This is a genomic window from Pseudomonas sp. BN505 (assembly GCF_029873175.1).
Classification (GTDB): domain Bacteria; phylum Pseudomonadota; class Gammaproteobacteria; order Pseudomonadales; family Pseudomonadaceae; genus Aquipseudomonas; species Aquipseudomonas putida.
Genome location: NZ_SSOI01000045.1, coordinates 400,196 through 456,392, shown reverse-complemented (window position 1 = coordinate 456,392; position 56,197 = coordinate 400,196). Strand labels below are relative to the sequence as shown.

Annotated in this window: 56 protein-coding genes (2 of these 56 cut by a window edge); 34 read left to right on the top strand and 22 right to left on the bottom strand. The window is 63.0% G+C overall.

Features of this window, described 5'->3' with window-relative positions; all coding sequences use genetic code 11:
• Positions 1-390, top strand: partial view of an RNA polymerase-associated protein RapA gene (rapA, locus tag E8E78_RS15275; RefSeq protein ID WP_016498263.1) — the end only. It extends 2,457 nt beyond the left edge of the window; 390 of the gene's 2,847 nt are visible here — the last part of the coding sequence; the start codon falls outside the window, past its left edge; the stop codon is at positions 388-390.
• 228 nt (positions 391-618) lie between these two features.
• A complete protein-coding gene (locus E8E78_RS15270) occupies positions 619-2,883 on the top strand; it encodes an EAL domain-containing protein (protein WP_114942510.1) in 2,265 nt (754 codons plus the stop codon).
• On the opposite strand, the gene E8E78_RS15265 is transcribed toward E8E78_RS15270, so the two are convergent.
• Both E8E78_RS15265 and E8E78_RS15260 read right to left on the bottom strand, forming a co-directional pair.
• Positions 2,783-3,670 (bottom strand): NAD(P)-dependent oxidoreductase, encoded by an 888-nt coding sequence (locus tag E8E78_RS15265; protein WP_059395487.1) that lies wholly within the window; start codon positions 3,668-3,670, stop codon positions 2,783-2,785. The two genes, E8E78_RS15270 and E8E78_RS15265, sit on opposite strands and share 101 nt — an antisense overlap.
• Before the next feature lie 170 nt (positions 3,671-3,840).
• Entirely contained in the window at positions 3,841-4,152 is a 312-nt protein-coding gene (locus E8E78_RS15260; RefSeq protein ID WP_016498260.1) for a DUF2288 domain-containing protein, read from the bottom strand.
• 359 nt (positions 4,153-4,511) lie between these two features.
• Between E8E78_RS15260 and E8E78_RS15255 the strand changes: the two genes are divergently transcribed.
• The 8 genes from E8E78_RS15255 (at position 4,512) to nhaA (ending at position 13,448) form a co-directional block, all read left to right on the top strand.
• On the top strand, positions 4,512-5,627 hold the full coding sequence (locus E8E78_RS15255; RefSeq protein WP_049277846.1) for a branched-chain amino acid ABC transporter substrate-binding protein: 1,116 nt from the start codon (positions 4,512-4,514) through the stop codon (positions 5,625-5,627).
• Between the two features lie 186 nt (positions 5,628-5,813).
• Complete coding sequence (gene livH / locus E8E78_RS15250) at positions 5,814-6,737, top strand: high-affinity branched-chain amino acid ABC transporter permease LivH (protein WP_008097482.1); 924 nt, start codon at positions 5,814-5,816, stop codon at positions 6,735-6,737.
• Positions 6,734-7,990 (top strand): high-affinity branched-chain amino acid ABC transporter permease LivM, encoded by a 1,257-nt coding sequence (locus E8E78_RS15245; RefSeq protein ID WP_016498258.1) that lies wholly within the window; start codon positions 6,734-6,736, stop codon positions 7,988-7,990. Before livH ends, E8E78_RS15245 begins: the two co-directional genes overlap by 4 nt.
• Positions 7,987-8,754 carry a high-affinity branched-chain amino acid ABC transporter ATP-binding protein LivG gene (livG, locus tag E8E78_RS15240; RefSeq protein WP_003254878.1) on the top strand — a complete coding sequence of 256 codons (768 nt, stop codon included), beginning with the start codon at positions 7,987-7,989 and terminating at the stop codon, positions 8,752-8,754. Before E8E78_RS15245 ends, livG begins: the two co-directional genes overlap by 4 nt.
• Positions 8,755-9,456, top strand: a complete 702-nt coding sequence (locus E8E78_RS15235) for an ABC transporter ATP-binding protein (protein WP_016498257.1) — start codon at positions 8,755-8,757, stop codon at positions 9,454-9,456.
• Between the two features lie 116 nt (positions 9,457-9,572).
• Complete coding sequence (locus E8E78_RS15230; protein WP_059395485.1) at positions 9,573-10,247, top strand: hypothetical protein; 675 nt, start codon at positions 9,573-9,575, stop codon at positions 10,245-10,247.
• Between the two features lie 103 nt (positions 10,248-10,350).
• Positions 10,351-11,958: an NAD(P)/FAD-dependent oxidoreductase gene (locus E8E78_RS15225; RefSeq protein WP_041167602.1), complete on the top strand. Its 1,608-nt coding sequence runs from the start codon at positions 10,351-10,353 to the stop codon at positions 11,956-11,958.
• A 314-nt stretch (positions 11,959-12,272) separates the two neighbouring features.
• Entirely contained in the window at positions 12,273-13,448 is a 1,176-nt protein-coding gene (gene nhaA / locus E8E78_RS15220; protein WP_049273285.1) for a Na+/H+ antiporter NhaA, read from the top strand.
• Between the two features lie 69 nt (positions 13,449-13,517).
• On the opposite strand, the gene E8E78_RS15215 is transcribed toward nhaA, so the two are convergent.
• Positions 13,518-13,982 (bottom strand): glycine zipper 2TM domain-containing protein, encoded by a 465-nt coding sequence (locus E8E78_RS15215; protein WP_009684613.1) that lies wholly within the window; start codon positions 13,980-13,982, stop codon positions 13,518-13,520.
• 147 nt (positions 13,983-14,129) lie between these two features.
• On the opposite strand from E8E78_RS15215, the gene E8E78_RS15210 reads away from it, so the two are divergent.
• Positions 14,130-14,363 carry a hypothetical protein gene (locus tag E8E78_RS15210; RefSeq protein ID WP_049273289.1) on the top strand — a complete coding sequence of 78 codons (234 nt, stop codon included), beginning with the start codon at positions 14,130-14,132 and terminating at the stop codon, positions 14,361-14,363.
• Between the two features lie 39 nt (positions 14,364-14,402).
• Here E8E78_RS15210 and pdxH read toward each other — a convergent pair whose 3' ends face one another.
• The 5 genes from pdxH to dinG all read right to left on the bottom strand — a co-directional run bounded on the left by pdxH (position 14,403) and on the right by dinG (position 21,877).
• Positions 14,403-15,050, bottom strand: coding sequence for a pyridoxamine 5'-phosphate oxidase (pdxH, locus tag E8E78_RS15205; RefSeq protein ID WP_049273290.1), 648 nt, complete (start codon positions 15,048-15,050; stop codon positions 14,403-14,405).
• 19 nt (positions 15,051-15,069) lie between these two features.
• Complete coding sequence (locus E8E78_RS15200; protein ID WP_049273292.1) at positions 15,070-16,062, bottom strand: OmpA family protein; 993 nt, start codon at positions 16,060-16,062, stop codon at positions 15,070-15,072.
• Positions 16,063-16,161: 99 nt separating this feature from the next.
• Complete coding sequence (locus tag E8E78_RS15195; protein WP_084966537.1) at positions 16,162-17,307, bottom strand: serine hydrolase domain-containing protein; 1,146 nt, start codon at positions 17,305-17,307, stop codon at positions 16,162-16,164.
• A 110-nt stretch (positions 17,308-17,417) separates the two neighbouring features.
• On the bottom strand, positions 17,418-19,652 hold the full coding sequence (locus E8E78_RS15190; RefSeq protein WP_197862886.1) for a beta-galactosidase: 2,235 nt from the start codon (positions 19,650-19,652) through the stop codon (positions 17,418-17,420).
• Between the two features lie 80 nt (positions 19,653-19,732).
• Complete coding sequence (dinG, locus tag E8E78_RS15185) at positions 19,733-21,877, bottom strand: ATP-dependent DNA helicase DinG (protein ID WP_043197540.1); 2,145 nt, start codon at positions 21,875-21,877, stop codon at positions 19,733-19,735.
• 98 nt (positions 21,878-21,975) lie between these two features.
• Between dinG and E8E78_RS15180 the strand changes: the two genes are divergently transcribed.
• Positions 21,976-22,440: a CopD family protein gene (locus tag E8E78_RS15180; RefSeq protein ID WP_059395481.1), complete on the top strand. Its 465-nt coding sequence runs from the start codon at positions 21,976-21,978 to the stop codon at positions 22,438-22,440.
• A gap of 198 nt (positions 22,441-22,638) precedes the next feature.
• On the opposite strand, the gene E8E78_RS15175 is transcribed toward E8E78_RS15180, so the two are convergent.
• The 4 genes from E8E78_RS15175 to E8E78_RS15160 form a co-directional block, all read right to left on the bottom strand.
• Positions 22,639-23,397, bottom strand: coding sequence for a hypothetical protein (locus E8E78_RS15175; RefSeq protein ID WP_016498245.1), 759 nt, complete (start codon positions 23,395-23,397; stop codon positions 22,639-22,641).
• A complete protein-coding gene (locus E8E78_RS15170) occupies positions 23,390-23,665 on the bottom strand; it encodes a DUF1145 domain-containing protein (RefSeq protein WP_043197545.1) in 276 nt (91 codons plus the stop codon). The genes E8E78_RS15175 and E8E78_RS15170 overlap by 8 nt, the downstream gene beginning before the upstream one ends.
• A gap of 98 nt (positions 23,666-23,763) precedes the next feature.
• Positions 23,764-24,483 (bottom strand): OmpA family protein, encoded by a 720-nt coding sequence (locus E8E78_RS15165; protein WP_016498243.1) that lies wholly within the window; start codon positions 24,481-24,483, stop codon positions 23,764-23,766.
• Between the two features lie 88 nt (positions 24,484-24,571).
• On the bottom strand, positions 24,572-25,264 hold the full coding sequence (locus tag E8E78_RS15160; protein ID WP_280312937.1) for an OmpA family protein: 693 nt from the start codon (positions 25,262-25,264) through the stop codon (positions 24,572-24,574).
• A 159-nt stretch (positions 25,265-25,423) separates the two neighbouring features.
• On the opposite strand from E8E78_RS15160, the gene E8E78_RS15155 reads away from it, so the two are divergent.
• The 4 genes from E8E78_RS15155 to E8E78_RS15140 are packed head-to-tail and all read left to right on the top strand — an operon-like array spanning position 25,424 to position 27,096.
• A complete protein-coding gene (locus E8E78_RS15155) occupies positions 25,424-25,918 on the top strand; it encodes a DUF6231 family protein (RefSeq protein WP_012273855.1) in 495 nt (164 codons plus the stop codon).
• A gap of 2 nt (positions 25,919-25,920) precedes the next feature.
• Complete coding sequence (locus tag E8E78_RS15150) at positions 25,921-26,397, top strand: YchJ family protein (RefSeq protein ID WP_016498240.1); 477 nt, start codon at positions 25,921-25,923, stop codon at positions 26,395-26,397.
• A gap of 2 nt (positions 26,398-26,399) precedes the next feature.
• On the top strand, positions 26,400-26,885 hold the full coding sequence (locus E8E78_RS15145; protein ID WP_059395479.1) for an LEA type 2 family protein: 486 nt from the start codon (positions 26,400-26,402) through the stop codon (positions 26,883-26,885).
• A gap of 7 nt (positions 26,886-26,892) precedes the next feature.
• Positions 26,893-27,096 (top strand): SEC-C metal-binding domain-containing protein, encoded by a 204-nt coding sequence (locus tag E8E78_RS15140; protein WP_019471879.1) that lies wholly within the window; start codon positions 26,893-26,895, stop codon positions 27,094-27,096.
• Positions 27,097-27,120: 24 nt separating this feature from the next.
• On the opposite strand, the gene E8E78_RS15135 is transcribed toward E8E78_RS15140, so the two are convergent.
• The 4 genes from E8E78_RS15135 to E8E78_RS15120 are packed head-to-tail and all read right to left on the bottom strand — an operon-like array spanning position 27,121 to position 30,723.
• Positions 27,121-28,023, bottom strand: a complete 903-nt coding sequence (locus E8E78_RS15135; RefSeq protein ID WP_016498237.1) for a pyridoxal-phosphate dependent enzyme — start codon at positions 28,021-28,023, stop codon at positions 27,121-27,123.
• Positions 28,020-29,228: an MFS transporter gene (locus E8E78_RS15130; protein WP_016498236.1), complete on the bottom strand. Its 1,209-nt coding sequence runs from the start codon at positions 29,226-29,228 to the stop codon at positions 28,020-28,022. The genes E8E78_RS15135 and E8E78_RS15130 overlap by 4 nt, the downstream gene beginning before the upstream one ends.
• Complete coding sequence (locus E8E78_RS15125; RefSeq protein WP_016498235.1) at positions 29,225-30,013, bottom strand: alanyl-tRNA editing protein; 789 nt, start codon at positions 30,011-30,013, stop codon at positions 29,225-29,227. Before E8E78_RS15125 ends, E8E78_RS15130 begins: the two co-directional genes overlap by 4 nt.
• Positions 30,010-30,723 carry a serine O-acetyltransferase gene (locus E8E78_RS15120; protein WP_049273309.1) on the bottom strand — a complete coding sequence of 238 codons (714 nt, stop codon included), beginning with the start codon at positions 30,721-30,723 and terminating at the stop codon, positions 30,010-30,012. The genes E8E78_RS15125 and E8E78_RS15120 overlap by 4 nt, the downstream gene beginning before the upstream one ends.
• A 172-nt stretch (positions 30,724-30,895) precedes the next feature.
• Here E8E78_RS15120 and E8E78_RS15115 point away from each other — a divergent pair, with 172 nt between their 5' ends.
• The 7 genes from E8E78_RS15115 (at position 30,896) to pdeM (ending at position 42,063) form a co-directional block, all read left to right on the top strand.
• On the top strand, positions 30,896-32,236 hold the full coding sequence (locus E8E78_RS15115) for a PLP-dependent aminotransferase family protein (protein ID WP_280312942.1): 1,341 nt from the start codon (positions 30,896-30,898) through the stop codon (positions 32,234-32,236).
• A gap of 103 nt (positions 32,237-32,339) precedes the next feature.
• Positions 32,340-34,781, top strand: a complete 2,442-nt coding sequence (locus tag E8E78_RS15110; protein WP_280312944.1) for a penicillin acylase family protein — start codon at positions 32,340-32,342, stop codon at positions 34,779-34,781.
• 107 nt (positions 34,782-34,888) lie between these two features.
• A complete protein-coding gene (locus E8E78_RS15105; protein ID WP_049273312.1) occupies positions 34,889-35,905 on the top strand; it encodes a ligase-associated DNA damage response exonuclease in 1,017 nt (338 codons plus the stop codon).
• A complete protein-coding gene (locus E8E78_RS15100; RefSeq protein WP_059395475.1) occupies positions 35,902-37,560 on the top strand; it encodes an ATP-dependent DNA ligase in 1,659 nt (552 codons plus the stop codon). Before E8E78_RS15105 ends, E8E78_RS15100 begins: the two co-directional genes overlap by 4 nt.
• A gap of 220 nt (positions 37,561-37,780) precedes the next feature.
• On the top strand, positions 37,781-38,896 hold the full coding sequence (locus E8E78_RS15095) for a succinylglutamate desuccinylase/aspartoacylase family protein (RefSeq protein ID WP_016498229.1): 1,116 nt from the start codon (positions 37,781-37,783) through the stop codon (positions 38,894-38,896).
• A 66-nt stretch (positions 38,897-38,962) separates the two neighbouring features.
• Positions 38,963-41,416, top strand: a complete 2,454-nt coding sequence (locus E8E78_RS15090; RefSeq protein ID WP_049275774.1) for a ligase-associated DNA damage response DEXH box helicase — start codon at positions 38,963-38,965, stop codon at positions 41,414-41,416.
• Positions 41,413-42,063, top strand: coding sequence for a ligase-associated DNA damage response endonuclease PdeM (gene pdeM / locus E8E78_RS15085; RefSeq protein WP_049275775.1), 651 nt, complete (start codon positions 41,413-41,415; stop codon positions 42,061-42,063). The genes E8E78_RS15090 and pdeM overlap by 4 nt, the downstream gene beginning before the upstream one ends.
• Positions 42,064-42,069: 6 nt before the next feature.
• Here the strand turns inward: pdeM and E8E78_RS15080 are convergent, their stop codons facing one another.
• The gene (locus E8E78_RS15080; RefSeq protein ID WP_016498226.1) at positions 42,070-42,297 is read right to left on the bottom strand and encodes a hypothetical protein; all 228 of its coding nucleotides are present in this window, start codon (positions 42,295-42,297) and stop codon (positions 42,070-42,072) included.
• Between the two features lie 94 nt (positions 42,298-42,391).
• Positions 42,392-42,958 carry a dCTP deaminase gene (gene dcd, locus E8E78_RS15075; protein WP_003258001.1) on the bottom strand — a complete coding sequence of 189 codons (567 nt, stop codon included), beginning with the start codon at positions 42,956-42,958 and terminating at the stop codon, positions 42,392-42,394.
• Positions 42,959-43,286: 328 nt separating this feature from the next.
• On the opposite strand from dcd, the gene E8E78_RS15070 reads away from it, so the two are divergent.
• Positions 43,287-43,496, top strand: a complete 210-nt coding sequence (locus E8E78_RS15070) for a cold-shock protein (RefSeq protein WP_012273869.1) — start codon at positions 43,287-43,289, stop codon at positions 43,494-43,496.
• 187 nt (positions 43,497-43,683) lie between these two features.
• Here E8E78_RS15070 and apbC read toward each other — a convergent pair whose 3' ends face one another.
• Positions 43,684-44,772 (bottom strand): iron-sulfur cluster carrier protein ApbC, encoded by a 1,089-nt coding sequence (gene apbC, locus E8E78_RS15065; protein ID WP_280312948.1) that lies wholly within the window; start codon positions 44,770-44,772, stop codon positions 43,684-43,686.
• Between the two features lie 158 nt (positions 44,773-44,930).
• Between apbC and metG the strand changes: the two genes are divergently transcribed.
• The 7 genes from metG to E8E78_RS15030 all read left to right on the top strand — a co-directional run bounded on the left by metG (position 44,931) and on the right by E8E78_RS15030 (position 50,612).
• Complete coding sequence (gene metG, locus E8E78_RS15060) at positions 44,931-46,970, top strand: methionine--tRNA ligase (RefSeq protein WP_049275779.1); 2,040 nt, start codon at positions 44,931-44,933, stop codon at positions 46,968-46,970.
• Positions 46,971-47,058: 88 nt separating this feature from the next.
• A complete protein-coding gene (locus E8E78_RS15055; protein WP_049275780.1) occupies positions 47,059-47,607 on the top strand; it encodes an Rnf-Nqr domain containing protein in 549 nt (182 codons plus the stop codon).
• Complete coding sequence (locus E8E78_RS15050) at positions 47,604-48,575, top strand: RnfABCDGE type electron transport complex subunit D (RefSeq protein WP_280312951.1); 972 nt, start codon at positions 47,604-47,606, stop codon at positions 48,573-48,575. Before E8E78_RS15055 ends, E8E78_RS15050 begins: the two co-directional genes overlap by 4 nt.
• Positions 48,572-49,174, top strand: coding sequence for an RnfABCDGE type electron transport complex subunit G (locus E8E78_RS15045; RefSeq protein ID WP_049275784.1), 603 nt, complete (start codon positions 48,572-48,574; stop codon positions 49,172-49,174). Before E8E78_RS15050 ends, E8E78_RS15045 begins: the two co-directional genes overlap by 4 nt.
• Positions 49,167-49,688, top strand: coding sequence for a hypothetical protein (locus E8E78_RS15040; protein WP_049275785.1), 522 nt, complete (start codon positions 49,167-49,169; stop codon positions 49,686-49,688). Before E8E78_RS15045 ends, E8E78_RS15040 begins: the two co-directional genes overlap by 8 nt.
• Before the next feature lie 4 nt (positions 49,689-49,692).
• Positions 49,693-50,331 carry an endonuclease III gene (nth, locus tag E8E78_RS15035; protein ID WP_016498219.1) on the top strand — a complete coding sequence of 213 codons (639 nt, stop codon included), beginning with the start codon at positions 49,693-49,695 and terminating at the stop codon, positions 50,329-50,331.
• A 104-nt stretch (positions 50,332-50,435) separates the two neighbouring features.
• Complete coding sequence (locus tag E8E78_RS15030) at positions 50,436-50,612, top strand: hypothetical protein (protein ID WP_049275786.1); 177 nt, start codon at positions 50,436-50,438, stop codon at positions 50,610-50,612.
• 55 nt (positions 50,613-50,667) lie between these two features.
• On the opposite strand, the gene E8E78_RS15025 is transcribed toward E8E78_RS15030, so the two are convergent.
• Positions 50,668-51,291, bottom strand: coding sequence for a response regulator transcription factor (locus E8E78_RS15025; RefSeq protein ID WP_016488774.1), 624 nt, complete (start codon positions 51,289-51,291; stop codon positions 50,668-50,670).
• Positions 51,292-51,662: 371 nt separating this feature from the next.
• On the opposite strand from E8E78_RS15025, the gene E8E78_RS15020 reads away from it, so the two are divergent.
• Positions 51,663-52,145 carry a hypothetical protein gene (locus tag E8E78_RS15020; protein ID WP_049275787.1) on the top strand — a complete coding sequence of 161 codons (483 nt, stop codon included), beginning with the start codon at positions 51,663-51,665 and terminating at the stop codon, positions 52,143-52,145.
• Between the two features lie 70 nt (positions 52,146-52,215).
• Here E8E78_RS15020 and E8E78_RS15015 read toward each other — a convergent pair whose 3' ends face one another.
• Together E8E78_RS15015 and E8E78_RS15010 are read right to left on the bottom strand one after the other, a co-directional pair.
• Positions 52,216-53,433 (bottom strand): argininosuccinate synthase, encoded by a 1,218-nt coding sequence (locus tag E8E78_RS15015; protein WP_016498216.1) that lies wholly within the window; start codon positions 53,431-53,433, stop codon positions 52,216-52,218.
• A gap of 136 nt (positions 53,434-53,569) precedes the next feature.
• Complete coding sequence (locus E8E78_RS15010) at positions 53,570-54,517, bottom strand: OmpA family protein (RefSeq protein WP_049275788.1); 948 nt, start codon at positions 54,515-54,517, stop codon at positions 53,570-53,572.
• 130 nt (positions 54,518-54,647) lie between these two features.
• On the opposite strand from E8E78_RS15010, the gene pyrC reads away from it, so the two are divergent.
• Positions 54,648-55,694, top strand: a complete 1,047-nt coding sequence (gene pyrC / locus E8E78_RS15005) for a dihydroorotase (RefSeq protein ID WP_049275789.1) — start codon at positions 54,648-54,650, stop codon at positions 55,692-55,694.
• On the top strand, positions 55,691-56,197 hold the 5' portion of the coding sequence (rnt, locus tag E8E78_RS15000; protein WP_016498213.1) for a ribonuclease T. Its footprint extends 168 nt past the window's final position; 507 of the gene's 675 nt are visible here — the first part of the coding sequence; the start codon lies at positions 55,691-55,693; the stop codon falls past the right edge of the window. The genes pyrC and rnt overlap by 4 nt, the downstream gene beginning before the upstream one ends.

Sequence of the window (56,197 nt, the reverse complement as noted above, 5' to 3'; positions counted from 1 at the left end):
CCGGCCGCACTGCGCTGCCTGCTCGACGCCAACGGCAACGACCTGGCCTCCCGCGTGGCTTTCGAAACCCTCAACGAGCAGCTCGAGAGCGTACCGCGTGCCAGCGCCAACAAGTTCGTCCAGGCCCAGCGGGACGTGCTCGCCAAGCGCATCAGTGGCGGTGAAGAGAAGATCATGCCGACGCACGTCGAGCGCGTAGCCGAAGCCCAGCGCCGTCTGGCAGCCGAGGCCGACGAAGAGCTCGCCCGCCTGGTGGCCCTGCAAGCGGTCAACCCAAGCGTGCGCGACAGCGAAATCGACGCCCTGCGCAAGCAGCGTGAAGACGGCCTGGCGATGCTGGACAAGGCCGCCTTGCGCCTGGAGGCCATTCGCGTGCTGGTGGCTGGCTGATCTGATACGCCCGCTGGTGGCCTGACCACCATTTGTAGGAGCAGCCTTGTGCTGCGAAGAGGCCGTATGCCCCTCTTTATGCCTGATGGCGATTGGGTTGATAACCAAATCGTAGAAATCAATATGCCATTATTCAGGAAGGCTTAAACACCTCTTCCTATACTGCCTCTGGACAGTCTGCACAGGGTTGTAGCGCAGACGAGTGAAAACTCGATCATGGGGCACTCAATGGAATGGCTGGGGCTGCAACTGTTCACCGACCTTCCGGCAACCGGGCGCATCGTTATCGATTGCCGCCATGAACCGTTCCTGGTGCTGCTCGCCTACATCGTTGCCAGCGCGGCTTGCTTCGCGACCCTCGACATGGCCGAGCGCCACTCCCACAGCGAAGACCCCACTGCCCACCGACAATGGCACATGCTTGGCGCCTGCTGCCTGGCCGGTGGCATCTGGGCCATGCACTTCATCAGCATGCTGGCCTTCCAGGCGCCGGTGGAGGTGCACTACGACGTTTCCCTTACCATTCTTTCGCTGCTCATCGCCTTGGGCGTCGCCTGGGTGACCATGCACAGCCTGGACCGCAGCCAGATGCGCGCGCATCACTTCCTGCTGAGCGCAGTACTGATCGGCCTGGGCATCATCCTCATGCACTTTGTGGGCATGGCTGCGATGCAAACCGGCGCCCAGCAGTACTACCAGACTGGCCTGTTGCTGGTCTCTGCTGCCCTTGCCCTACTCACCAGCCTGGCAGCGTTGTGCCTGGCCCGGTACTTGCGCAATGGCAGCGGCACGCTGCACCAGGCCATGAAGTACGGCGCCAGCCTGCTGATAGCCGGTGGTATCGTCGCCACCCACTTTACCGCCATGTCGGCCATGACCCTGGTGATCCCGGCCGACACCGCACTGCGCCTGCCCTCTGGTGACAACAGCCTGCAACTGGGGCTGGGCATCGGCTTCATCACCCTGCTTATCAGTGGCGCCAGCATCAGCGCCGCACTGGCCGACAAGAAGCTGCAGAGCAAGGAGCACGACCTGCGCCGGGTCAGCATACTGCTCAGCCAACTGGACCAGGCCCGCGCCTCGCTGCAGCAGGCCGCGCACTACGACGCCCTGACCAATCTGGTCAACCGCCGTGGCTTCAACCAGGTGTTCGCCGAGCGCCTGGCCGATCACCAGGCCACGGAAAACCGCCTGGCAGTGATGTTCCTCGACATCGACCACTTCAAGCGCATCAACGACAGCCTTGGCCACGACGCTGGCGACGAACTGCTCAAGGTGATCGCCAACCACATCAAGGCCGCCACCCGCAATCAGGACCTGGTTGCACGCCTGGGCGGCGACGAGTTCTGCGTGGTCACCAGCCTCAACAGCTGCGACGAAGCCCGCCACCTGGCACAACGCATCATGCAACGGATGAAAGAGCCCATCGACCTGGGTGGGCGGCGCATGGTCATGACCACCAGCATTGGCGTCAGCATTTTCCCCGACGACGGCAACAGCGCCGAGGAACTGCTCAAGCATGCCGACCTCGCCCTTTACCAGTCCAAGGATAGCGGGCGCAACAGCCTGCACTTTTTCAACCATAACCTGAAAACCCAGGCCTCCTTTGCACTGCAACTGGAGGAAGAGCTGCGCCTGGCCCTGCTCGACGAGCGTGGCCTGTGCGTGCATTACCAACCTATCTTCGACATGCACAGTGGGCAGGTGGCCAAGCTCGAAGCCCTGGTGCGCTGGCATCACCCCCAGCACGGCCTGCTGGCGCCCGATAGCTTCATCGGCATTGCCGAAGCCAACGGCCTGATCATCGACCTTGACCTGTGGGTGATGCGCCACGCCTGCGCCGACCTGGCGCACCTGCAGCGCCACGGTTATGGCGACATCAAGGTGACGGTCAATTGCTCAGCCGTAACCCTCAGCCACGATGAACTGCCCAACGAAGTGGAGAAGGCGCTGTTCCACGCCGGGCTCGGGCCCCGGAACCTGGAGCTGGAAGTGACCGAAAACGCCCTGATGGGCGATATCCAGCGTACCGTCAACCTGCTCAAGCGCGTGCGTGCCCTTGGCGTGGCGCTGTCGATCGACGACTTCGGTACCGGCTACTCGTCACTGGCCTACCTCAAGCGCCTGCCGCTGGACGTGCTGAAGATTGACCGCACCTTCCTGCAGGATGTGCCGGGCAGCCAGAAGGACCGCGAGATCGTCCAGGCAATCATCGTCATGGCGCATACCCTGCACCTGCAGGTTGTCAGCGAAGGCGTAGAAACCGTCGAACAGCAGGCATTCCTTGAAGCCCATGGCTGCGACTACCTGCAGGGCTACCTGCTGGGCCGCCCGGTACCGCTAGCCGATCTGCGGCCGCTACTGGAGCGGCTGCAGCGCCAAAGCGAGGGAGTCAGCCCTTGTTGCGGTACAGCTCTACAAGGGTCGCCGGATCTTTTTGCAGGTAACCCTGGCTACCGTGCAGGCGCATCAGCTGCGCGGCGAGGCCACTGAGCGGCGTCGCCGAACCCTGCTCACGGGAAAACTTGACTGCGCCATCGAGGTCTTTGAGCAGCGTGCGCACGTGCCACTTGATTGGCTCGAAGCGGCTTTCGGCCATTTGCGGCGCGAGGATCTGCAGCGGCTTGGAATCGGCAAAGCCACCCGCCAGTGCTTCGGCGATCAGCGTCGCGTCTACCCCGGACTGCTCGGCCAGCGCCACCACTTCGGCGATTGCCAGCGCATTGCACGCCACGATCATCTGGTTGCAGGCCTTGGTCACCTGCCCGGCCCCCACAGCCCCCATGTGCGTCACGCGCTGACCAAGCACCTGCAGCACTGGGCGTGCTCGCTCAAGGTCGGCCGCTTCACCGCCAACCATGATCGCCAACGTACCGGCCTCGGCACCGGGTGTGCCACCGGACACCGGGGCATCCAGCCAGGCCATCCCGCACAGTACCGCGAGTTCGGCGGCCATTTCACGGGTGGCGGTGGGTTCCAGGCTGGAGAAATCGATCAGCAACTGGCCACTGCGCCCACCCTGGGCAATGCCGTGCTCGCCGAACACCACCTCGCGGACCACGGCCGTGTCGGCCAGGCACAGCAGTACCATGTCGCTCCCCTGGCACAATTCGGCGGGGCTGCTGGCCAGGCGCGCGCCGGCAGCGACCAGCGCAGCACACTTTTCCGGGCTGCGGTTCCACACGGTCAGCGGGTACCCCGCCGCCAGCAGGCGTCGGCACATGGGCAGGCCCATCAGGCCAATGCCGGCGAATCCAAGCGAAGGTAGTGCAGTGCTCATCAATGACTCCTGGCTATTCGAATTGTTTTCCAGGCTGGCCGGAACGGTGGATACATTACGCATCCCGTAAACTGTTACCGCCACGCCGAATTGTTACTTACCTCTACCCGCCCTGAACGCCTTCAAGCACCAAAACGGGGCTGCTGCGCATTTTTACGCACCAAAAAAGATCATGCTTCAGCCGGGCGCTTCGCCTGAATCACGATAAACGGCGAAACCACCACGGCCCAGATCTCTGGATCGCGGCTTTGCAGGTCCAGTGCCTGCTCGGCCGACACCGGCCCAACAGTGCCATCACTACGCCATTTGGCGAAGATCTCGCTGCGATTCTCGGCCATTGCCTCGGCAACGGTGATCAGGTCGAGGCTGGGGTCGACCCAAATCAGGTCACCCTTGGCCCAGAAACGCTCCAGGGCTTTCCACTCGATGATTGCCGTCTCGCCAAGCAATTTGGCATAGAGGGTGCTTGTTTGATCAGTCATGGGCGGTATCCGCAAAAATCGGCCACTAAAAAAGGTCGGCATTTTTGCAGAAAAACCCGGGTACAAATATGTAATTTGGTCGATTGACCCCGAACTTGTGGGGCGGGGTCGCAGATACAGGCCATTTGATGGCGCCTTTTTGTATCTTTCTGTCGAGCAAGCGACAACCCAGGAAACAGGCACTTTTTGACGGCTTTCCAAGCGCTCAAACAGCGCTCTACACTGTACCGGTACAGTTCCGGGACATGTTCCGGGGGAAGGTGGGCTTGCGCGTTGGCATGGCCACGCTGCAAATCCCGCCCGGTCTGTAGCCCTGGCCGCCAGGACTATAAGAATTACAACAGAATGAGTGGAGCACTATGATCAAGATTTCCAAGCTGTTCGCCGCAATGGTACTGGCCGGGGTAGCCAGCCATTCGTTTGCCGCCGATACCATCAAGATCGGCATCGCCGGTCCGAAGACGGGTCCTGTGACCCAGTACGGCGACATGCAGTTCATCGGCGCAAAGCAAGCCATCAAGGATATCAACGCCGCGGGCGGCGTCGATGGCAAGATGCTCGAAGCCAAGGAATACGACGACGCGTGCGACCCTAAACAGGCCGTGGCAGTCGCCAACAAAGTGGTCAACGACGGCGTCAAGTTCGTCATCGGCCACCTGTGCTCCAGCTCCACCCAGCCCGCGTCCGACATCTACGAAGATGAAGGCGTGATCATGATCACCCCCGCCGCCACCAGCCCGGAAATCACCGCGCGTGGCTATAAAATGATCTTCCGTACCATTGGCCTGGACAGCGCCCAGGGCCCAGCGGCCGGCAACTACATCGCCGACCACGTCAAGCCGAAGGTCGTTGCGGTGCTGCACGACAAGCAGCAGTACGGTGAAGGCATCGCCACCGCGGTCAAGCAGACCCTGGAAAGCAAAGGCACCAAGGTTGCCGTGTTCGAAGGCCTGAACGCGGGTGACAAGGACTTCTCCTCGATCATCCAGAAGCTCAAGCAGAACAATGTCGACTTCGTCTACTACGGCGGCTACCACCCAGAGCTGGGCCTGATCCTGCGCCAGGCACAGGAAAAAGGCCTGAAAGCCAAGTTCATGGGCCCAGAGGGTGTGGGTAACGACTCGATCTCGCAGATCGCCCAGAACGCCTCCGAAGGCCTGCTGGTCACCCTGCCGAAGTCGTTCGACGCCGATCCTAAAAACAAGGCCATCGTCGACGCCATCAAGGCCGACGGCAAAGACCCGAGCGGCCCGTTCGTGTTCCCTGCCTACTCGGCTGTCCAACTGATCGCCGAAGGCATCAAAGCGGCCAAGTCCGAAGACGCCGAGAAGGTGGCAGAAGCCATCCACGCCGGTACCTTCAAGACCCCGACCGGCGACCTGTCGTACGACGCCAAAGGCGACCTGAAAGACTTCAAGTTCGTGGTATACGAATGGCACTTCGGCAAGCCGAAGACCGAAGTCTCCCCTCAGTAACTGCGTGACTAAATAGCTGACCGTAGAAGCCCACTGTGCGAGCAGTGGGCTTTGTTTTACGAGGTTCATGGGCCCGACTCCCGCGATCCGGGGGCGGGCCCACCTGAAAATCTTAAAACCGTCACCCGCGGTTTCCTGGCATACCCCCGCCAGCGAAATGCAAATCAGGTTTTTAGGAGCGCTGTAATGCCTGAGATCTACCATTTCTTCCAACAACTGGTTAATGGATTGACCATCGGCAGCACCTATGCCTTGATCGCCATCGGCTACACGATGGTGTACGGCATCATTGGCATGATCAACTTCGCCCACGGCGAGGTGTACATGATCGGTTCCTACGTGGCCTTCATCGCCCTGGCGGGCCTGGCCATGATGGGCATCCATTCGCTGCCGATCCTGATGACCGTTGCCTTCGTCGCGACGATCTTCGTCACCAGTGCCTATGGTTACAGTATCGAACGGGTTGCCTACCGCCCCTTGCGCAACAGCAACCGTCTGATCCCGCTGATTTCTGCCATCGGCATGTCGATCTTCCTGCAGAACACCGTCTTGCTGTCGCAAGACTCCAAGGACAAGTCCATCCCCAACCTGATCCCCGGAAGCTTCTCGTTCGGGCCAGGCGGTGCGGAGGAAGTTCTGATCAGCTACATGCAGATCCTGGTGTTCGTGGTCACCCTCGTGGCAATGACCCTGCTCACCCTGTTCATCTCCCGTTCCCGCCTGGGCCGCGCCTGCCGCGCCTGCGCCGAAGACATCAAGATGGCCAACCTGCTGGGCATCAACACCAACAACATCATCGCCCTCACCTTCGTCATCGGTGCCGCCCTGGCGGCGGTGGCGGCCGTGCTGCTGAGCATGCAGTACGGGGTGATCAACCCCAACGCCGGTTTCCTGGTGGGCCTCAAAGCCTTTACCGCGGCGGTGCTGGGTGGCATCGGCAGCATTCCGGGCGCCATGCTCGGCGGGCTGGTGCTGGGTGTAGCCGAAGCCTTTGGCGCCGACATCTTCGGCGACCAGTACAAGGACGTGGTGGCATTCGGCTTGTTGGTTCTTGTCCTGCTATTCCGGCCGACCGGCATCCTGGGCCGCCCGGAGGTTGAAAAAGTATGAGCAAAAATCTCAAACAGGCGTTCTTCAGCGCCTTGCTGGTCTGGGCCGTGGCCTTCCCGGTGCTGGGCCTGAAACTGAGCATCGACGGCATCAGCCTGGTCGTGCACAGTCAGGGTTCGTTCACCATCAGCATCATCGCCGTGTGCTCGGTATTGATGTTCCTGCGCGTGCTGTTCGACAAGCAGTGGAGTTCGGTGATGGGCCGCCGTTCGGATCGCAAGCTGATCCCGCCGGCCGTCAGCAACTACCTGACCCTGCCCAAGACCCAGCGCTATGTGATCATTGGTCTGATCGTTGCGGCACTGGTGTGGCCGTTCTTCGGCTCGCGCGGTGCGGTCGACATCGCCACGCTGATCCTGATCTACGTGTTGCTGGGCCTGGGCCTGAACATCGTGGTCGGCCTGGCGGGCCTGCTCGACCTCGGTTACGTCGGCTTCTATGCCGTCGGCGCCTACAGCTACGCCATGCTCTCGCACTACCTGGGCTGGAGCTTCTGGGTGTGCCTGCCGATTGCCGGCCTGATGGCCGCCACCTTCGGCTTCCTGCTTGGCTTCCCGGTGCTGCGCCTGCGCGGTGACTACCTGGCGATCGTGACCCTTGGCTTCGGCGAGATCATCCGCCTGTTCCTGCGCAACCTCACCGACTGGACCGGCGGCCCCAACGGTATCAGCAACATCCCCAAGCCGGAGTTCTTCGGCCTCACCTTCGAACGCCGTGCCGCCGAGGGCATGCAGACCTTCCACGAGTTCTTCGGGCTGGAATACAACTCGATCAACAAGGTCATCTTCCTCTACCTGGTAGCCCTGCTGCTGGCCCTGCTCGCGCTGTTCGTGATCAACCGCCTGCTGCGCATGCCGATCGGCCGCGCCTGGGAAGCCCTGCGTGAAGACGAGATCGCCTGCCGCGCGCTGGGCCTGAACCCGACCGTGATCAAGCTGTCGGCTTTCACCCTGGGCGCCGCGTTCGCCGGTTTTGCCGGCAGCTTCTTCGCCGCCCGCCAAGGGCTGGTCACACCAGAGTCGTTCACCTTCATCGAGTCGGCGATCATCCTCGCCATCGTCGTGCTCGGCGGCATGGGCTCACAACTGGGCGTGATCCTCGCGGCCATCGTGATGATCCTGTTGCCCGAGCTGATGCGTGAGTTCAGCGAATACCGGATGCTGATGTTCGGTGCGCTGATGGTGTTGATGATGATCTGGCGTCCGCAAGGCTTGCTGCCTATGCAACGTCCACACATGGAGCTGCATCGATGAGCCGTGAAATTCTGCAAGTCAGCGGCCTGAGCATGCGCTTCGGCGGCTTGTTGGCGGTCAACGGCGTGGCCCTGACCGTCAAGGAAAAACAGGTGGTGGCGCTCATCGGCCCGAACGGCGCCGGCAAGACCACCGTGTTCAACTGCCTGACCGGTTTCTACAAGCCCAGCGGCGGCACCATCCTGCTCGATGGCCAGCCGATCCAGGGCCTGGCCGGCCATCAGATCGCCCGCAAGGGCGTGGTGCGGACCTTCCAGAACGTGCGCCTGTTCAAGGAAATGACCGCGTTGGAAAACCTGCTGATCGCCCAGCACCGTCACCTGAACACCAACTTCTTCGCCGGCCTGTTCAAGACCCCGAGCTTCCGCCGCAGCGAGAAGGAGGCCATGGAACGCGCGCAGTACTGGCTGGAGAAGGTCAACCTGACCGAATTCGCCAACCGTACCGCCGGCACCCTGGCCTACGGCCAGCAACGCCGCCTGGAAATCGCCCGCTGCATGATGACCCAGCCGCGCATCATCATGCTCGACGAACCGGCCGCGGGCCTGAACCCGAAGGAAACCGAAGACCTCAAGGCACTGATCGCCTACCTGCGTGAGTCGCACAACGTCACCGTGCTGCTGATCGAGCACGACATGAAGCTGGTGATGAGCATCTCCGACCATATAGTGGTGATCAACCAGGGCACCCCCCTGGCCCACGGCACGCCGGAAGAGATCCGCGACAACCCTGATGTGATCAAAGCCTACCTGGGGGAAGCGTAAATGCTGAAGTTCGAAAACGTTTCCACCTTCTACGGCAAGATCCAGGCGCTGCACAGCGTGAACGTGGAGATCAACCAGGGCGAGATCGTCACCCTGATCGGTGCCAACGGCGCCGGCAAGTCGACCTTGCTGATGACCCTGTGCGGCTCGCCGCAGGCGCACAGTGGCAGCATCAAGTACCTAGGTGAAGAACTGGTCGGCCAGCCGTCCTCGCACATCATGCGCAAGAGCATTGCCGTGGTGCCTGAAGGCCGCCGCGTGTTCGCCCGCCTGACCGTCGAGGAAAACCTGGCGATGGGTGGCTTCTTCACCAACAAGGGCGACTATCAGGAGCAGCTGGACAAGGTGTTGCAGCTGTTCCCGCGCCTGAAGGAGCGTTATATCCAGCGTGGCGGCACCATGTCTGGTGGCGAGCAGCAGATGCTCGCCATTGGCCGGGCGCTGATGAGCAAGCCCAAGCTGTTGCTGCTCGACGAGCCCTCGCTGGGCCTGGCGCCGATCATCATCCAGCAGATCTTCGACATCATCGAACAGCTGCGCCGCGACGGCGTGACCGTGTTCCTGGTGGAGCAGAATGCCAACCAGGCGCTCAAGGTCGCTGACCGCGCCTATGTGCTGGAGAACGGCCGGGTGGTGATGCAGGGGACGGGGGAAGCGCTGTTGACCGACCCGAAGGTGCGCGACGCGTACCTGGGGGGTTGATCCGGAAAGGGCCTTCGGGCCCTTTTTCATGCCTGCTGAATGTGTATGACTTGAGATCCCCACACACCCTGCGTAACGTGGCCAGCTCTTTGGAAAAGATCCCCGGAGTTCGCCCCATGCGCCTCACCCCCACCCTGCTGCTCACCGCCCTGCTGCCCCTGTTCGCCGGCTGCCAGCTCATGGCTGACGCGCCAAGCGACCCGAACATCGGCACCACGCGCATGCAGGGCGAACTGCGTGCCGCCGGTGGCCAGCTGCTGTTCAAGCCGTGCAGCGAAAACCGCACGTTCGTGATCAACGACGTCGGCGCCACCGGCATCCTGCAGGAGGCCGCCAACCTCGCCAAAGACGCCAACGACAAACTGTTCGCCGACGTCCGTGGCCGCCTCACCGGCAGCAAGCAGGCCAACAACGACGGCCAGCTGGAAGTGCGCCGCCTGTACCGCCTGGAACCCTCCACGCGCGCCTGCGAAGACCCCAACTTCAAGCAGCTGACCCTGCGCGCCAATGGTCATGAACCCGATTGGGACATCAAGGCCAGCGGCAAGGGCATGGTGCTCACTCGCGTGGGCCAGCAGCCTCTGCCCCTGCCGTTTCTGGAAGAAGAAGTACCCGGCGGCGGCCTTACCCTTACCAGCGAAGCCAACGGCCAGCACGTGGAACTGTGGGTCGCGCCGCAGCGCTGCGTAGACAGCGCCACGGGCGCCATCCACCACCTGCGTGCCGAGCTGCGCATCGACGGCAAGACCCTGCAGGGCTGCGGCTACTACGGCGGCGCGCGCGACAACTGATCGCCGGGTGCTTTTATCCTGCCAGTCGGGGCGGCTAACAGCTTATACTTGGCGGTTTGTGTAAAGCCGCCGGCCGCCCATGGCCGGGATACTGGACCCTGCCATGCTACGAATCACCGAACTCAAGCTGCCCCTGGACCATCCCGACGAAGCGCTGCGTGAAGCCATCGTCCAGCGCCTGGGCATCCGCGACGAGCAACTGCTCAGCTTCAACCTGTTCAAGCGCAGCTACGATGCGCGCAAGAAGAACAGCGAGTTGCTGTTCATCTACACCATCGACCTCGAAGCCAGCAACGAAGCCGAGCTGCTCGACAAGTTCGCCGACGATCACAACATCGGCCCGGCACCGGACGTGACCTACAAGTATGTCGGCCACGCCCCGGCCGACGTGCAGGAACGCCCGATCGTGGTCGGTTTCGGCCCGTGCGGCATCTTCGCCGGCCTGCTGTTGGCGCAGATGGGCTTCAAGCCGATCATCCTCGAACGTGGCAAGGAGGTGCGCCAGCGCACCAAGGACACCTGGGGCCTGTGGCGCAAAAGCGTGCTCAACCCAGAGTCCAATGTACAGTTCGGCGAAGGCGGCGCCGGTACCTTCTCTGACGGCAAGCTGTACAGCCAGATCAAGGACCCGCAGCACCACGGCCGAAAAGTGCTGGAAGAGTTCGTCAAGGCCGGTGCGCCGGACGAGATCCTGTACATCAACAAACCGCACATCGGCACTTTCCGCCTTACCGGCATGGTCGAGCAGATGCGCCAGGACATGATCGCCCTCGGCGCGGAAGTACGCTTCCAGGAAAAGGTCACCGACCTGCTGGTCGAAGACGGCCAACTGACCGGCGTGGTGCTGGAGAGTGGCGAACAGCTGCACTCGCGCCATGTGGTCCTGGCCCTTGGCCACAGCGCCCGCGACACCTTCCGCATGCTGCATGCCAAGGGCGTGTACATGGAAGCCAAGCCGTTCTCGGTCGGCTTCCGTATCGAGCACCCGCAAACGCTGATCGACAAAGCGCGCCTGGGCAAGTACGCCGGCCACCCGAAACTAGGCGCCGCCGACTACAAGCTGGTGTACCACGCCAAGAACGGCCGCTCGGTATACAGCTTCTGCATGTGCCCGGGTGGCACCGTGGTCGCCGCCACCAGCGAACCAGGCCGGGTGGTCACCAACGGCATGAGCCAGTACTCGCGTAACGAGCGCAACGCCAACTCTGGCATCGTCGTCGGCATTGACCCCGAGCGCGACTACCCGGGCGGCCCGCTGGCCGGTATTGAACTGCAAGAGCGTCTGGAAGCCCACGCCTACGTGATGGGCGGCAGCAACTACCAGGCCCCGGCGCAGCTGGTGGGTGACTTCGTTGCAGGCCGGCCATCGACCGCCCTGGGCAGTGTCGAACCGTCCTACAAACCAGGCGTGACCTTGGGTGACCTGGCGCCGAGCCTGCCCGACTTCGCCATCGAAGCCATCCGTGAGGCACTGCCGGCGTTCGACCGCCAGATCAAGGGTTACAACCTGCATGACGCGGTGTTGACCGGGATCGAGACGCGGACCTCGTCGCCACTGCGCATTACCCGGGGTGAGGATTACCAGAGCCTGAACCTGAAAGGGTTGTTCCCGGCGGGTGAAGGCGCCGGCTACGCGGGCGGCATTCTGTCCGCGGGTGTGGACGGGATCCGTATTGCCGAGGCGGTAGCGCGGGATATGCTCGGCCTGTAATTTTGTGTCGCCTGTCAGGGCCCTTTCGCGGGTAAACCCGCTCCCACAGCTACTGCACAGTACTTGAGAACTGCGCAGTAGCTGTAGGAGCGGGCGCGCCCCGCGAAAGAGCCCTTGCAGGAATCAGAAATATCCAACCCGAACATCAGGCATTCCCTCCCCCTTCCACCCCCGTCTGCATCTAGGCTTCACACAGCCTAGCCGGCAACACCATATAACAAAAACGAATATAGTTTTTGTTTTAAAGCATATCGTCACAGGCTAGGGTGTACGCCCGTTCCATTCGTAAACTGCTCATGGAGAGCCTATAGCCCGTGCGTAGCCTGTTTACCCGTTTCTTCCAGCTTGAAGCCGCCAGCGGCCTGCTGCTGATCGCCGCCGCCGTCTTGGCACTGATCATCAACAACTCGCCACTGTCCTACCTGTACAGCGGGCTGCTCGATGTGCCCGTCGCCGTCCAGGTCGGCGCGCTGAATATCGCCAAGCCTTTGTTGCTGTGGATCAATGACGGCCTCATGGCCCTGTTCTTCTTGCTCATCGGCCTTGAGGTCAAGCGCGAGGTGGTCGACGGCCACCTGTCCAAACCTGCCCAGGTGATCCTGCCTGCCACTGCTGCCGTGGGCGGCATGGTGGTGCCTGCACTGATCTACTGGTTCATCAACCGCGACAACCCGGCGGCCGTGGCCGGCTGGGCGATCCCCACTGCCACCGACATCGCGTTCGCCCTTGGCGTGCTGGCCCTGCTGGGCAAACGCGTACCGGTATCGCTGAAGCTGTTCCTGATGACTTTGGCGATCATCGACGACTTGGGCGCGATCATCGTCATCGCCCTGTTCTATTCCGGGACCCTGTCGAGCGTGTCGCTGCTACTGGCTGCGGCCTGCCTGGTGGCGCTGGTAGCGATGAACCGGCTTGGCGTGGTCAAGCTTGGGCCGTACATGATCGTTGGCCTGATCCTGTGGGTCTGCGTACTCAAGAGTGGCGTACATGCCACTCTGGCCGGTGTCGCCCTGGCCTTGTGCATCCCGCTGCGTACCCGCAACGCCGAGACTTCGCCACTGCTGTCCCTTGAGCATGCCCTGCATCCTTGGGTCGCTTATGCCATTTTGCCGATTTTCGCCTTCGCCAATGCCGGCGTCTCGCTGGCAGGCATGAGCGTAGACAGCTTCACCCACCCGGTGCCGATGGGCATCGCGGTTGGCCTGCTGCTGGGCAAGACCGTGGGCGTTTTCGGCTTGACATGGCTGGCGGTCAAGCTGCGCATGGCCGCGCTGCCTGAGGGTGCCGGCTGGGGGCAAATACTGGGGGTGGCGATACTCTGCGGCATCGGTTTCACCATGAGCCTGTTCGTTGGCTCGCTCGCCTTCGCGCCGGGTAGCAGCGATTACGCCGGTATGGACCGCATGGGTATTCTTACCGGCTCGTTCTTCGCCGCAGTGATCGGCTACGCCGTCATCGCCATGGCAAGCCGCAAAACCCGTGTTGGTTGACGTTGCTGATGCATGAAAAAACCCCGACTGGCAGCAGCCATGTCGGGGTTTTGTTTTACTGCGCTACGGTCAGTGCGAAACGCGGCTGGTGCCATCAACAGTCATGATGCGCACGCGGTCGCCAACGCGGAAGATTTCGTTCTCCTGCACAGCCTGCACGTAGGCACGCATGCTGCCATCGTCCTCACGCACGGTGATTTCGACGCCTTGGGTGCGGGTCAGGCCTTCTTCTGCAGCGGAACCGGCCAGGCCACCGGCCACGGCACCGATCACGGCTGCAACAATGCTGCCACGGCCACCGCCTACAGCACTGCCGGCTACGCCACCAACGATGGCGCCAGCGCCACCGCCGATCGGGGTTTTGGTACCTTCGATCTTGACCGGGCGCAGGGATTCGATGGTGCCCATGCGCACGGTTTGCACGCGGCGGGCTTCATCACGGGAGTAGCTGTCACCGGTCAGGCTCGAGGCACAGCCCCCCAGCAACAGCGACATGGTGGTAAAGGTCGCCACCAGCAAAGCGGATTTACGCATGGGTAAAGTCTCCATAAGTCAGGTGCTCATTAGACGCTGCACGTTGACGGCTGTCACGGTACAAACGTAATAAAATTGTTTTCATTCAGCCGGGGTACAGCCTGTGCGGTTGTGCCATAGGCTCATCAATTGAGACCAAGGATAGCCATGGATTACTTCATCGTCGTGGTCACCACCGTTGCCGGGCTGTATTTCCATTGGTGGCTGTATGTACGCATGCGCCGGTGGATGGACCGTGACCTGGCGTTGTCGCTGGCGGGGGCTGACCCTGGAAAGCGCACGTTCATGCTGGAAAAATTGGCGCAGGCGCGGCAGGAGAAGGTGGGGCGCAAGCAACTGGCGGGGTGGTTGGAGCGCGAGGCGGCGGGGTATCCGGGGTAGTCTGGTGGATCACTGGGGCCGCTTTGCGGCCCCAAATTCTCAGGGTGCCAGCCGCTCCCGCAGCCATTGCCCATCCACCAGCCGGTAGTTCAACCGGTCATGCAGGCGGCTCGCCCGCCCCTGCCAGAACTCGATGCGCTCAGGCAACAGGCGATAACCACCCCAGTGCTCCGGGCAGTGCGGCTGGGTGTCGGAGAAGCGCGCTTCGGTGGCCTTGACCAGGCCCTCCAGCTCTTCACGACCGGCAATCACCCGGCTCTGCGGCGAAGCCCAGGCGCCCAGGCGGCTGCCCAGCGGGCGCACCTGGTAGTAGTCGTCCGACTCCTTGGCCGTGACCTTTTCCACCCGCCCTTCGATGCGCACCTGGCGCTCCAGCGCCGGCCAGAAGAAGGTCATGGCCGCAAAAGGGTTGGCCTGCAGTTGCTGGCCCTTGGCGCTCTCGTAGTTGGTGAAGAAGGTAAAGCCCTGCTCATCGAGCCCCTTCAACAACAGTACGCGGCAATGTGGGCGGCCTTTGCCGTCCACAGTCGCCAGGGTCATGGCATTGGCTTCCACCGGTACCTGCTCGGTCTTCACCGCATCGGCAAACCACTGGTGGAACAAAGCGAACGGCTCCCCCGGGGCCTGGGCTTCGGCCAGGCCATCACGGGTGTAGTCGCGGCGCATATCGGCCAGGGATTGGGTCATTGCTGCGTTTCCTTGACGATCAGTTGGTCTTCGCAGGGCTGTTGGCAGCTACTTTCTTGTCAGCGGTAGCTTTCTTGGCGGCAGGCTTGGCGGCTGCCTTGGCCGGCGCAGCTGTTTTCTTGGCCGTGGTCTTGGCAGGGGCCTTGGCCTTGGCAACAGGTTTCTTCGCCGCAGGCTTCTTGGCTGCTGGCTTGCTGTCGACGGCCTTGGCTGCAGGTGCCTTGGCATCCTGCACCGCAACCATCGAGGCAGGTGCAGGTGCCGGAGCGGCCTGCTGGTACTTGGCCAACAGCGCGACCATGGTGTTCTGCGGAGTCAGCAGCATTTCCACGCGGCGGTTCAGGGCACGGCCCTCGGCGCTGTCGTTGGCGGCGCGTGGCATGACCGAACCCATGCCCTTGAGGGTCAGGCGGTCACGCTGCAAGCCGCTGAGGCGGAAGATGGCCGACACCGAGGCGGCGCGCTCCAGGCTGAGTTTCTGGTTGGCAGCGGTAGCACCGCTGGTGTCGGCATGGCCCAGTACCAGCACGGCAGTCTTGGGGTCACCTTCGACGGTCTTGGCCACCCGGGTGATCGGGCCGAGGGTCATTGGCAGCAGCATGTTCGGGCGATCAGGGTTGTACGAGCTGTCCACCGGCAGGGTGACCGCCAGCACATTGTCGCGGCGCTCCAACTCCAGCTTGCTGTCCTTGATGGCTTCGCGCAGCTTGGGCTCGTACTCGTCCAGCCAGGCCTGGGTGGCCTTCTGGTCGATCTTCGGCACGACCGGCCCTTTGGCTTGCTTGTCATCACCGCCGAACGGCCACCACCAGCGGCTGGCGCTTTCGGACTTGGCATCGGCCTTGGCTACTTTTTCGGTGACGGCTGCCTTCACTTCCTGCTCGGCGACCTTGTCGGAACCGAAAGGCCACCAGCTGGAGCCACCTTCCTTGGAGCCGTCCGGAGAATGACTGGCGCAGCCGGTAACGGCGGTCAGGCACAGGGCGAGTGCTAAGGTTTTATGTGAAGACATCAGCGATACACCATGAATTAGAAAGAGATTTTGCCAACGCACATGAGGCGTTGGCATTGAGGATAGTCAAAGGGGCGGGGCAATACCCGCATTACCCGATCAAAGGCAACTGGCAAGAACACGGACCAGTTTCTGGGCTCGTGGATCCATGAGCACGTAGGGACCAAGTGTATTGACCACGAAACCGAAGGCCACGTCGTGCTCCGGGTCGGCAAAACCGACCGAGCCACCAGCACCTGGGTGGCCGAAGGCGCGGGCGCCGAGGCCAAAGGTGGCATTGGCCACATCAGGCTGGTCGAGCATGCAGCCCAGACCAAAGCGGGTCTGGGTGAGCAAGGTGCGGTCCTGGCCGAGGCTGTGCTCGCGGGTCAGTTCATCAAGCAGTTCGGACTCGAGCAGGCTGCCGTCCAGCAAACCGGCATAGAACCCTGCCAGGCTGCGGGCATTGCCATGGCCATTGGCCGCCGGCTGTTGCATACGTCGCCATTCCGGCTTATTGGTGCTGGTCAGGATCGCCGGCGGGTTGGTGAAAGCACGGGTCGATAGCGCCTCGGGTTCGCGCATGGTCACCTGCAGCAAGCGCTGCGCGGCGGCGTCCCCAGGGTTGCCCTTGCCACGGGCGATGTGCGCCACGCGGTAGAACTCTTCGTCTGCCAGGCCAACATGGAAGTCCAACCCCAACGGGCGGGCGGTGCGGGCCACGATCGAGTCGCCAGGGCCACGGCCATCGGCGCGGCTGATCAGCTCGCCGATCAGCCAGCCGTAGGTGATGGCGGCATAACCGTGTTCGCTACCGGGTGTCCACCATGGCGTTTCAGCCGCCAGGGCATTGACCATGGCCTGCCAGTCGTACAGGGCTTCGGCGGGCAGCAGCTCACGGATGGCCGGCAAGCCGGCGCGGTGACTGAGCAGCTGGCGCAAGGTGATCGACTGTTTACCGGCCTGGGCGAACTCGGGCCAGTAATTGGCCACAGGTGCATCGAGGGCCAGCTTGCCCTCGCCCACCAGTTGCAGGGCGGTGACAGCGGTGAAGGTCTTGGTACAGGAGAACAGGTTGGCGATGGTGTCGCTGTGCCAGGCCTGCTGGCCATCCTTGTCGGCACTGCCGGCCCACAGGTCGACGACGGTTTCGCCACCGACCTGGATGCACAGCGCAGCGCCACGCTCCTGGGAATCTTCGAACAGCGCGGCAAAGGCTTCGCGCACGGCTTCGAACTTCAGCTCATAGTGACCCTGGATCTGCACCCGCTGTACTCCGTAGGACCATGTCCAAAAAAGGTGTGCATTGTTTCAGTAGTTGGGTGTTTTGCAAACTGGCTTGGGCCAAATGGTCGCGACGAACGGTAGCTTCGTGCTCAGGGAGCCGGTTTTTCCAGCAGGGTGCGCAATTGGCCCATCGCCTGCAGGTTGCTCTTGCGCACAGCGTCGACAAACCCCGGGTACGGCACATCGGTTATCGCCACCAGCCCGAGGTGGCCGTTTTCGCCGTCAAGCAGGCGGCCGCTGGCCGGCTGGTCGAGGTACTGGAACCAGTGCGCACCAACGATCATCGGCTGCGCCAGGGCCGCCTTGAGGAAGTTGCCGTAAGCCGGGCCGCGGTCTTCTTCCCGCGCCAGCTCCAGCGGCCCCGGCCAGAATGGCCCGCGATCTCGTGAACCGAACTGGAACTCGGACACCAGCACCGGCTTGTCCAGCTCGGCCAGGCGGGCAAAGTCGTAGCCGTCCTGCGGCTTGAGGGTATAGAAGTTGAAGCTGAGCACATCGCAGAACTCGGCACAGGCCTTGACCGCCTCTGGCGTGCTGAGCGCATAGCGGCCACCGAGCAGCAGGTGATTGGGGGCATGCCACTTCAATGAATCGGCAATGGTCTTGAAGTAGGTCTCGGCGAACACCTGCTGGAAGTGCTGGTAGTCGCGCTCGATTTCCGGGTGTTGCGGGTCGGGCAACGGCGCCTCGAAGCCAGGGTCTTCCATGAGTTCCCAGGCGGTCAGTTCGATGCCCCAGGCCTTGGACAGCCCTTGCTGATTGCGGTACTTGTCACGCAACTGCTTGAGGAAGGCGCGCTTGGCCGGTACATCGGTGGTCAGGCGCAAAGTGCCATAAGCCAGGCCATACCGGGCTTTAGGGTCGCTGCCTGGGGCAGCCCAGGCCAGCTCGTTGTCGGCGAAATAGCCAATCAGCCAAGGATCGTCACGGTGATCACGGGCGGCAATGGCCACGGCGCGCTCTGTGGCCATGGCAAAGCGCGGGTCGAACGGGTCGGGCATGCTGCCCCACCAGTCCATGCCGGTGCTGATGCTGGCGTAATCACCCACGATCGACAGCGGCAGGGTGTAGGGCATGCGCTTGGCCAGGCCCAGGGCGGGCTCGCTCCAGTTGCCGACCGTGTTGAAGCCCCAGGCCTGCAAACGGTCCAGCGCATGCGTTTGCCAGCGGGCAGCGTCCAGAACCAGTGGCGGGCAGTTGGCTGGCTGCCCTTCTGCGGCAGGCGGGCAGGGTTTGCCGTAGGTACGCTGCACGTTGGCGGCATAAAAATCGAACCAGCGCCCTTGCTTGAAGTGGCGCCCTTGCGACGAGGCATTGCCATCGTCGTTGTTGCCCTCGCCGTAGAATGCGGCCAGTGCATCGCCCTCGCCCGGCAACGCCTTGAACATGCCTTCACGGCCGGCGACGTAGGTACGCCCGCCATCTGCGGCGACGGCGTTCACCCCCAGGGAATAGAACGGGTTCCCTTCCGGTGTTACCAGGTACCAGCGGCCATTACGCTTTTCGGTGCGAAAGAAGCCCTTGGCCTCGAAGGCCGGCCCTGCCAGAAGCCCGCCATAGCCATCGAGTTGCTGCTTGCCGCGTTCAGCCAGCCAACCCTTGAGCTGCTGCTGTTCACGCGTATCGGCCGCCTTGAGCTGCTCGTCATTGGCAACCTTCTCGGGCCAATTGCCGCGCGTGGACTGGCCATAGGCATCAATCAGATCTTTATAGGCCGCTTTGTAGGCCTGGTCGTCATCCTGAATGCCCACCCGCTCGATCAGAAGGTTCTGCGCCACCTTTGGGCTGGGGATGCTCAGGCTGACCGAGGCCACCTGCTTGAGGTCTACCGCGCCCGTGCTGCTGGTCAGCAGCAAGCGCTGGCCACCATGGTTCCACGGCATGGGTGGGCCGGCGCGCATGCCCTGGCTCAGCGGCGAGCTGGCCGTCAGCGGCACCATCACGGTTTGCGCGGGGCCGGCCGGCAGGTCAACGCGGCTGGTCAAGGTGCGGCCATCGCTGCCTTGCACAGTCACATCCACCGTCAGCGCCCAGTCCATGGCACTTTGCATGCGCAACGTGAGGAACTGCCCGGTGGACCAATCCCACGCCCCGCCTTGCGGGCTCAGCCGCAGGGTGGGCCGCTCGACCGGGTTGAACACCACACGCCGCAACACCTCGCCCTCGGCCGTTTGCTCCGCGTTGTACTGCGGCATGCCGGCATCCGCGGTCACCACATTGACCACCGAGGCCGGGCGCACGAAGCTGAACAGCGTCTGCTGCCCGGCCAGCAAGGGCGAGCTGAACAACAGGGCGAAAACGGCGGGCAGGGTGAGGCGGACCATAAGGCTGGGGCTCTCCTTCAGGCCCCTCACGGGACCAAGACTGAGTAATGGACAACGCGCCGGAGCAAGTGCTCCGGCGGTCAGGAAATCTCCCGCCGGAACGGCGGCAGCGCATTGAGAATAGCCTTGCCGTAGCGCTGGGTGACCAGGCGCCGGTCAAGCAAGGTGATGACACCGCGATCCTGCTCGGTACGCAGCAGGCGCCCGCAGGCCTGGATCAGCTTCAGCGAGGCGTCGGGTACGGCAATTTCCATGAACGGGTTACCGCCGCGGGCTTCGATCCACTCCGCCAGTGCGGCTTCGACCGGGTCATCGGGCACGGCAAATGGAATCTTGGCAATCACCACATGCTCGCAATAGGCGCCAGGCAGGTCGACACCCTCGGCAAAGCTTGCCAGGCCGAACAGCACGCTGTGCTGGCCATCGTCGACCCGCGCCTTGTGCTTGTTGAGGGTTTCCTGCTTGGACAGGTTGCCCTGGATCAGGACCAGCTTGCGCCAGTCACGGTCCAGGCCATCGAACACGTCCTGCATCTGCTTGCGCGAGGAGAACAGCACTAGCGCGCCACGGGCATCTTCGACGATGTTCGGCAGCTCGCGGATGATTGCCGCGGTGTGTGCCGCCGCATCGCGTGGGTCGGCCTTGAGGTCAGGCACCCGCAACAGGCCAGCGTCGCCGTGCACGAACGGGCTGGGCACCACACAGGTCATCGCATCACGCGGTAAACCGGAGCGCATGCGGAAGCGGTCGAACTTGCCCAGCGCGGTCAACGTCGCCGACGTCACCAGTGCACCGTGTGCAACGCTCCACAGGCTGCGGCGAAGCATCTCGGCGGCAAGGATCGGGCTGGCGTTGACTTCGATGTCGAACATCGCGCCGCTCTCGGCCAGCGTCAGCCAGCGAGCCATGGGCGGGCTGTCCTCCGGGTCTTCGGCGGTAAAGGCCGTCCACAGTTCCCAGTTGCCCTGGGCACGGGTGACCAGGCTGCCGAACAGCGGGTACCACTCCTCGGCCTGGTGGCTGGCGATGCCGATGTTGACCTCGCCGTCCATGCCTTCCTTGAGCAGGTCGGCCAGGCGAGTAAACAGGTCGTTGAGGCGGGCGAAGCCCTTCTTCAGCTCGATACCCACTTCACGCATCTGTTCCGGCACGACGCCGCCTTCGAAGCGATAGCGCGGGCGCTCGCGGCCCTCGGTGTCTTCACTGGGGCGGAAGTCGGCAACCTGCTCGCAGAGTGTGAACATGAACTGCTGCTGGGTGCGCACTTCGCGCGCCAGCTCTGGCACCTGCTCGATGTACTTGCCCAGGTCGCCGGGCAGCGGGTGCTGGGCCAGCAGCTTGGTCAGGTTCTTGGCGGTCTGTTCCAGCCAGTCTGCGGTGGAGCGCAGGCGCGAATAATGAGCGAAGTGGCCGATGGCCTTGTCTGGCAGGTGGTGGCCTTCGTCGAACACATACATGGTATCGCGCGGGTCGGGCAACACTGCACCCCCGCCCAGCGCCAGGTCGGCCAGCACCATGTCGTGGTTGGTAACGATCACGTCTACCTTGCCCATGCCTTCACGGGCCTTGTAGAACACGCACTGCTGGAAATTCGGGCAGTGGCGGCCGGTGCACTGGCTATGGTCGGTGGTCAGGCGGGCCCAGTCCTGGTCTTCCAGGGCTTCCGACCAGCTGTCACGGTCACCATCCCAGCGATTGCCGGCAAGCTTCTCGATCATGCTGTTGAACAGCTTCTGGCTGCGCTCGTCGACCTCGATTCGGAAGCCTTCTTCCTCGAACAACTGGGCAGTGGCCGACTGGGCGTGTCCCTCCTGCAGCAGGATGTCGAGCTTGGACAGGCACAGGTAGCGGCCACGGCCCTTGGCCAGGGCGAAGCTGAAGTTGAGCCCGCTGTTGCGCATCAGGTCGGGCAGGTCCTTGAAGACGATCTGCTCCTGCAGGGCCACGGTGGCTGTGGCGATCACCAGGCGCTTGCCAGCGGCCTTGGCGGCCGGGATGGCGGCCAGGCTGTAGGCCACCGTCTTGCCGGTACCGGTGCCCGCCTCCACGGCGACCACGGCAGGCTCGCCGGCACGGCGGCCTTCATCGTCGCAGGCAATGTCGCCAAGCACCTTGGCCACTTCGGCGATCATCAGGCGCTGGCCATAGCGAGGCTTGAGGCTCTTGGCTTCGAGAAAACGCGAGTAGGCGCCCTGGATGGTGGCTTTGAGTTCGTTGCTGATCATGGTCTGCAGGCGCCCGTCGGGCTGGATATATTTTCAGTGTTTCGCATGGGGCGGCTATCATACCCCGCTATTGCCCTTTATGCCGCATGGAGATCCGGATGCTCGCCTTTGCCCTGCCCTACACACTGCATGTTCTGGCTGCCCTGGTATGGGTTGGCGGCATGTTCTTCGCCTGGCTGGTGCTGCGCCCGGCAACGGTTGCAGCCCTTGAAGGGCCTGCGCGGCTGCGGCTGTGGGTGGAAGTTTTCCGACGCTTCTTCGGCTGGGTCTGGCTGGCGGTGGCGATCTTGGCGATAAGTGGTATCGGCATGTTGCACATGCGTTTCAGTGGCTTCGAGACTGCGCCGAAGTACGTGCAGGTAATGATCGGTGGCGGCATCGCCATGTTTGCCTTGTTCATGCGCATCCAGGCGTTGCTGCTGCCGGAGCTGAAGACGGCGGTGCAGGCAGAGGACTGGGCGACGGGTGCGGCGGTGCTGGGGCGGATTCGGCGGATGGTGGGGATCAACCTGCTGCTGGGCCTGGCAGTGGTCGCTGTGGCCAGTTCGCGCCTGATGATCTGACAGCTCTCGGAGGCTGGCAGGGCAATGGCCTTGCTTATTATCTGAAAACTTGCGCGATACCTGTGGGAGCGGCCTTGTGTCGCGATTGGGCTGCGAAACAGCCCCCCCGATTTGCGTATCAGTACTGAAACCCTGGGGCCGCTTCGCGGCCCAATCGCGACACAAGGCCGCTCCCACAAAGGATGCCGCCCACAGTGTTCAGAGGTGCTGCAGAATCAGCTCACCTGCCGCGCCTGCCAGGCCGGGCTGCCCAGGCTGCCCTGGCCGGCCATTGGCGCCAGCATCGGTGCTGTACACCAGGCAACCCTTGCTAGCCCCCCCTTTACCCGCCTTGCCCGCCGCCCCGGGCTTGCCTGGGGCGCCACCATCCAGGCGCACGACAACGCGCTCTTGCGCGAAGCCCTGCGGCACGCTCAGGCGAATGCGCCCTCCCGGCGCGCCATCATGCCCGTCGCCGCCGTTATCGCCATTGGCACCACGACTGGCCTGGCCCCAGGTGCAGCCACCCGCCTGGCCGTTGCCACCATCAAGCCCCACATAACCCGGAGCGCCCGCGCCACCGCGGGCATCGATTGCCACCCGTTCGGCATCCACTTCAGCCAGTTTCAGGTCCAGGCTGCGGCCGGGACGAGCTGCCCGCTGATAACTACCCGCCGCCCCGGGGGCACTGAATTCACTGCCCTCACCCAACTTCGCGCTACGCGCCTCGATCACCAGGGGGCTATCGGAGGGTGCTATGGCGATGCGCGCATCACGCCCCAGTTCCAGCTGGTCGACCGTCAATTGCGCAAGCGAGGCAGGCAGCAGCAGGGTTGCCGCATCCGCGACACGCAGGTGCGTGAAGTGCACGCTGGCCGACTTGTCGGGCAGGCGCAGCATGGAATTGGCGGCAACCTCCAGGCTTTCAGCCTGGGCCAGGGGAGCGGCCAACATGGCCAGCAATATCAGATTACGCATTTCGGGGCGCCTCCTGCGCACGGGGAATCGACATGACATGGAAGATACCTGTCAGCAGGATCTGCAAACGGTCGAACCAGCGGTGGCTGCGCCCACGCAGGCTGCCATTGAAGAACAGCACCTCGAGCAGGTGCAAGCCGAACAGGACGATGCCAGCGGCATTGATCAACAGATTGAAAGGCACAGGTTGTGGCATCAACTGATTGAACAACACCACCCCCCAGAAAGCGACCGTCAGGACCTTGCCCAGGCCCAGGATAAACTTCATACCCCGCCCCTATTGAATGTTGTTATGTCGAGGCGGCCCGTTCGAGCGGGCCGTGCGACCCACATTAACTGCAATGTCAAGTCAGGCGCCAGCACCGCTCAGTTGAGGTGCAGCTCCACCCGTCGGTTGCGCGCGCGGCCCTCCTCGCTTTCGTTATCGGTGACCGGCTGGCTTTCTCCGCGGCCCTGGCTGGTGACCTTGCCCGGCTCCAGGCCCTGACCGATCAGGTACTCGGCAACGCTGCTGGCACGGCGCTCGGAAAGCGCCTGGTTGTAGCTATCGGAACCCACATTGTCGGTGTGCCCGATCACACTCACCCTGGCTATCGTCGGCGAGTCGAGTTTTGCCACCAGGCCTTGCAGGCGTTGCTGCGCCGCCGGGGTCAGGTCGGCGGAATCGAAGGCAAACATCACCGCACCATTGTCATCGAGGATGATCACCTCTGGCGACGGCTCAGGTGCAGTGGCAGGCGCCGCTGACGGGTACTCCTTCAGCGGGCAACCCATGTGGTCGACTGCAGTGTTGGCGGGGGTATCGGGGCAATGATCGCGGCGGTCGAAAATACCGTCGCCATCTTCGTCACCATCCTGGGCGTAACAGATCAGCCCACCGGCGATGGCGCCCAGGGCACCGCCACCTGCGGCCCAGGTAGAACTTTCAATAGCGCCCAGGCCGCCACCGACCAGGCCGCCCAGCAGGCTGCAGATGGGCCAGGTCCTTTGGTTAAGCGGCGCACTACCATCGCTGTGGGTTGCACAACCCGCGAGCAGGCTGGCAGCCACCAACAGCGGCAATGCCGCCTTCGACGTCACACTCATGCTGAATGCTCCTGTGTCATCGGCCACGAGCGACTGACCGGCATGAAGACGCGCCCGCGCCACTGCTCAAGGCACGGGCGCATACCGTCTACCGCTGGATCTTGATTTCGGTACGGCGGTTCATGGCACGCCCGTCGGCCGTGGCATTGTCCGCCACCGGCTGGGTTTCACCGGCACCTACCACCGAAACGAAGCTGCTGCGCGGTACGCCGCTCTCGATCAGGTAATCGGTTACCGAGTGGGCGCGGCGCTCGGACAGTTTCTGGTTGTAGCTGTCGGAGCCAACACTGTCGGTATGGCCGCTGACGCTCAGGCGAGCGGATGGCGCTTCCTGCTTCAGACGCGTGGAAATGGTATTGAGGCGCTTTTTGTCACTGGCGGTCAGGCGCGCGGAATCAAACTCGAAGTGCACATCGCGGATGACGATGACTTCTTCCTTCTGCACCACCACTTCTTCCACCACCGCTACCGGCTCAGGCGGGCAGCCGTTGGCATCGACCTGCACACCACGCGGGGTGCCCGGGCACTTGTCACGGCTATCCGGCACGCCGTCGCCATCCTCGTCGCCATCGCCATGGGCCCAGCAATAGCCCGCCGCCAGGCCGCCGCCCAGCAACGCACCCCAGCCAGCCCAGCTGGAACTTTCAATAGCGCCCAAAGCGGCGCCGCCTACACCCCCGACGGCGGCACATTTCGGCCAGTCGGTTTTTTGCAAACCTGCACAACCAGTCAACACACTGGTGAGCAGTACCAGGGGTAACGCTGTGCGTACTATGCTCATTTCATTGCTTCTCCTAGGGGGAATCGGCATAAGGCCGATCTCTGGGAGTAAAGACCGCGCTTTCCAACCCTGCCAGCAATAAGCCACGACGTGGTCACATGCCTCTTTGCCCACACGCCGCGGCCCGCTAGTCTTGGACGACTTGAACGAGGATTGGCAATGACCGACGGTTTTTCCCAACGCACGCCGCAGCAAGCCCTGGCGGCCCTGCTCGAACGCTTCACCCCGCAACGCCTGCTACTGGTCGGCACGCGCTTCCCGGCGCTGGACGCCTTCGCCCAGGCGCACCCCCAGGTGACGATCGCCACGGCTGCCCCGGGCCCGCTGCCGGCCGAACTGGCGGCCCAACGCTTTGATCTGGCGGTGCTGGTGGACTGCCTGGAACACCTGCCCAAGCGCACCGGCCTGGAACTGCTCGGCGGCATTCGCAACCTCAATGCCAGCCGGGTAGCGGTGCTGGCCGACCTGGCCGCCTGCGGCTGGCAAGACACCGACTTCTTTGCCCTGGCGCTGTCGGCCAGCGAGAAATTCTGCCGTGACCAGCAGGTATTGAGCCTGTTCACCTATGATCTACATGACTACAAGCAGGTCCCGGACTGGCTCAACGCCAGGTTCTGGGCCAACCCTGAAAACTTCGGCAAGTACTGGTGGTGATGATGAGTGTCTCGGTCTGCCCTTGCGGCAGTGGCAACCTGCTCGACGCTTGCTGCGGGCATTACCATGCAGGCACCCCGGCACCGGATGCCCAGGCGCTGATGCGCTCACGCTACAGCGCTTACGTGCTGGGCCTGGTCGACTACCTGGTGGCCACCACCCTGCCGGCCCAGCAAGCCGAACTGGACCAGGCCGCCATGGCGGCCTGGAGCGCCCAGAGCACCTGGCTGGGCCTGGAGGTGGAAGACGCCGAAGTACTGGGCGGCCAGCCGGAGCACGGGTTTGTCACCTTCACCGCGCGCTGGCACGACCAGGATGGCGATCACCAGCACCGTGAACGTTCGGCGTTCGTCCAGCATGCCGGGCGCTGGTATTTCATCGACCCTACGGTTGGGCTGAAGGCCGGGCGCAACGACCCCTGCCCTTGCGCCAGCGGGCAGAAATTCAAGAAATGCTGCGCCAGTTACGTGGGTAGCTGAGCATGATGGCCCGCGCCCGCCTGCTGCTGCCCTGCACACTGATCGCATGCCTGGCCTTGCTGGCGGGCTGTGCCAGTTGGGGGGGTGACGACTGGCGCGAACCCGAAGTGCACCTGGTCGAGGTCGAAACGGTCAAGGCCAGGTTGCTGGAGCAGGAGTTCGTGCTGCACCTACGGGTCGACAACCCCAATGACAGCCGCCTGTTCGTCCGCAACCTGTCGTATGCAATACGCCTCAACGACCTGCTGCTGGTGCAGGACCAAGCCAGTGTCTGGCGCAGCGTGGGCGGGCACGCCCGGCGCACCTTCAAGATCACCGCGCGCACCAACCTGTGGCAGCACCTCAAGCCACTGGCCAAGCTGCTCAAAAGCAGGCAGCCGCTGCATTACACCTTGCAGGGCGAACTGGCGACCGGGTTGGTCATCCATCGGGACCTGCACTTATCGCGCAGTGGTGAGATAATCCCCGGCGATCACATCCCGGAGTAACCCTGCAATGTCTCAACAACCCCACGTTCATGGCCCTGACTGCAACCACGACCATGATCATGACCACCACCACGATCATGGCCATGTACACGGCCCGCACTGCAACCACGGCCACCAGGAGCCGGTACGCAACGCCCTGAAGGACGTTGGCCGTAACGACCCTTGCCCGTGCGGTAGCGAGAAAAAGTTCAAGAAGTGCCACGGCGCCTGATCGGCTGGCTCGATTAAAAACCTGCTACGCGGCCTTTCGCCGGGTCGCCCCCAGCAAGTCCTGGTACCAGAGCCCCGCGTCATAGGCGATGGTGACCAGGGTGGTCGCGGCATACCGCGGGTGCTGTGCCATGCGCTGGGCAACAGCGAGGCAGGCTGCGGCGGTATTCCCCACGAAAATGCCACTTTGCATGTAGAACCAGCGCTGTGCGGCCAGCATTTCGGCGTGCTGCACCTGAGCCCGTTCGTCCACCAGCGACCAGTCCATGAAGGGTGGGCAAACACCCACCGCCATGCCTTCAAAGCGATGGTCCGTGAACACGCCCGCCCTTGAATCACAACCGCTGGGGTCGACCAACACCGTCGAAACGTCAAAACCGTGGTCCTTCAGCCCCAGGGTAATGCCTGTGAAACTTGCGCCAGTGCCGGCGCAGCCGACAAACAGGATTTCCCGCCCGGCCCCGATGTTGGTCAATTGCACGGCAAGCTCACTGGCCGTCTGGTAACGATGGGCTTCAATGCCCACCGGGTTGTTGAATTGATCGGTGTAGAAATAGGACTTGCCCAGTGCGGCCTGGTTCTCCAGGTGATGCATCACGACATCCTTGGGTGTGGCGCCGGCCACCAGCATCTCTTTGCCGATCAGCCTGGCACCAAAACACTCCAGCAAATCCCGTTTGGTCTGGCTGAAGCCAAGCCCTACCGCCAGTTCCACGGCAACCTGATACTTGTGGCAGGCCGCCAGCAAGCCGAAACCGAAACTGCCGCCGGTTTTTTCAATGACCGTGGTCACACCCGGGATGATGTCGCCGTTGCGCAGGGCATGCTCGACAATGTGCCGGGCTGCCCGGTATTTGTGGCTGCCGCCTGGGTTGTTCATTTCCAGTTTGGTGTAGATGCGTTCGCTGACGCTGATGAGCTCGCTCATTTGCGGCTACCTTCCATTGAAGTGTGCAGACAGGCCTTGTTCTGCAGCAGGCCGGCAGTGGCGAACAGCAAACCGATGCAAAGGGCCATGCAAATGGCATTGGTGCCATCCCAGCCAACCGTACTCAGCAACAGCGAAGGGCTGAACGCACCGACGGTTGCCAGAATGGCAATGGCGAGGTCGTTCTTGCCCTGCATCTGCATCGCTGCCGGGCTGTTTTGCAGCGACTGGGCCAGCAATGCGCCGCCGCCCACATACGTGAGGTTCCAGCCCAGCCCGAGGGCAATCAGCGCCAGGGTCATCATGGCGTAGCTGTGCGACCAGATATTCAGCGCCGAGCAACCGATCAACAGTGCCAGCCCGGCACAGATGGTGGTCTTGATGCCCAGCTTCTGGATGATTGCGCCGGTAAAGAATGACGGTGCAAACATGGCAACCACATGCCACTGGATGGCCAGGCGGACATCAGAGAAGTCCTCATGCATGTGTTTCATGTGCATCGATGCCTGAATCATGAGCAGGTTCATGATCCCGTAGCTCAGCGCCGCAACCGCCATGGCAACTTTCACCGATGGGCTGAACGGTTCGCGGGGAGTGGCCGATTTTTCCGCGTGCTGACTGGCTTTGGCGATACCGGCATCGTCGGGCAGGCAAACGGCAATCAACAGCGACATCAACGCAAGGCCAACGAACGAGGCATAACACAGCGAAAATAGCGGGTACCCACCCACGTCCCGCAGCCACTCGGTCAGAGTCGGCCCCACCACGGCTGCAATCACGCCCCCCGCCACCACCAGTGAAAGGGCCTTGGGCTTGAGGCTCTGGGCCAGGTTGTCAGTGGCCGCGAAGCGGTTGAAGTTGGCGAAGGCGATATAAACGCCCAACGCTGAATGGCTCAGTACCAGCAGCTGGAAGTGCTGGTATTCCACGGCCAGATAACCGCTGACACCAGAAGCCGCCAAGGGGATCGACCCCAGCATGAAGGCTTTCTTGCGACCGATACGGCTCATCAACCTGGAGACTGGGTACGTTGCCAGCATCAGGCAGAGAAACTGGAACCCGTAGGGCACGGTGGACCACGCAGCAGCCGGCGCCAATGCGGCCCCGACGATGGCGGCCATGGTCACGGACATGACAGCGGTCGTCAGGTTGATCGACTGTGCGGTGAAGTACAGGTAGGTACGCCGCGGGAGTGTGCTGTTCATAGCGCAGGCTCGTGATAGGTGGAAACATCGATTTCGGCATCCGGGAACACGCAGATCAGCCGCTCTTTGCCTTTGCCCAGGCGTTTGCGGCGCACGGACACGCGCCCGATCCGCCGAGGCGACTCAAGGTGTGTGCCACCACACGGGATTTCGATGCCGTTGTAGGTCCACAGGCGCGCGTCTTCCAGGCCCTGCACCGCGTAGTGTTCGATGGGCGCATCGCAGGCGATCAGCTCATTTGCGCGCCGTTCTATCTCCACCACGTCTTCGGCAGTGAATGCGTCTTCGACCAGAAAGTCGAAACGCGCCGAGTCTTCCTTGATATGGCAGCCGATGGTCCACTGTTTCAGTTCTTCACGCAGGCTGATGGCGGCGGCATACAGGAAGTGACTGGCACTGTGAGACAGCGTCAACCGTTCGCGTCGGTCAATATCTATAGTGACGCGGGCCGGCATGCCAACGGTGACTTCATCCAGCAGGTGCAAGTCATCAGGGTGCAGGCTGTGAATAATGATGCCGCCCAGTTTTCCGCCTTTGAAACCTTCCAGGCGAATAGGGCTACCGTAGAGTTTTTTAACCCAGACAAAGCGCACAGTGCCTATCGGTAGTTCAATCGTGCCGACGTCAGCTTCCTGGCCGCCACCTTCGGGATAGGCCACGGTACTCTGCAATTCGATACCGTCACTGTGTACCCGCGTTACTTGAGTATTCGCACCCGCCAGGTATTGGTCCTTGTAATAAAGTTTCTCGGTATTTCGCAACACTTCATAATTCAGGGAATTCATGGTTCCAATACCACCTGCAGTGATGTTTTTACCTGCACACGGGCAGCGGCAGGGACGTCTTTGGTAATGATGCAGCCCGGCCCGATGAAGGCGCCGTCGCCGACGTGGATAGCACCCAGCACACTGGCGAACGCGCCGATCTGTACCCGGTTGCCCAAGGTCGGGTGCCTGGGGCTCGAAGGGTTGTCACTGATACCGCGTGCGCCCAGGGTGACGCCGCCCAGCACGTAGCAATCGTCACCAATGGTCGATGTTTCACCAATGACGGTGCCCATGCCGTGATCGATGATGAAGCGCGCACCGATACGGCTGCGGAAATGAATCTCCGCCCCCGAGAGCATTTTTCCGCGCCTGGAGATCATGGCGGCCAGGCACTGGCCGCCAGCACCGTAGATAGAAGCCGTATTGCAGTAGACCCAGTGGGCAAGCCGATAATGCAAAACCGCAGAATAAGAGGTGTAAGTTCTTGCAATAAATACCAGGTCGCGGCCAGCCGCTGGATCTTTTTGGGCAAAGGCCTGCAAGTCGGCATGGGCCTGTTCGGAAACACTTTCAATAATCAGTGTTTCTTTCAGCGCTTCGAACTCGTCGATTGAACAGCATTCCAATAACGCCGAGGTCACAAGATTCTTGACTACTTTGAATGACGCCAGTTCGTCAGGCAAAGGGAGCCTGGCAATGACGGCAGATTGCATGTCCATAGTATGCATGGGCTTGATATCCAGTTGTCTGGTCTGCACAGACGCTAAAAGTGCCGCCTTTGCTGGCAGCCGAAAGTTCCGACAAGGGGATAGTGGCAGGTACTGGCCATTTGCAAACGAACAGTCGACAAGCATTTCCGTTAACTGTTAGGCTTTTTTTTCTAACGGTTTCGGACCTGCCATGAACCCCTCCAGCCTTCATCACCTGTTGAAACAGCGCCTGGATGCAGGCGAGTGGTCGCCAGGGCAACGCATGCCCTCCATTCGCAAACTCACGGCCGCCGTCGATTTCAGTTACCACGACGTGGTATCGGCGTATGCCCAGCTGGTCAGCGAAGGTGTGTTGACGGCCTCGCCCGGCCGCGGCTACTTCGTCGCCAACCGCAGCCGGCAGACAAGCGTCATCCACGAGCCCGAGTGCATGGCCGGCGATCCGCTGTTCCGGCTGCTGCAGGGCGGCCAGCACTACACCAAACTGGGCAGCGGCTGGCTGCCGCCGGCGTGGCGCGACACCGAGCTGCTGGCCAAGGCGATTCGCCGCACGGCGCGGCTGGAGCAAAGCTCGCTGGCAGAGTACGGCGACATCCAGGGTTACCTGCCCATGCGCAAACAGCTGTGCGTGCACATGAAACGGCTGACCCGTGTCGAAGCCCGCCCCAACCAGTTGCTGACCACACTGGGCGCCACGCAAGGCCTGGACCTGGTCGCCCGGTTGCTGATCAAGCCAGGCGACCACGTGTTCGTCGACGAGCCGGGCAACGGCAACCTGATCAAGCTGATCCAGCTGGCGGGTGGGCACGTCGTCGGTATCCGGCGGACCCAGGACGGGCCGGATGTGGGGGAAATGCGGCGCTACCTGGCCATCCACAAGGTCAGAGCGTTCTTCTGCAACAGCACCTTCCACAACCCGACCGGCAGCAACATCAGCCCGCACAACGCCTTCAGCGTGCTACGCCTGGCGGTGGAGCACGAGTTCTACGTGGTTGAGGATGATGTGTATGGCGACTTCAGCCCTGCCGTGCGCCAGACCTTCGCCGAGCTGGACAACCTTGACCGGGTCATCTACATCGGCAGTTTTTCCAAATGCCTGTCCGCCTCGTTGCGCGTGGGCTTCATCGCCTGCTCGCAAGACCTGATAGAACCGCTGACCCGCCTGAAACTGCTGACCTGCGTGGCCGTGCCTGCGTTTTGCGAGCGCTTCGTCAACACCATATTGTCGGACGGCACCTATGCCCGGCACATGAAGGATGTACAGCAGCGCCTGATCCGGCAGCAAGTCCAGACCCAACGATTGTTGCTCGAGCGCGGCTGGCAGTTCGAGATCGCGCCGCAAGGGGGCATGTTCCTCTGGGTCTACCACCCGGACCTGCCCGACCTGCAACCTCTGGTGCGCAAACTGGAGCAGCACAAGATTCTGCTGATGCCCGGCTCTGCATTCGCGGTCACCCGTGACTACCGACGCTATGCGCGTATCAATTGCACGCATTTTTCCGACACGCTGGCAGACCACTTCAACGTTTGAGCCCGCGCAGGCAAATAAACCGACACAGGACCTTGCACGGCGCCTGCGCGCTTACTACCTTAGCGCCTTTCGAAACCCGCCTCGCCTTGCAGGAGCCCTTGTCATGGCCGCCCCCGCCTTTCCTCCCTATCGCCTGCGGTTTGCAACCGCCGCCACGCTGCTCGGCATGCTCGGGCTGGCCGGCTGCCAGACGGGCGGCCACCAGGACAGCGTGCCACCGACCAGTGGCGTGCAGCCGCTCAAAGGCCTGGCGCAGAACGTCTCGATCCGCCGCAACGCCATGGGCGCGCCATTGATCGAAAGCAGCAGCTTCCATGATGCGCTGTTCAGCCTGGGCTACGTGCACGCGGGCGACCGTATCGAACAGATGGTCGCCATGCGCCTGCTCGCCCAGGGCCGCCTGGCCGAACTGGCCGGCAGCGACGCGCTGGACATCGACCGCCTGATGCGCGCTGCCAACCTCAAGCAGAGCGCCGCCCAGCAATACGCCGACGCATCGCCACGGCTCAAGCGCTTCTTCGAAGTGTATGCGCGCGGGGTCAACGCCTACCTGTTCCGCTACCGCGACAAGCTGCCGGCCGACCTTGCCAACAGCGGCTATCGCCCCGAGTACTGGAAGCCCGAAGACTCGGCGCTGATCTTCTGCCTGTACGCGTTCAGCCAGTCGGTGAACCTGCAGGAAGAACTGAGCGCCCTGACCCTGGCGCAGAAAGCCGGCAGTGACAAGCTGGCCTGGTTGCTGCCCGGTGCACCGGATGAGCCGTTGGCCGAAACGGAAGTGGACAAGCTCAAGGGCCTGAATCTGGCCAGCCAGTTGCCGGGCCTGCCAGCGCTGGCGGCCGCCAGCCAGAAACTGGCCGACCTTGACCTGCTCGGCAGCCCGGGCTCGGCCAACCTGGCGCTGGGCCCGCAGCGCAGCCGCAGTGGCAAGAGCCTGCTGGCCAGCGACAGCCGCGCCGCCTGGGCCCTGAGCCCGGTACAAATCCACACGGGCAAGTACCAGGTTGCAGGCCTGTCGTTGCCCGGCCTGCCGATCGTGCTGGCTGGCTACAACGGCAAGCTGGCCTGGAGCAGCAGCGCCGTGATGGCCGACAATCAGGACCTGTACCTGGAGCAACTGCGTCGCCAGGGCAGCCAGCTGACCTACCTCGCCGATGGCAAATGGCTGCCGGCCCGCGCCCGTAGCGAAACCTTCTTCGTCCGCGGCCAGCGCCCGCTGCGCGAGGTGATGTACGACACCCGCCACGGGACCCTGCTGGCCCAACCTGATAACGCCAGCCTGGGCCTGGCGCTGAACCTGCCACAGTTCAAGGGCGACCGCAGCCTGGATGCACTGTTTGACCTGACCCGTGCCAAGAACGTCGAGCGCGCCTTCGACAGCACCCGTGAAGTGACCGCGGCCGCCCTCAACTTCGTCTTCGCCGAGCCCCACCATATCGGCTGGCAGGTCAGCGGCCGTTACCCCAACCGCCGCGAAGGCCAGGGCCTGCTGCCCTCGCCGGGCTGGGACGGGCGCTATGACTGGGACGGCTATGCCGACCCAATGCTGCACCCCTACGACCAGGACCCACCCGCCGGCTGGATCGGCCACGCCAACCAGCGCAGCCTGCCACGTGGCTATGGGATGCAGTTGTCCAGCACCTGGTACTACCCGGAACGCGCTGAACGCCTGGCCCAGCTGGCCGGCAATGGTCGCCACGACAGCCGCAGCCTGATGGCCCTGCAGAACGACCAGGTGACCCTGCTGGCCGCCAAGCTCAAGCAGATGTTCGATGCCCCTGGCATGGCCCAGCCACTGAAACAGGCAATCGATGCCCTGCCCGCCGCACAGCGCGACAAGGCCAAAGACGCGCTGGCCCGGCTGAAAGCTTTCGACGGCCGTCTGAGCCCGGTGTCGGCTGATGCAGCGCTGTACGAGCTGTTCCTCCAGGAAGTTGCACGGCAAACGTTCCTCGACGAGCTTGGCCCGGAGTCCGGCCCGGCGTGGCAGGCGTTCGTCAGCAATGCCCGGTTGTCGTTCTCGGCGCAGGCCGATCACCTGCTGGGCCGCGACGAAAGCCCGTTCTGGGATGACCGTAGCACCCCGCAGAAAGAAGACAAACCCACCATTCTCGCCCGCAGCCTGGCTGGCGCGGTGGATGCCGGCACCGCGCAACTGGGTGCCGACCGCCGCGCCTGGCAGTGGGGCAAGCTGCACCAGTACCGCTGGCCGGCACCGGCTTATCATGGCCTGGGCGATGCCACCAGCCGTTCGCCGCTGGCCGCTGGCGGCGACTTCACGACCCAGGCCCTCACGCCGTACGCCTGGGGCAGCGACTTCGACACCCGTCTGCCGGCCTCGGCGCGGATGATCGTCGACTTCGGCCAGGCCGAGCCTTTGCAGGTGCTGACCAGCAGCGGGCAGTCCGGCAACCCTGCCAGCGCGCACTACAGCGACGGGCTGGATGCCTGGTTCAAAGGGCGCTTCATGAGCCTGCCGCTACAGCCGCAGAACTTCGCCAGGGCATATGGCAACCCGCGGCTTACGTTGGTGCCCGGCAAATAAACGGCATTGCCTGCTTTGGGGCTGCTTGGCAGCCCCAACCATTTCCTGTCGAACTTCCTTTCACCCGCATGGCTCCTAACTGGTAACTCCAAACCGGCGCCCATGCCATGGACCTCGTCATCGCCCGCCCTGAAGGCCTGTACTGCCCGCCCGGTGATTTCTACATAGACCCTTGGCGGCCCGTGGACCGCGCCGTGATCACGCATGGCCACGGTGACCATGCACGCACCGGCAATGGCCATTATCTGACCGCCAGCCCCGGCGCCGGCATCCTGCGCAGCCGGCTGGGCCAGGGTATCAATTTGCAGACCCTGCCCTACGGCGAGCGCCTGATACACCATGGTGTGACCCTGAGCCTGCACCCGGCCGGGCATGTGCTGGGCTCGGCGCAGGTGCGCCTGGAGCATCAGGGCCAAGTCTGGGTCGCCTCTGGGGATTACAAGGTAGAGCCAGATGGCACCTGCACCCCCTTCGAACCGGTGCCGTGCCACACCTTCATCACCGAATCGACCTTCGGCCTGCCGATCTACCGCTGGCCAAGCCAGCGTGAGATCTTCGCCGGCATCAATGCCTGGTGGCGGGCCAACAGCGAACAGGGCAAGGCCAGCGTGCTGTTCTGCTATGCCTTCGGCAAGGCCCAGCGCATTCTGCATGGGCTGGACCCCAGCATCGGCCCGATCCTCGTGCATGGCGCCGTCGAGCCGCTCAACCGGGTGTACCGGGACGCCGGCATACACCTGCCGCAGACCCACTATGCCGGCGATATCCCGCGCAACGACCCTTTGCTGCGCCAGGCGCTGGTCCTGGCACCACCCTCGGCCGGTGGCAGCAGCTGGATGCGCCGCTTCGGCGAGTACAGCGACGCCTTCGCCAGCGGCTGGATGCTGTTGCGCGGCGCCCGCCGACGGCGCGGCGTGGACCGGGGCTTCGTGCTCTCGGACCATGCCGACTGGCCCGGCCTGCTGTGGGCAATCGGCCAGACCGGCGCCGAACGGGTGATGGTTACCCACGGCTCGGTCAATGTGCTGGTGCGCTACCTCAACGAACAAGGCCTTGATGCCCGCGCCTTCGCCACCGAGTACGGCGACGAGGACGACGTCGCCACTACCGAACCTGCACCATGAAAGCTTTCGCCACGTTGTACCTGCGCCTGGACGCGACCACGTCCAGCAATGCCAAGCTTGAGGCCCTGCGCGACTATTTCGCCAGTGCCCCCGCCGAGGATGCGGCCTGGGCCGTGTACTTTCTGGCCGGCGGGCGCCCGCGCCAGCTGGTGCCCACGCGCGTGTTGCGCGAACAGGCAACGGCACAGGCCGCGTTGCCGGACTGGCTCTTTGAAGAAAGCTACCAGGCAGTAGGTGACCTGGCCGAAACCATTTCGCTGTTGGTGCCCGTACACGCCGATGGCAGCAATGAAGGCCTTGCCACCTGGGTGGAGCAGTATTTGCTGCCGCTGCGGGGGCTATCGCCTGAGCAGGTTCAGCAGCGCCTGCAGCCACTGTGGGCGCAGCTGGACCGCCCCAGCCTGATGCTGTGCCTGAAGCTGATCACGGGCAGTTTTCGCGTAGGCGTGTCCAAGCTGCTGGTCACCCGCGCCCTGGCACAACTGGCCGGGCTTGACGCCAAACGCGTCGCCCAGCGGATGGTCGGCTATACCGATATCAGCCACCGCCCCACGGCGGCCAGCTACCAGAGGCTGGTTGCCGCCGAGTCGGCCGATGAACACAGCCAGCGCGGCGGCCAGCCCTACCCGTTCTACCTGGCGCACCCGCTGCAAGCGCCAACGGAACAGTTCGACACACTGCTTGGGCCGCCAAGTGCCTGGCAGATCGAGTGGAAATGGGACGGCATTCGCGCCCAGGTGGTCAAGCGCGAGGGCCAACTGTGGGTCTGGTCGCGTGGCGAAGAGCTGGTTACCGAACGCTTCCCCGAGCTGCACAGCCTGGCGCAGACGTTACCCGATGGCGTGGTGCTGGACGGTGAAATCCTGGTATGGAAGCCAGGCGATACCCCCGCTGAACTGGCGGTCCAGCCTTTTGCCCTGTTACAGCAGCGCATCGGGCGCAAGACGCTGGGCAAAAAATTGCTGAGCGATGCCCCGGTGGTCCTGCAAGCCTACGACCTGCTGGAGTGGCAAGGCGAGGACTGGCGCAACCGGCCGCAGCACGAGCGCCGCCGGCAGCTGGAACGGTTGGTGGAAGACCACCCACTGGCCCCGGTGCTGCTTTCGCCCCTGCTTGATGGCCCGGACTGGGCTGACCTCGCCCGCCAGCGCGAGCAATCGCGCAGCCTGGGTGTCGAGGGCCTGATGCTCAAGCAACGTGAAGCCTTGTACGGCGTTGGGCGTACCAAGGACATGGGTATTTGGTGGAAGTGGAAGATCGACCCGTTCAGCGTCGATGCCGTGCTGATATATGCCCAGCGCGGCCACGGCCGGCGGGCCAGCCTGTACAGCGACTACACCTTCGCCGTGTGGGACGCACCGGCCGGCACCCCGGGGCGCGCACTGGTGCCCTTTGCCAAGGCCTACTCCGGGCTCAGTGACGAAGAAATGCGCAAGGTCGACGCCATTATCCGCAAGACCACGGTGGAAACCTTCGGCCCGGTGCGCAGTGTGACGCCGACGCTGGTGTTCGAACTGGGCTTCGAAGGCATCGCATTATCGAAACGCCATAAAAGCGGCATCGCCGTGCGCTTTCCGCGCATGCTGCGCTGGCGGCTGGACAAACCGGTGGAAGAGGCAGATGACCTGGCGACCTTGCAGGCATTGCTGGCCTGAGGCGATTCCGGCCCCCGGCTTCTTCGCGGGCGTGCCCGCTCCCACAGGTTACCGCGCCAGACCCGGATCCTGCAAAGTACCTGTGGGAGCGGGCGTGCCCGCGAAGAAGCCTGCGCGGTGACCGGAGCGAAAGCGATGGAGGCGCAAGGCCAAAAACTATGCTTCTATCTTTGTGCCGACCCGTGTCGCAGACCGTATTCGCCACGCATCCAGGACCACCATGCATCATTCAACACACGACCTGCTCTCACCCGTTCCGGGCATCACCCGCCAACTGCACAGCTTTCACTTCGGCCCCCGCGGTGGTGGCAAGGTCTATATACAGGCCTCGCTGCACGCCGACGAGCTACCGGGCATGCTGGTGGCCTGGCACCTCAAACGCCGCCTGGCGGAACTTGAACAACAAGGCCGCCTGCAACGTGAAATCATCCTGGTACCGGTGGCCAACCCGGTCGGCCTGGAGCAAGTGCTGCTGGATGCGCCACTGGGGCGCTTCGAACTGCAAAGCGGCGAGAACTTCAACCGCAATTTCGTCGACCTGTCGGACAGCATCGGCGACCAGATCGAAGAACACCTGACCCAGGACCCGGCCCACAACATCGCACTTATCCGCGAATACCTGCGCCGCGGGCTGGACGCACACCCGGCCCGCACACCGCTGCAGGCCCAGCGCCTGATCCTGCAGCGGCTGGCCTGCGACGCCGACATGGTGCTGGACCTGCACTGCGATTTCGAGGCGGTCGAGCACCTGTACACCACACCAGACGCCTGGCCGCAGATTGAGCCGCTGGCCCGCTACCTGGGGGCCCAGGCCAGCCTGCTGGCAACCGACTCGGGCGGGCAGTCGTTCGACGAATGCTTCAGCCTGGTCTGGTGGCAGTTGCAGCAACGCTTCGGCAAGCGCTTCCCGATTCCGCTGGGCTGCTGCTCGGTGACCGTCGAGTTGCGCGGCCAGGCGGATGTCTGCCATGACCTGGCCAGCAAGGATTGCCAGGCGATAATCAACTTCCTGACCCACGCGGGTGTAATCGAAGGCGCCAGCCCCTCCTTGCCGGCCTTGCTCCACCCCGCCACGCCGCTGGCCGCTGTGGAGCCGGTGTCGACGCCACTCGGCGGCTTGCTGGTGTATCACGCCAAACCCGGGCAGCACCTGGAAGCCGGCCAGTTGATCGCAGAAATCATCGACCCGCTCAGCGACCGGGTGACCGCAGTGCGTAACAGCCAGCCGGGCCTGCTGTACGCTCGCAGCGTGCGGCGTATGGCAACGGCTGGCATGGTCATCGCCCATGTGGCCGGCGAACAGGTGTGCCGCAGCGGCTATCTGCTGGGCAACTGATTCGGTAAAACCATTGCCCCTGGCGGATGGTCTGTAGAAGCACACCCTTCGACGGACCACTGCCTCATGCCCGCCGCCACCGACCTTGCCAATGCCTGGTTCGCCAAACGAGGGTGGAAGCCGTTCGCTTTCCAGCGACGCGTGTGGGCAGCTGTCGAGCGTGGTGAGTCTGGCCTGCTGCACGCCAGCACCGGCGCCGGCAAGACCTACGCCGTGTGGCTCGCCGCGCTTCGCGCTTTCAAGCCCAAGCCCCAGGGCAGCCAACCTGTGCCCTTGCAGGTGGTGTGGGTCACGCCCATGCGGGCCTTGGCCGCCGACACTGCGCGCGCCTTGCAGGCACCGCTCGATGAACTTGAACTGCCCTGGCGCGTAGGCGTGCGCAGCGGCGACACCGGCAGCGCCGAACGCGCCCGGCAAGCACGGCGCCTGCCCAGCGTGCTGGTCACCACCCCCGAAAGCCTGACCTTGCTGCTGACCCGGGCACAGGCGCGCGAAGATTTCGCCACGCTGCGCCTGGTGGTGGTGGATGAATGGCACGAACTGCTGGGCAACAAGCGCGGTGTACAGCTGCAACTGGCGCTGGCCCACCTGCGTCAGTGGCACCCCGCGCTGCCCACCTGGGGCCTCTCTGCCACGCTTGGCAACCTGCAACACGCGCTGGAGGTGCTGCTGCCGCAAGGCGGCCTGCTGGTGCAGGGCCGCCAGGACAAGGCGCTGCAGGTCGATACCCTGCTGCCGGCGGCAATCGAGCGCTTCCCGTGGGCCGGCCACATGGGCCTGAAGATGCTCGACCAGGTCAGCCAGGAGATCGATGCCAGTGCCAGCTGCCTGGTGTTCACCAACACCCGTGCCCAGGCCGAACTCTGGTACCAGGCCCTGCTTGATGCCCGCCCCGACTGGGCCGGGCTGATTGCCTTGCACCATGCCTCGCTGGCCCGGGAAACCCGGGACTGGGTCGAGCGCAGCCTCAAGCAGGGCAGCCTGAAGGCAGTGGTCTGTACGTCCAGCCTGGATCTGGGGGTGGACTTCCTGCCAGTGGAGCGGGTGCTGCAAATCGGCTCGGCCAAGGGCATTGCCCGCCTGATGCAGCGGGCTGGCCGCTCCGGCCATGCACCGGGGCGGCGTTCGCGGATAACCCTGGTGCCCACTCACAGCCTGGAACTGGTGGAAGCCGCAGCGGCGCGCCAGGCACTTGCGGCCGGGCACATCGAAGCGCGCGTCTCGCCACGGCTGTGCATGGACGTGCTGGTGCAGCATTTGGTCAGCATGGCCCTGGGCAGTGGCTTTGACGCCGAACAGCTACTGGCCGAAGTGCGCAGCACCTGGGCGTTCGCCGCATTGCGCGACAGCCAGTGGCAATGGGCCCTGGACTTCGTCTGCCACGGCGGCGGCTCACTCAGCGCCTACCCGGACTACCAGCGCGTCGAACGCCAGGCCGATGGCATTTACCGGGTCGCCAGCGAGCGCCTGGCGCGGCGCCATCGCTTGAGCATCGGCACCATCGTCAGCGATGCCAACCTGCAACTTAAATATTGGTCCAAGGGCGGCGGGGGCAAGACATTGGGCAGCGTTGAAGAGGCATTCATTTCCCGCCTGAGGCCCGGCGATACGCTGGTATTTGCCGGGCGCGTGCTGGAACTGGTGCGCGTGGAAAACATGACGGCCTATGTGCGTCGCAGCACTGCGCGCAAGGCTGCGGTGGCGCGCTGGAATGGCGGGCGCATGCCGCTGTCAAGCGAACTGGCCGACGCGTTGGTCGAACAGCTCGATGCCGCAGCCCATGAACGCTTCGACGGCCCTGAGATGCGTGCGGTGCGCCCGCTGCTGGCGCTACAGGCCCAATGGTCAGCGTTGCCCACCACCGGCACACTGCTGGCCGAGACGTTCAAATCCCGCCAGGGCTGGCACTTGTTCCTGTACCCGTTTGCCGGGCGCATGGCCAACCTGGGCCTGGCCAACCTGATCGCCTGGCGGGTCAGCCACGTGCAGCCGCTGTCGGTGTCCATTGCTGTCAACGATTACGGGTTCGAACTGCTCAGCCCCGGTAACGTGGACTGGGCGGCGCACTTACCTCAGGCGCTTGCAACCGGGCAACTGCTGGAAGATGTGCTGGCCAGCCTGAATGCAGGAGAAATGGCGTTGCGGCGCTTTCGTGAGATCGCCCAGATAGCCGGGCTGGTGTTTGGCGGGTACCCGGCGGCGCAGAAAAGCACCCGACAGATCCAGGCGTCCAGTGGGCTGTTCTACGAGGTTTTCCGCAAGCATGACGCCGGGAATCTGCTGCTGGGTCAGGCGCGGGATGAGGTGCTGAGCGAGGAGCTGGAAATCGAACGGCTGCATCGGCATTTGCTGAAAATGAACGGCCTGCAACTGGATTTGCGTAGGTTGAAACGGCCAGGGCCGTTGGCGTTTGCCTTGCTGGTGGAAGGCATGCGCGAGACCCTGAGCACCGAAAAACTGGCGGACCGCATTGCGCGGATGGTCGCTGAACTTGAACGCGCGGCAGGCGGGCCAGAATGACCCATCAACCCATCGAGCATTGCGGTCAGACGCTTTGGCTGCTTGCCGACAAGGCCATCTACTGGCCTGCTCGCCGGGCCTTGCTGGTTGCCGACCTGCACATCGGCAAGGCCGCCAGCTATCGCGCCCTGCATCAACCAGTACCGCGCGGCACCACCGCAGCCACCCTCGCCCGGCTAGACGCCCTGCTGGCAGCGCACGACTGCGAGCAACTCATCGTCCTGGGCGACTTTCTCCATGCGCGCACCGCCCGCGCCCCCGCAACGCTGGCCAGGCTTCAGGTGTGGCGGGAGCGGCATGAGCACCTGCATATCGTGCTGATACGCGGCAACCACGATCGCAACGCTGGCGATCCACCCGCTTCGCTGCGCATTGAAGTAAAGGACGAACCCTGGATACTGGAGCCGTTTGCGCTACAGCACGAGCCCCGGCCCCACACGATGCACCCGGTGCTGGCAGGCCATGTACACCCGGCATTCGTCCTGCGCGGGAAGGCCCGCCAGCGCGTGCGATTGCCATGTTTCCTGATCCATGAAGGCGTCAGCCTGCTACCGGCATTCGGAGAATTCACAGGCGGCTGGACAATCGCACCCGGCGCAACCGGCCGGATATACCTGGCCGGCGCAGGGCGGGTCTGGGCGCTGTAACGGTGCTCAGGCTACAGGCGCTGGCGGCGGCTCGTCGGGCAACGTCGGCTCACCCGGCTCCATGGGTTGCGTTTCACCCGGTTCCGGTGGCTGTGGCGTATCGGGATCAGGCTGATGGGGCACGCCCCCCGCCTGCATCGGCAGCGGGTGCGCCAGCAATGACCAGGGCAACAACCCGATGTGGTTCGGCTGCAGGCCTGCCAGCTTGGCACTGATTGCGGGATGGAGTTTCATTGGCGGCTCCTGACGAAGGCCGATGCACATCATGCGCACCGGCATTACTGCGTTGGAGTGCCAAAGGCACGGGGAATTCCCCGCGTTTGTCGGGTCAGGTACGTGGCAGGGTAACGCCGCGCTGGCCCTGGTATTTTCCGCCACGGTCCTTGTAGGACACTTCGCACTCTTCGTCAGACTGCAGGAACAGCATCTGTGCCACGCCTTCGTTGGCGTAAATTTTTGCCGGCAGCGTGGTGGTGTTGGAGAACTCCAGCGTCACATGGCCTTCCCACTCGGGCTCGAGCGGGGTGACATTGACGATGATGCCGCAACGGGCATAGGTGCTCTTGCCCAGGCAGATGGTCAGCACGTCACGCGGAATGCGGAAGTACTCGACGGTGCGGGCCAGGGCGAAGGAGTTCGGCGGGATGATGCACACGTCGCTCTTGATATCGACGAAGCTGCCGGCATCGAAGTTCTTGGGGTCGACGGTGGCCGAGTTGATGTTGGTGAAAACCTTGAATTCGTCGGCGCAGCGCACGTCGTAGCCATAGCTGGAGACACCGAAGGAAATGACCCGGCTGTCCTGTTCGCCGCGCACCTGGCGCTCGACGAACGGTTCGATCATGCCGTGTTCCTGCGCCATGCGGCGAATCCACTTGTCCGATTTGATGCTCATGGCGGGGGTGTCCTGAAGAGTTGCGTGGTAAAAATCGTGATCCGCATCTTACCGGTCCCGGCGCCCAGGTTAAAGTTCTATGCCGCATCCCGCGCCAAGCGGAGGCTGCAGCCACCGTCGATCCGAATTTGCCTAAAGCACCTTCAGACCATTGGCAGGTTGCGGAAAGTGGGGTAAGGTGACGCCACTGTGCTGCACGTGACACCGAGAATCTCTAGTTTGATGCACGATCCTGATCGGCCCATCGCTGAATTTTCTGCTCTCTTTGCGCTCAGTCCCGGGCAGGGTTTTTCCTGACCGTTCTTAAATTGTCCAAGGAGACAGAAAAATGTCCAACCGTCAAAACGGTACCGTTAAGTGGTTCAACGATGAAAAAGGCTACGGCTTCATCACCCCTCAGTCGGGCGACGACCTGTTCGTGCACTTCAAAGCCATCCAAGCTGACGGCTTCAAAACCCTGAAAGAAGGCCAGGCTGTTACTTTCGTCGCTACCCGCGGCCAGAAAGGCATGCAGGCTGAAGAAGTTCAAATCGCCTAAGCGATTTAGCTTCCTAGCTTTCAAAAAAACCCGCCTTCTGGCGGGTTTTTTTATGCCTGTGTAGGAGCGACCTTGTGTCGCGAAAGGGGGGCGAAGCCCCCCCCCCAAGGTATGTGATCCAGCCAAATACTGCTGGGGCCGCTTTGCGGCCCTTTCGCGACACAAGGCCGCTCCCACAGGAAATGCGTCAGTCTTCGCTTATGGTAATGCTCGGCATCGCCGGTGCGGCTGCTTCCTGCAGTACGATCCGTGCACCCACCTGGCGGGCCAGTTCCTGATAGACCATGGCAATCTGGCTTTCCGGCTCGGCAATCGCCGTGGGCTTGCCGCTGTCGGCCTGCTCGCGGATCAGCATCGACAGCGGCAACGAGGCCAGCAGATCGACGCCATACTGGCTCGCCAGCTTCTCACCACCGCCTTCGCCGAACAGATGCTCGGCATGACCACAGTTTGAACAGATATGCACGGCCATGTTCTCGACCACGCCGAGCACCGGGATGTTGACCTTGCGGAACATCTCCACGCCCTTCTTGGCATCCAGCAACGCCAGGTCCTGCGGGGTGGTGACGATCACAGAGCCGGCCACCGGCACTTTCTGCGCCAGGGTCAGCTGGATATCGCCGGTGCCCGGCGGCATGTCGATCACCAGGTAATCCAGGTCGTCCCAGGCGGTTTGGGTCACCAGTTGCAGCAGCGCACCGGAAACCATCGGGCCACGCCAAACCATCGGCGTGTTGTCGTCGGTGAGGAACGCCATGGACATGACTTCCACACCATGGGCCTTGATCGGCACAAACCACTTCTGGTCACGGATCTGTGGGCGGGTGCCTTCAGCAATACCGAACATTACGCCCTGGCTTGGGCCGTAGATGTCGGCATCGAGAATACCCACGCGCGCGCCTTCGCGGGCCAAGGCCAAGGCCAGGTTGGCCGCGGTGGTCGACTTGCCTACCCCACCCTTGCCCGAGGCCACGGCGATGATGTTCTTGACGTTGGCCATGGCCGGTACCTGGGCCTTGTGCGCGGCCACCTGGCAATCGATCGACACCTGGGCGCTGCTGACGCCCTCAAGGTTGCCGATGGCGGTCTGCAGCACCTGGGCCCAGCCGCTCTTGAACAGCCCGGCGGCATACCCCAACTGCAATTGCACGCTGACCTGCCCGCCCTGGATATGAATGGCGCGCACGCAACCGGCGCTGACCGGGTCCTGGTTCAGGTAGGGGTCGGTGTACTGGCGAAGCACGCCTTCGACGGCGGCACGGGTGACGGCACTCATGGAGACTCCCATTGGCAAACTTGATGTAGAACAGGCGCCTATCCTAACCCGTCAATCGTCAGCAGATGCGCATGCGGGGTGAAATATCTTCGCCAGCCCTTTATAGTGGCCGATCACCCTCATTTTTACCCCGTAGCCAGATAAGTAGCCGAGCCACCATGTCCGAGCCACGTCAGATTCTCGTCACCAGCGCCCTGCCCTATGCCAATGGATCCATCCATCTTGGCCATATGCTCGAGTACATCCAGACAGACATGTGGGTCCGCTTCCAGAAAATGCGCGGCAACCAGTGCATCTACGTCTGCGCCGACGACGCCCACGGCTCGGCCATCATGCTGCGTGCCGAAAAGGAAGGCATCACGCCGGAACAGCTGATCGCCAACGTCCAGGCCGAGCACAGCGGCGACTTCGCAGACTTCCTGGTGGAGTTCGACAACTTCCACTCCACCCACAGCGAAGAAAACCGCGAACTGTCGAGCATGATCTACACGCGCCTGCGTGAAGCCGGGCACATCGCCACCCGTTCGGTGACCCAGTATTTCGACCCGGAAAAGGGCATGTTCCTGGCCGACCGCTTCATCAAGGGTACCTGCCCCAAGTGCGCGGCCGAAGACCAGTACGGCGACAACTGTGAAAAATGCGGCGCCACCTACGCGCCTACCGAGCTGAAGAACCCGAAGTCGGCGATTTCCGGCGCCACCCCGGTACTGCGTGATTCGCAGCACTTCTTCTTCAAGCTGCCCGACTTCCAGGCCATGCTGCAGCAGTGGACCCGCAGCGGCACCCTGCAGGATGCGGTGGCCAACAAGCTGGCCGAATGGCTGGATTCCGGCCTGCAGGAGTGGGATATCTCCCGTGACGCGCCGTACTTCGGCTTCGAGATCCCGGGCGAACCGGGCAAGTACTTCTACGTGTGGCTGGACGCGCCAATCGGCTACATGGCCAGCTTCAAGAACCTGTGCGCACGCCGCCCAGAGCTGGACTTCGACGCCTTCTGGAAGGAAGACTCCAAGGCCGAGCTGTACCACTTCATCGGCAAGGACATCGTCAACTTCCACGCCCTGTTCTGGCCCGCCATGCTCGAAGGCGCCGGCTTCCGCAAGCCGACCGCGGTCAACGTGCACGGCTACCTGACCGTCAACGGCGCCAAGATGTCCAAGTCGCGCGGCACCTTCATCAAGGCCCGCACCTACCTTGACCACCTGCAGCCGGAATACCTGCGTTATTACTACGCGGCCAAGCTGGGCCGTGGCGTCGACGACCTGGACCTGAACCTGGAAGACTTCGTGCAGAAGGTCAACTCCGACCTGGTGGGCAAGGTAGTCAACATCGCCAGCCGCTGCGCCGGGTTCATCCACAAAGGCAATGAAGGCGTGATGGTGGCCGGCGATGCCGCACCGGAGCTGACCGAGGCCTTCCTGGCCGCTGCCCCGTCTATCGCCGAAGCCTACGAAGGCCGCGACTTCGGCCGCGCCATGCGCGAGATCATGGCGCTGGCCGACCGCGCCAACGCCTGGATCGCCGACAAGGCACCGTGGTCGCTGGCCAAGCAGGAAGGCAAGCAGGATGAAGTGCAGGCCATCTGCGCCCAAGGCATCAACCTGTTCCGTCAGCTGGTGATCTTCCTCAAGCCCGTGCTGCCCGTGCTGGCCGCCGACGCCGAGGCCTTCCTCAACGTTGCCCCGCTGGCCTGGAACGACCACCTGTCGCGCCTGGAAAACCACCAGCTGAACCCGTTCAAGGCACTGATGAGCCGCATCGAACCGGCCAAGGTCGAAGCCATGATCGCAGCCAGCAAGGAAGACCTGCTGGCCGCCGAAGCCAAGGCCCCGGCCGGCAATGGCGAGCTGACCAAGGACCCGCTTTCGGCAGAAATCGAGTTCGACACCTTCGCTGCCGTTGACCTGCGCGTGGCACTGATCGTCAAAGCCGAAGCCGTAGCTGGCGCCGACAAGCTGCTGCAACTGACCCTGGATATCGGTGACGAGCGCCGCAACGTGTTCTCCGGCATCAAGTCGGCTTACCCCGACCCGTCCAAGCTGGAAGGCCGCCTGACCATGATGGTTGCCAACCTCAAGCCACGGAAGATGCGCTTTGGCGTGTCCGAGGGCATGGTCATGGCCGCCGGCCCTGGCGGTGAAGAAATCTACCTGCTGAGCCCGGACAGCGGCGCCAAGCCTGGCCAGCGCATCAAGTAACGCCCCTGCCCCGGCCCTCGTGCCGGGGCAGTTCCTTCTGCGCCTTGCTTGCCGGACAACCACCCTGATTCCCGGCTATCGTCATCTCATGAGCGACTACATCCTGGTCCTGATCAGCGCCGCGCTGGTCAATCACCTGTGCCTGCTACAACCGTCAGCCCCCAGGCTGCACTTGCATGTGCACGGCCTGGCCTGCGCGCTGTGCATTGCGCTGGGCGTGATCGGTGCCCAGTTGCTGATGCGAGGGGTGCTTGACCCGTTGCACATCCAGGACCTTGCCCTGTTCGTGCTATTGCCCTGGCTGGCATTGCTTGCATGGGGTGTGCCGTGGCTGCTGGCCAAATGGCGCCCGACCTGGCCCGTGACGGGGTTGCCAGCCCTGCTCTTGAGCAATGCCGTAGCGCTTGGGCTGGCGCTACAGCAGGCCAGCGACGACAGCACGTGGCCCGCCATCCTGCTGCAAGCCTTGCTGGCCGGTGCTGGCTTCTGGCTGGCGCTGGTCTTGTTCACTGACCTGCGTCAGCGCAGTGCCCATGCCGATATCCCCGGCGTGCTGCGCGGCCTGCCTATCGAATTGATCGGTGCCGGGGTAATGGCCATGGCATTTTCCGGTTTCAATGGGTTGTTTGCACAATGAACACCAGCCCCGACCCGCGACTACGCACCAGCATGGGCCTGGTCTTGCTGGCCTGCATACCTGGCCTGCTGACACTGCTGTGGCTGCACGGCTGGGGTTTGCTGGTAAACCTGTTGCTCTGCGCCAGTGCCGCCATACTGTGCGAAACCCTGCTGCTTGCAATGCGCGGGCAACCGCCGAAGCCAGCGCTGAGCGATGGCAGCGCACTGGTGACAGCCGTCTTGCTGGCGTGCGCCCTGCCCACCCTCGCCCCTTGGTGGTTACCTGTGGTCGCCACCAGCGTTGCCATCGGCATCGGCAAGCAAGCGTTTGGCGGTGTCGGGCGCAACCTGTTCAACCCGGCCATGGTCGGTTATGCCTTCGTATTGCTGAGCTTCCCGTTGCAGATGAGCCATTGGCCAGGGCCTGCACCTGGCCTGCTGGAAAGCCTGCAGCAGGTGTTTACAGGTGGTCACATTGATGCCTGGGCTCGGCCTACGCTGCTCGACGGCCTGCGCCACAATCGCAGCCTGACCATTGACGAGCTGTTCGCCAGTCATCCGGGCTTCGGCAGTATTGGCGGCAGGGGCAGCGAATGGGCCAACCTGGCGTTCCTGCTTGGCGGCCTGTTCCTGCTGCAGCGCAAGGTGATCAGCTGGCACGCGCCTGCGGGCTTGCTGGCAGGGCTATTCGTGTTCAGCCTGTTGGGCTGGAACGGTTCGGGGTCGGACTCCAATGGCTCACCCTTGCTGCACCTGTTCTCTGGGTCGACCATGCTGGCGGCGTTCTTCATTGCCACCGAGCCCGTCTCCGGCCCCAAAAATGAGTGGGCCAGGTTGTGCTTCGGCCTGGGAGCCGGGCTGCTGATCTACCTGATTCGCACCTGGGGCAGCTACCCGGATGGCACGGCATTCGCCATCTTGCTGATGAACCTCATGGCACCGAGCCTTGAGCGCCTGGCCCAGCAGCGCCAGCAGGCCACCCGATGAACCGCCTTGCGCGTGACGCAGGCCTGCTGCTGCTGACCGGGGCACTGGCTGTGTCTGCCACGCTGACTTGGCGACATTGGACCAGTACCGCCATCGTCAGCGCCGAGAAGCAACTGCAAAGCCGCCAGCGGCTGGCGGTGCTGCCTGAAGGCAGTTACGACAACCAGCCACTGGACAGCCCCCTGCCAAGGCCCGCCGCCCAGCGGCCAAACAGCCGGATCCTGGCTGCTTACCGGGCCACCCGAGCCGGCGAGCCCACCGCAATCATCCTGATCACCCAGGCCCGAGGTTATGTCGGGCCGATCGTGCTGAGCATCGCCATCGCCGCCGACGGCCGGCTGATCGGTAGCCAAGTGGTCGAGCAACAGGAAAGCCCGGGGTTGGGCGCACGCCTGGGAGACCCACAGGTGCACTGGCTGGAGCAGTTTGCCAACCGTCAGTTGGGCGACCACTGGGCGCTGAAGCGGGACCAAGGCGACTTTGACCAACTGGCCGGCGCAACCGTGACCTCACGGGCCGTGATCACGGCACTACAGGAGGCCCTGAGCTACTTCGATGAGCAGCGCAGCATGCTGCTGGAGGTCACCCCGCATGAATAGCGTCTACTGGCTGGCAGCAAGCCTTGTGCCCATGCTCGGTGCCACCGTAACGCTGCGCGAGGGCGCCGCCATCGGCGTGTGCGCGATCGTGATGGTTAGCCTGCACCAAGTGTTGCTCGCACCCTTCCAGCGGCTGGCCAACTGGGCGTACGTGCTGGCAAGCCTGTTGCTGTTGGCCGCCCTGGCAAGCTGCCTGCAACTGGCCTTGCGTGCGTGGCTGCTGCCACTGGCCATAGCCCTGGGCCACTATCCGGCGCTGCTTTGCTTGCCATGCCTGGCATACGACCACCTGTTGCCTGATCAGGGCCGCTGGCGCCTGCTCGTCAGGCACCTTGGCGCTGTGCTTGGCATCTGCCTGCTGCTCGGCGCCAGCCGCCAAGGGTTGGCTGAGCTGACCGGCCTGCACCTGGCCAGCCTGGCCCCCGGCGCACTGCTACTGCTCGGACTGCTGCTGGCCTTGTACAATCGCCTGCGTCCGGGCCCTGCCCACCCACGTCGTCAAGGAAAGCTCTGATTTCATGAATGCCGCCAAACGCCTGGAGATCTTTCGCAGGCTGCACGAAGACAACCCCGACCCCAAGACAGAACTGGCCTACACCACCCCGTTCGAACTGCTGGTCGCCGTGACGTTGTCTGCGCAATCCACTGACGTCGGCGTCAACAAGGCCACCGCCCGCCTGTTCCCCGTCGCCAACACCCCCGAGGCCATCCATGCCCTGGGCGTTGAAGGCCTGAGCGAATACATCAAGACCATCGGCCTTTACAACAGCAAGGCCAAAAACGTCATCGAAGCCTGCCGGATGCTGATAGAGCAGCATGGCAGCGAGGTGCCGCAAACCCGCGAAGCGTTGGAGGCACTGCCCGGCGTGGGCCGCAAGACCGCCAACGTGGTGCTTAACACTGCCTTTCGCCAGCCGACCATGGCGGTGGATACCCATATATTCCGGGTCAGCAACCGCACCGGCATCGCGCCAGGCAAGACGGTGCTGGAGGTGGAGAAGAAACTGGTCAAGTTCGTGCCAAAGGATTACCTGCTCGATGCCCATCACTGGTTGATCCTGCATGGGCGCTATGTGTGCCAGGCCCGCAAGCCAAGGTGTGGCAGTTGCCGGATCGAAGACTTGTGCGAATACAAGCACAAGACCAGCGACGATTGAGCCGATAGCTCAAAACCACTCGCGGCGATTGAAAAAATCTTTTTTACCAGCGTCTGCTTTCTGGTTATAAGGACGGCCAATGGCCCCTTGGCTTGGAGCGACTCATGAGCACCGATAAAGACGACCTGTCGATCGAAGATGATTTTGTTGCCACAGAGGATGACGCGGAACCCCAGGTGGAAAGCGCAAAGACCAACCTGAGCAAACGCCGCACCATCGACAACATGCTGGAAGAACGGCGCCTGCAAAAGCAGCTGGCCGATTTCGACTACGACCTGTAGCGCTGCTCGGGAGCCCTGGCAAAGCCTCCTGACGGGAGGCTTTGCGGCCTGGCAGTCAGTTAAGACCTTGCCGCTGCGCCAGTTCGATCAGGTCAACCAGCGACCGCGCATTGAGCTTGAGCAATAGCCGGGACTTGTAGGTACTGACCGTCTTGTTGCTGAGGAACATGCTGTCGGCAATTTCCTTGTTCGAGCGCCCCCGCGCCAACTGCTGCAACACGGTCATCTCGCGCGCTGAAAGACGGTTGACCATATCCGTCTCGCTCCCCCCTCCCCTGCCACGCGACGCATGCAAGGCCTGGTTGGGGAAGTAGCTGTACCCTGACAACACGGCCTTGATGGCGCTGAGCAATTCGGTGAGCTCCTGCTGCTTGCACACGTAACCCGATGCCCCCGCCTGCATGCAGCGCATCGAGAAGTTGCCGGGGGCCTGCGACGTCAGTACCAGGACTTTGCTGCCCGGGCTGAACGTTGCCATGCGCGCGATCACCTCCAGGCCATCAAGCCTGGGGATGCCAATATCCAGTACCACGATATCCGGCAGGTGTTGCCGAGTGAGTTGCAGTGCAGCCACCCCGTTGTCGGTTTCCGCCACCACGTCATACCCATGCCGCTCCATCAGCATGCGCACGGCCAGGCGTATGACCGGATGATCATCCACGATAAGCACTTTATTCATGCGATATCCATTGATTCATTGTTTTTGCTTTGGCACGCCACGATAACCGACAGGGCGTCCGATGGCGCGGCGAATTCCCAGCGAAACTGATGAGCAGATGAAACTTACAGAACTTACGGAAATTTCCTACAAATAATTACTGCAGTTGTAATAACTAAATTCTTTATCACCAAACTGACGGTATCACCCGCCCGCAATTTCGCACCAGTTGAAAAACTGACGCCCACTTGAAGAAACATCCAACTCAAACAAGGTGAAAAATCAAGGCAACCAGGCTATTCGGCGATTAGTTCTCTCCCGGAAACCAGTCCAGTCTTTAGTTGAGTTCAACGGTCAGGTATAGATGGGCAAAACCGCTGGAGACGGCCCAAATGACCCAAGCACAACCTGTCGCCCCGCTGACGATCATTGCCATCTTCGCGGGGATCATCGAAGCCTCCGCGCTCGCGACACTGCCATTTCTCAGCGAGTCCAGCCAAAAACTTTACACCTGGTTTCTGGTGGGCTTCCCGTTTTTTCTCACAGCACTGTTCTTCCTGACGCTCAATTTCAACTACAAGTCGTTCTATAGCCCATCGCCCGGAAGAACGACCGCTGACAACATGCCGATCCCCAACAACGTGACAACTCCTGCCATGACCAACGGTCCCCACGAAGCGACCAAGGGCGAGCCAGTCACGTTCATGTTTTCCGGCCCCGACGCCAACCGCATGATGGAACAGCAACTCCTGTCTGCACTAGCCCACCCCCCCGTACCAGCGCGCACCTGGCGCTTTTGCAATCTGGACAGACGTCAATGTGCGCAGCTGTCGATCAGCGCACTCGAGGGAAATGTCGTGAACGACGAGCGCTAAACGCCCGGACTTTTCTGCAGCCAAAAAAAACCCCGGCCTGAGCCGGGGTTTCTACGACACGTGCCAGCAATCAGAGCAGCGAACGGCCCTTGTTAGCAGCAATGCGCATGCGCAGTGCGTTCAGCTTGATGAAGCCGGCCGCGTCCGCCTGGTTGTAGGCGCCGCCATCTTCCTCGAAGGTCGCGATGTTGGCATCGAACAGCGAGTCGTCCGACTGGCGGCCGACCACGGTCACGTTGCCTTTGTACAGCTTCAGGCGTACCACGCCATTCACGTTGACCTGCGAAGCGTCGATCATCTGTTGCAGCATCAGACGCTCCGGGCTCCACCAGTAGCCGGTGTAGATCAGGCTGGCGTACTTCGGCATCAGCTCATCTTTCAGGTGAGCGACTTCGCGGTCCAGGGTGATCGACTCGATGGCACGGTGGGCCTTGAGCATGATGGTGCCGCCTGGGGTCTCGTAGCAGCCACGCGACTTCATGCCGACGTAACGGTTCTCGACGATGTCCAGGCGGCCGATGCCGTTGGCACCGCCGATACGGTTCAGGTCGGCCAGGACGGTGGCCGGAGTTTTCTCGACGCCATCGATCGCAACGATGTCACCGTTACGGTAGGTGAGCTCGATGTAGGTCGCCTGGTCCGGGGCGTTCTCAGGCGAGACGCTCCAGCGCCACATGTCTTCTTCGTGCTCGGTCCAGGTATCTTCCAGGACACCGCCTTCGTAGGAGATGTGCAGCAGGTTGGCGTCCATCGAGTACGGCGACTTCTTCTTGCCGTGGCGCTCGATCGGGATGCCGTGCTTTTCGGCGTAGTCCATCAGTTTTTCGCGGGACAGCAGGTCCCACTCACGCCACGGGGCGATGACCTTGACGCCTGGTTTCAGGGCGTAGGCACCCAGCTCGAAACGCACCTGGTCGTTGCCTTTGCCGGTGGCGCCATGGGAAATGGCGTCAGCGCCGGTTTCGTTGGCGATTTCGATCAGACGCTTGGCGATCAGCGGACGGGCGATGGAAGTACCCAGCAGGTACTCGCCTTCGTATACGGTGTTGGCGCGGAACATCGGGAACACGAAATCACGCACGAATTCTTCGCGCAGGTCGTCGATGTAGATCTCTTTAACACCCATTGCCTGGGCCTTGGCACGGGCCGGCTCGACCTCTTCGCCCTGACCCAGGTCAGCGGTGAAGGTCACCACTTCGCAGTTGTAGGTATCCTGCAGCCACTTGAGAATCACCGAAGTATCAAGGCCGCCGGAATACGCCAGTACGACCTTTTTTACGTCCGCCATGCCATCACTCCACGGGGTTGTACGGAAAGGGATCGATTCTAACGGCCTTGCGGATAAATTTACAGTGGGGCGACAGCTTCTGACGACAAAGCGACAGGAACTGTCGGAAGGGCGACGGGTGTATGCCTCACCGATCTCAGGGCGCCTTCGCCCCCGGCGCGGCAGCAGCCGGGCTGGCCGGGGCTGGGGCCGGGGCGGCTAGCGCCGGTTTTTCCACAGGTTTCTCAACCACCGAAACCCGATCCAGCTCGATATTCACCCGGCGATTGCGCGCCCGGTTGGCAGCGCTGTTGTTCTTCACCAACGGGTACTGCTCGCCATGGAAGCGCACCGTGATCTGTTCTTCAGCCAAGCCATGGGCCTTGAAGTAGTCAGCCACCGCCAGCGCGCGACGGCGCGACAGGTCACGATTGGTCAGGCGGTTGCCACTGTTGTCGGAGTGGCCGTTCAGCTCGATGTGGTTTACCGTCGGGTCGGCTTTCATGTAATCCAGGATCACATCCAGCCGTGCACGCGCCGACGCGTCCAGATCGGTGCCGCCACCCGGGAAGCCCACCTGGGTCTGGCGCACCTGATCGTAATTCATTGGCAGCAGCTTGCTGGCACAAACCTGGTAGTCGCTGTAGGCCTTGGCGAAACTGACCGGCAGCACGCGCACTTCCATCGGCCTGCCGGCCTCACCGGTGTAGTTGCGTACCACGGTGCTGCGCCCGTCGAGCAGGCCGTTTATCAGGCGGCTGGCCTGGCCCTGGGAAGAGCTGAACAGCACCCCGGTACGCGCCATGCGCACGCTGCCCAGGTTGATATCACCCCGCCCAGGCTGCCACGGCGCCGCCGCCGCCAGCAGGCTGGCTGTACCTGCACCCAGTACGTTGCTGTCCGAACGCAGCTGGAACACCGGCTGTTCACCTGCCCGGCGCACGAACTCGCCGCTGCCAAAACCTTCTATTGGCTGGATCAGACGGCACTCGAACTGGTCACCCTCGACCTTCCAGGCAATGTTCTCCATGCGCGTCTGGAAAGTCAGTGCGCCGGCCGGCAGGCTGGCGAACAGGGTCAACAGGGTTAGGTAACGCTGGCGCACGGGCGGCTCCACAAATTCTGACGGCTTACCTGCAGGCTATCGGACGCCTGCCGGAAAACTTGATAGCCGTGCTCGCCCCAGGGTTTTCCGGTAGCATTGGGGCTTGAGTTCGACCCGCCTGGAATCCCCAATGTCCGATCGCCTGACCCTCCTGCGCCCCGACGACTGGCACATCCATCTGCGCGATGGTGCCGTCTTGCCCCACACCGTTGGCGACGTGGCGCGTACCTTCGCCCGTGCCATCATCATGCCCAACCTGGTTCCTCCGGTGCGTAATGCCGAGCAGGCTGGTGCCTACCGCGAGCGCATCCTGGCTGCCCGCCCGGCCGGCAGCCGCTTCGAGCCGCTGATGGTGCTGTACCTCACCGACCTCACCAGCCCCGAGGACATCCGCGCGGCCAAGGCCAGCGGTTTCGTGTACGCCGCCAAGTTGTACCCGGCCGGCGCCACCACCAACTCCGATTCCGGCGTGACCAGCATCGACAACATCCTCCCGGCCATAGAAGCACTGGCGGAAGTGGGCATGCCGCTACTGGTGCATGGCGAAGTTACCCGCAGCGAGATCGACGTGTTCGACCGCGAAAAGCGCTTCATCGACGAGCACATGCGCCGTCTGGTCGAGCGCTTCCCGACGCTGAAGGTGGTGTTCGAACACATCACCACCAGCGACGCCGCGCAGTTCGTCACCGAGGCCCCGGCCAACGTCGGCGCGACCATCACCGCCCAGCACCTGCTGTACAACCGCAACCACATGCTGGTTGGCGGCATTCGCCCGCATTTCTACTGCCTGCCGATCCTCAAGCGCAACACCCACCAGGTGGCGCTGCTGGACGCGGCCACCAGCGGTAACCCGAAGTTCTTCCTGGGCACCGACTCGGCACCGCACGCTCGTCACGCCAAGGAAGCCGCCTGCGGGTGCGCCGGTTGCTACACCGCCTACGCGGCCATCGAAATGTACGCCGAAGCGTTCGAGCAGCGTAACGCGCTGGACAAGCTGGAAGGCTTTGCCAGCCTGCACGGCCCGGCCTTCTACGGCCTGCCGGCGAACACCGACACCATTACCCTGGTGCGTGAAGAATGGACCGCCCCGGACACCCTGCCGTTTGGCGAGCAGACCGTAATCCCGCTGCGCGCCGGTGAAAAACTGCGCTGGCGCCTGCTGGAGGAAAACGCGTGAGCGAAGAACTCTACGAAGACGACATGGACACCCAAGGCAGCAGCGGTTCGCGCCACCCGATGGCCGAGCGCTTCCGCGGCTACCTGCCGGTAGTGGTGGATGTGGAGACAGGTGGTTTCAACAGCGCGACCGATGCCCTGCTGGAAATTGCCGCCGTCACTATCGGCATGGACGAGAAAGGCTTCCTGTTCCCCGAGCACACTTACTTCCACCGGGTAGAGCCGTTCGAGGGCGCCAACATCGAAGCCGCAGCGCTGGAGTTTACCGGCATCAAGCTGGACCACCCGCTGCGCATGGCCGTCAGCGAGGAAAGCGCGCTGACCGACATCTTCCGCGGCGTACGCAAGGCACTCAAGGCCAATGGCTGCAAGCGGGCGATCCTGGTCGGCCACAACAGCAGCTTCGACCTGGGCTTCCTCAATGCGGCGGTGGCGCGCAACGACCTGAAGCGCAACCCGTTCCACCCGTTTTCAAGCTTCGACACCGCTACCCTCGCGGGCCTG

Coding starts and splice junctions, on each gene's coding strand:
- E8E78_RS15105 (WP_049273312.1), top strand. CDS start 34,889: ATGGACCTCGTCATCGCCCGCCCTGAAGGCCTGTACTGCCCGCCCGGT.
- E8E78_RS15015 (WP_016498216.1), bottom strand. CDS start 53,433: ATGGCGGACGTAAAAAAGGTCGTACTGGCGTATTCCGGCGGCCTTGAT.
- E8E78_RS15040 (WP_049275785.1), top strand. CDS start 49,167: ATGAATAGCGTCTACTGGCTGGCAGCAAGCCTTGTGCCCATGCTCGGT.
- E8E78_RS15110 (WP_280312944.1), top strand. CDS start 32,340: ATGGCCGCCCCCGCCTTTCCTCCCTATCGCCTGCGGTTTGCAACCGCC.
- pdxH (WP_049273290.1), bottom strand. CDS start 15,050: ATGACCCAATCCCTGGCCGATATGCGCCGCGACTACACCCGTGATGGC.
- E8E78_RS15190 (WP_197862886.1), bottom strand. CDS start 19,652: ATGGTCCGCCTCACCCTGCCCGCCGTTTTCGCCCTGTTGTTCAGCTCG.
- E8E78_RS15120 (WP_049273309.1), bottom strand. CDS start 30,723: ATGCATACTATGGACATGCAATCTGCCGTCATTGCCAGGCTCCCTTTG.
- E8E78_RS15175 (WP_016498245.1), bottom strand. CDS start 23,397: ATGCGTAATCTGATATTGCTGGCCATGTTGGCCGCTCCCCTGGCCCAG.
- E8E78_RS15025 (WP_016488774.1), bottom strand. CDS start 51,291: ATGAATAAAGTGCTTATCGTGGATGATCATCCGGTCATACGCCTGGCC.
- E8E78_RS15095 (WP_016498229.1), top strand. CDS start 37,781: ATGCATCATTCAACACACGACCTGCTCTCACCCGTTCCGGGCATCACC.
- E8E78_RS15265 (WP_059395487.1), bottom strand. CDS start 3,670: ATGAGCACTGCACTACCTTCGCTTGGATTCGCCGGCATTGGCCTGATG.
- livH (WP_008097482.1), top strand. CDS start 5,814: ATGCCTGAGATCTACCATTTCTTCCAACAACTGGTTAATGGATTGACC.
- E8E78_RS15055 (WP_049275780.1), top strand. CDS start 47,059: ATGAGCGACTACATCCTGGTCCTGATCAGCGCCGCGCTGGTCAATCAC.
- E8E78_RS15165 (WP_016498243.1), bottom strand. CDS start 24,483: ATGAGTGTGACGTCGAAGGCGGCATTGCCGCTGTTGGTGGCTGCCAGC.
- E8E78_RS15030 (WP_049275786.1), top strand. CDS start 50,436: ATGAGCACCGATAAAGACGACCTGTCGATCGAAGATGATTTTGTTGCC.
- E8E78_RS15080 (WP_016498226.1), bottom strand. CDS start 42,297: ATGAAACTCCATCCCGCAATCAGTGCCAAGCTGGCAGGCCTGCAGCCG.
- E8E78_RS15200 (WP_049273292.1), bottom strand. CDS start 16,062: ATGTCTTCACATAAAACCTTAGCACTCGCCCTGTGCCTGACCGCCGTT.
- E8E78_RS15135 (WP_016498237.1), bottom strand. CDS start 28,023: ATGAGCGAGCTCATCAGCGTCAGCGAACGCATCTACACCAAACTGGAA.
- E8E78_RS15125 (WP_016498235.1), bottom strand. CDS start 30,013: ATGAATTCCCTGAATTATGAAGTGTTGCGAAATACCGAGAAACTTTAT.
- E8E78_RS15140 (WP_019471879.1), top strand. CDS start 26,893: ATGTCTCAACAACCCCACGTTCATGGCCCTGACTGCAACCACGACCAT.
- E8E78_RS15270 (WP_114942510.1), top strand. CDS start 619: ATGGAATGGCTGGGGCTGCAACTGTTCACCGACCTTCCGGCAACCGGG.
- E8E78_RS15255 (WP_049277846.1), top strand. CDS start 4,512: ATGATCAAGATTTCCAAGCTGTTCGCCGCAATGGTACTGGCCGGGGTA.
- E8E78_RS15045 (WP_049275784.1), top strand. CDS start 48,572: ATGAACCGCCTTGCGCGTGACGCAGGCCTGCTGCTGCTGACCGGGGCA.
- E8E78_RS15260 (WP_016498260.1), bottom strand. CDS start 4,152: ATGACTGATCAAACAAGCACCCTCTATGCCAAATTGCTTGGCGAGACG.
- E8E78_RS15210 (WP_049273289.1), top strand. CDS start 14,130: ATGGATTACTTCATCGTCGTGGTCACCACCGTTGCCGGGCTGTATTTC.
- dcd (WP_003258001.1), bottom strand. CDS start 42,958: ATGAGCATCAAATCGGACAAGTGGATTCGCCGCATGGCGCAGGAACAC.
- metG (WP_049275779.1), top strand. CDS start 44,931: ATGTCCGAGCCACGTCAGATTCTCGTCACCAGCGCCCTGCCCTATGCC.
- E8E78_RS15145 (WP_059395479.1), top strand. CDS start 26,400: ATGATGGCCCGCGCCCGCCTGCTGCTGCCCTGCACACTGATCGCATGC.
- E8E78_RS15020 (WP_049275787.1), top strand. CDS start 51,663: ATGACCCAAGCACAACCTGTCGCCCCGCTGACGATCATTGCCATCTTC.
- E8E78_RS15155 (WP_012273855.1), top strand. CDS start 25,424: ATGACCGACGGTTTTTCCCAACGCACGCCGCAGCAAGCCCTGGCGGCC.
- E8E78_RS15170 (WP_043197545.1), bottom strand. CDS start 23,665: ATGAAGTTTATCCTGGGCCTGGGCAAGGTCCTGACGGTCGCTTTCTGG.
- pyrC (WP_049275789.1), top strand. CDS start 54,648: ATGTCCGATCGCCTGACCCTCCTGCGCCCCGACGACTGGCACATCCAT.
- E8E78_RS15100 (WP_059395475.1), top strand. CDS start 35,902: ATGAAAGCTTTCGCCACGTTGTACCTGCGCCTGGACGCGACCACGTCC.
- dinG (WP_043197540.1), bottom strand. CDS start 21,877: ATGATCAGCAACGAACTCAAAGCCACCATCCAGGGCGCCTACTCGCGT.
- nth (WP_016498219.1), top strand. CDS start 49,693: ATGAATGCCGCCAAACGCCTGGAGATCTTTCGCAGGCTGCACGAAGAC.
- E8E78_RS15225 (WP_041167602.1), top strand. CDS start 10,351: ATGCTACGAATCACCGAACTCAAGCTGCCCCTGGACCATCCCGACGAA.
- E8E78_RS15245 (WP_016498258.1), top strand. CDS start 6,734: ATGAGCAAAAATCTCAAACAGGCGTTCTTCAGCGCCTTGCTGGTCTGG.
- E8E78_RS15050 (WP_280312951.1), top strand. CDS start 47,604: ATGAACACCAGCCCCGACCCGCGACTACGCACCAGCATGGGCCTGGTC.
- E8E78_RS15115 (WP_280312942.1), top strand. CDS start 30,896: ATGAACCCCTCCAGCCTTCATCACCTGTTGAAACAGCGCCTGGATGCA.
- E8E78_RS15090 (WP_049275774.1), top strand. CDS start 38,963: ATGCCCGCCGCCACCGACCTTGCCAATGCCTGGTTCGCCAAACGAGGG.
- E8E78_RS15180 (WP_059395481.1), top strand. CDS start 21,976: ATGCTCGCCTTTGCCCTGCCCTACACACTGCATGTTCTGGCTGCCCTG.
- E8E78_RS15070 (WP_012273869.1), top strand. CDS start 43,287: ATGTCCAACCGTCAAAACGGTACCGTTAAGTGGTTCAACGATGAAAAA.
- apbC (WP_280312948.1), bottom strand. CDS start 44,772: ATGAGTGCCGTCACCCGTGCCGCCGTCGAAGGCGTGCTTCGCCAGTAC.
- pdeM (WP_049275775.1), top strand. CDS start 41,413: ATGACCCATCAACCCATCGAGCATTGCGGTCAGACGCTTTGGCTGCTT.
- E8E78_RS15235 (WP_016498257.1), top strand. CDS start 8,755: ATGCTGAAGTTCGAAAACGTTTCCACCTTCTACGGCAAGATCCAGGCG.
- livG (WP_003254878.1), top strand. CDS start 7,987: ATGAGCCGTGAAATTCTGCAAGTCAGCGGCCTGAGCATGCGCTTCGGC.
- E8E78_RS15150 (WP_016498240.1), top strand. CDS start 25,921: ATGAGTGTCTCGGTCTGCCCTTGCGGCAGTGGCAACCTGCTCGACGCT.
- E8E78_RS15160 (WP_280312937.1), bottom strand. CDS start 25,264: ATGAGCATAGTACGCACAGCGTTACCCCTGGTACTGCTCACCAGTGTG.
- E8E78_RS15130 (WP_016498236.1), bottom strand. CDS start 29,228: ATGAACAGCACACTCCCGCGGCGTACCTACCTGTACTTCACCGCACAG.
- E8E78_RS15230 (WP_059395485.1), top strand. CDS start 9,573: ATGCGCCTCACCCCCACCCTGCTGCTCACCGCCCTGCTGCCCCTGTTC.
- E8E78_RS15215 (WP_009684613.1), bottom strand. CDS start 13,982: ATGCGTAAATCCGCTTTGCTGGTGGCGACCTTTACCACCATGTCGCTG.